Origin of the sequence: Streptomyces lincolnensis (assembly GCF_021173675.1) — a bacterium.
Classification (GTDB): domain Bacteria; phylum Actinomycetota; class Actinomycetes; order Streptomycetales; family Streptomycetaceae; genus Streptomyces; species Streptomyces lincolnensis_B.
On sequence record NZ_JAIHON010000002.1, the window covers coordinates 228,737 to 284,729 of the forward strand.

Sequence of the window (55,993 nt, forward strand, 5' to 3'; positions counted from 1 at the left end):
ACGGCAGCCGGCCGATGTTCTCGTACGGGCCGAGGATCAGCCCGGCGCGCACGAGCAGGGAGCGGTCCGCCCCGAAGGACTCGACGGCGGCCAGCTCACCGCCCCGCTTGTCCCGGGCGTAGTCGGTCTGCCCGGCGTCGGCCGCGGCGCCCTCCACCACCGGCGCGTCCTCGTCGGCCCCGACGGCACGGGGCCAGGTGTACACCGAGGAACTCGACACGTAGACGTAGCGCCCGGCGCGGCCCCGCAGCAGCCGCGCCGTGTCCCGCACCACGTGGGGCGCCGCCGACCAGGTGTCGACGACCGCGTCCCAGTCGTCCTCGCCCCCGCCCTCGCGCCCCGCTTCACCCCCGGTCCCGGCGAGCGCGGCGAGCCCGTCGGGCGCGGTGCGGTCACCGTGCAGCGACCGCACCCCGGCCGGGGGCGCGTGCCGCCCACGATGGAAGACGGTCACGTCCCAGCCGCGCCCGAGGGCCGCCTCGGCGACGGCCCGTCCCACGAACTCGGTCCCACCCAGCAGCAGAAGTCTCATGCGGGTGACTGTGCCCGCAGCGGGCGCGGAACGGAACGGCACTCTGCCCTCAGCAGAGGGGACCCGGCACCGCCCCCTCGGCCCCGCCGGGGATCAACGCCCTGTCGGCGGCGCGTACTTGTACCCGACCCGCCGGATCGTGCGGATCGCGTCGCGGTGCTCCGCGCCCAGCTTGCGGCGCAGCCGGGCGATGTGGACGTCGACGGTACGGCCGTCGCCCACATGCCCGTACCCCCACACCGTGGTGACCAGCTGGTCGCGGGTGTGCACCCGGTGCGGGTGCGCCACGAGATGGGCGAGCAGCTCGAACTCCAGGTAGGTCAGATCGAGTTCGCGCCCGTCCACGGCGGCGGTGCGCCGCACGGTGTCGACCCGGACGAGCGGATCGCCCGCGCCGTCACCGGCGGCCGGCACGACCGGCGCCGTTCGGTCGGCCGGGACGAGCACCAGGTAGCCGATCATCGGCGGCTGCCCCGGCAGGGTGGGCAGCGTGTGCTGCGGCGCGGGCAGCCAGGTGGCACCCGGCGGCAGGAAGTCCGGGACGTCGATCACCTCGTCGGGATCGACGGCACGCAGCCGCTGCCGGGCGGGGAAGGAGGCGGGGGCAGGGGCGGAGGACAGGGAGCGAGTGGTCGCCATGAGAGGTCAGCTCTTTCGCGCGAGAGGGTCGTCGGAAGGGACGTACGCCGTGGCGCGCTGGCCGAAGGCCGGGTGGGTGTACGGCTTTAGAGGGCCGGCGCGTTCTTCGCGCGACAACACACCCGGTCGAAGTCGTGATGCTGACGGGAAGGCCAGAAGGGCTCCAGGTCATGGCGACCCGTAGCGAGGTACTTCCGGAAGCTGGCCATGGGCCCATTGAAGCAGATCCCCGCCGCCTTCCGGGAGCCCGCTCTCACTGCTTGGACGCTTCTTGGCTTGGACGCTTCTTGGCACGACAACGCGAAGAGGCGCCCACCGTGGCCGGTGGACGCCCCCTCGGACAGCTACGGGCGGATCAGACCTGGCCGGCCTTCTCCAGCGCGGAGCAGCAGGTGTCGACGAGCAGACGCGTCACGACGTACGGGTCGACGTTGGCGTTCGGACGGCGGTCCTCGATGTAGCCCTTGCCGTCCTTCTCGACCTGCCACGGGATACGGACCGAGGCGCCGCGGTTGGAGACACCGTAGGAGTACTCGTTCCACGGGGCGGTCTCGTGCAGACCGGTCAGACGGTCGTCGATGCCGGCGCCGTAGTTCTTGACGTGGTCGAGCGGCTTGGAGCCCTCGCCCAGCGACTCGGCGGCGGTGATGATCGCGTCGTAGGTCTCGCGCATCGCCTTGGTGGAGAAGTTGGTGTGCGCGCCGGCGCCGTTCCAGTCGCCCTTGACCGGCTTCGGGTCCAGGGTGGCGGCGACGCCGAAGTCCTCGGCGGTGCGGTAGAGCAGCCAGCGGGCCACCCACAGGTGGTCGGAGACCTCCAGCGGGGAGACCGGGCCGACCTGGAACTCCCACTGGCCGGGCATGACCTCGGCGTTGATGCCGGAGATCGCCAGACCCGCCTTGAGGCAGTTCTCCAGGTGCGCCTCGACGACGTCACGGCCGAAGATCTCGTCGGCGCCGACACCGCAGTAGTAGCCGCCCTGCGGGGCCGGGAAGCCGCCCTTGGGGAAGCCGAGCGGGTAGCCGTCCTTGAAGAAGGTGTACTCCTGCTCGATGCCGAAGATCGGCTCCTGGGAGGCGAACTTCTCGGCGACCTCGACGAGCGCGGCACGGGTGTTGGTCTCGTGCGGCGTCATGTCGATGTTGTAGACCTCGCACAGGACGAGGATGTCGTCGCCGCCGCGGATCGGGTCCGGGCAGGAGAAGACCGGCTTGAGCACACAGTCCGAGGCGTGGCCCTCGGCCTGGTTCGTGGAGGACCCGTCGAAGCCCCAGATCGGCAGCTCGGCACCCTTGGCGTCGTCCCCGAAAATCTTCGTCTTGGAACGCAGCTTGGCCGTCGGCTGGGTGCCGTCGATCCAGATGTACTCAGCCTTGAAGCTCACGGGCCACATCCTTAGGGGGTGGGTCTGGGCGCACTTGCGGGTGCTGCGGCGCTGCGGCACTGGGGCGCCGCTCTGGTTGCCCGCGAGCCTGTCAACAGGCGATTTCCCGATCATTGCTCTCATGTGAACCCCGTGTTACCTGGTCGTGTTGTGGCGCGACTCACGGTGTGAGCACGGGCCGGAGGGGACATCACGCACGCGCGGACCAGGTGAAGACGTGGCGACGCCACGCACGTGCGGACCGATGGAGGCACCATGCACGCGCGGACCGATGGCGGCACCACGTGCCGGTCCTGCCGTTCGTGGCCGCGAACAGCAGGACCGGTGACACGTACGGGCGGCGGAGCGGGCCGCCGCCTCAACGGATTCCTACGTCGACGGCCTCACCCCACCTTCTCGATCAGGGCCCGGCGGATCAGGAACTTGCCGGGCTCACGGACCTGTTCGAAGGCCGCGTCGTTCAGCAGGACACAGCTGCCGGAGACCGAGGTGACCTGCACCGTCGTGGACTTGTCGTTGTCCAGGTTGGTGACCTTCAGCCTCGTGCCGGCCGGGAACCGGTCGCTGGACGCGGCCGGGGCGCCGGCCTCACCGGACAGGGTGACGGTCGAGCCGTTGCACACCTGCTCGCCGGTGACGGCGTTGCCGGCACCCGGGGTGGTGCCTCCCGTGGGGGGAGTCTGAGGGGCGGACGCGGCCTGGGAGGGCGGCGCGGCGGGGGAGTCCTGAGCCGACTCCCCGACCGCAGCCGACTCCCCGACCACACACCCGGAGGCCTCCTGCTGCACCTTGATCTGCGCGACGACCGCCTCGCGGTTGGCGATCCGGGCCGCCGACTGCGCGTCCGGAGTGGCCTGTTGGTCCGCGATGAACCGCTGGTTGTTGCCGAGCGCGGTGGCGAGCCCCTGACAGACGCTCGACTCCGCGGCCGTCTTCGGGCTCTGCGCGGCGTTCGACGTGGTCGCCATGACGAAGGCGCCGCCGCCGGCCACCGTCGCGGCACTCGCCAGCAGGGCGAGCTTCTTCTTGGTGCCGAGTCTTCTCCTACGTGACATGCGCGGCTCCTGAGGGAAGGGGGGGAGCGTACGCCGCTACGTACGAGATACCGAACGGGGTTACTCAGCGTTTACAGGAGTCAGCCGACGTAACCTGCGTCACATCCGGGGCCCTTTACGCGAGTTGCCCGGGTCACCCGTAGTTACCCGGGTCACCCGCGTGACAGCGCGTCCCGTACGGCCTCGTCCGTGCGGGCCACCACCGCCGTGCCGTCGTCCGCCGTGATGATGGGGCGCTGGATCAGCTTGGGATGCTCGGCGAGGGCCTTGATCCAGCGGTCGCGCGAAGAGTCGTCCCGGGTCCACTCCTTGAGCCCGAGCTCCTTGGCGGCCGCCTCCTGGGTGCGGGTGATGTCCCAGGGTTCGAGGCCGAGGCGGGTGAGGACGGCCCGGATCTCGTCCTCGGTCGGCACGTCCTCCAGATAGCGGCGGACGGTGTAGTCGGCGCCCTCGGCGTCGAGGAGGGTGAGCGCGCTGCGGCACTTCGAGCAGGCCGGATTGATCCAGATCTCCATGCCGCCACGGTACGCGAAAACCCGTTCTCCACCTGCGTCACAGGGCCCCCGAAAGCCCTTGTGGCCAGGGCCTTTTGTCAGTGCCGGGCAGTAGAATAGAAGCAGTGCTCGAGGGTGTCGCCGGGAAGTCCGAACGGCGCCCCGTCCGCGACAGGAGGATGCCTGTGCCCGCTGCCGCTCTGAAGCCGCTGCCGACCCAGTCCACCGCGAAGCACCCCGTGCTGCTCGACCTGCCCTACGCACCCGTCGAGAAGCGCGCCCTGCCGCCCGGGCGTCCGCGCGAGTGGTACGTCACCCACAACCGTCGCCTCAAGGCCATGCGCCTCGCCATCGCCCTGCTCGACTCGGGGGTCTACGTGCCCAACCAGGCACGCAACGAGACCATCCGCGACACGGCGGAGATGATCGGTGTCCACCCGCCGTCGGACACGACGTGCCACATGGTGCGGGCGCTGATGCGTTACAGCCGGTGAGGCCGGTGCCGGGCACCCCGCGAACGCGGGGTGCCCGGCCCTTCGTTCACCGCGCCAACTCCTTCTCCAACGGCGTCCGGAACCGTGGCGTCACCCGGGTCGCCCCCAGCCACCCCTGGAGCCGCTCGGCCTCCGCCGCGATCGCCGCTTCCGCGTCCCGGCCCACGCCGTCGGTGTCGAGGAGGCGCCACACGACCTCACCGTCGGGGCGCTGGGCCCACGCGCCGATCACCCGGCCGTTCCACCACACCGTCGGCCCCACATTGCCGCTCCGGTCGAACAGGGCGGGCCGCAGCTCGGGGGCCAGATACCAGTCCCGCTGCTGCCAGCCCATGGCCGTCGGGTCGAGGCCGGGCAGGAGCGCGGCCCAGGGCTCGGCGGGGCCGGCCACCGGGCCGAGGTCGCCGTCGACGACGTAGCCCGTGCCCTCGTCCAGGGTGACCGGCCGGGCGCCGATCGCCGCGAGGGCCCGGCGGACGTCGGTCACCCGCCAGCCCGTCCACCACTTCAGGTCGTCCTCCGTGGCCGGACCGCACGCGGTGAGCCAGCGGCGCAGCAGGGCCGACTGCGCCTCGGCCGGGGCGAGTTCGGGGTGGGCGGGGGCGATCGCCCAGCGGAACTGGCTGGACGTCCAGGAGCCGAGCGGCCGGCCGCGCACCACCTTGCCCTCCACCCCCAGCACCCTCAGCAGCCGGGTCGAGACGGTGTGGAGTCCCTCGTAGCTCTTCCCGGCCGCGTACACGAACTGCTCCCGCAACCGCGGTTCGTCCTCGGCGAGTTCGGCCGCCGTCGCCTGACCCCGCAGGGCCAGCGCGGCCAGCGTCGACGCCTCGACCTCCTTCAGCCAGGCCGCGTCCGGCGCCCCGGACTTCGCCATGTCCTTGAGCAGCGCGGCCCGTTCCCGCGCGGCGACCGCGAGACCGGTCGAGGCGTGCACGACGGCGGTGAGGTCCGTCGGGAACACGAAGACCGTGTGCCGCATGCCGTGCATCCGGACCAGCGCACGGTCCTCGTACAGCGCCCGCCCCGTCTCCGCCACGGTCTTCGCCGGGTCCGCGAGCCGGGCCCCGACGGCGAGGTACACCGTCGCGGGGTCCGTGCCGTGCAGGGCGACCAGGGAGCCGGCCACCTCCTCGGGACTCCCCGCCCGCGCCGCCCCCGCCAACCGGTGCCGCGAGGCGAGCCGCGCCCGCCGCTCCGCCACGCCGATGTACCGCTCCGCGTCACCCACGCCGCCTCCGTCGCCGCCCGTCCCGTAGTGCTCCGTGAGGGCATCCTCCCCGATGCCACTGACAGTCGTAGGGCAGCGATACGGCAGCGATAGGTCAGCGACATGACAGGGGTACGGCAGCGAACGGCGACAAGCGCTCAAGGCCCCCCTCACCCGATTGCCGTACCCGGTATGCGCCCGCCCCGCGCCGGGCCTTCACTGCGATCAGGAGGGTGACGGACCGAGGCTCCCGGGAGGCCAGATGCGACAGAGGCAGAGCCGATGACCGCCCCCGCCACCTCCGCCGACCCCGCCCACCTCACCCATCGCGCCGACCCCGCCCACCGCGCCGAGCGAGGCAGGGCCGCCCGCAAGCGGGTCACCCGGTCCGCGCACGCCCTCTGGATCCCGTCCGTCGACCGCCCCGACCCCGTAGGCGTACTGGAACGACAGGGCCGCGACCGGCTGCCGGAACTCCTCCCCGTGCGGTACGGCCGGATGGCGGCCTCGCCCTTCGCCTTCCTGCGCGGCGCGGCGGCCGTGATGGCCGCCGACCTCGCCGCCCAGCCGCACACCGGCCTCACCGTGCAGCTGTGCGGCGACGCCCATCTGCTCAACTTCGGCCTGTACGCCTCCCCGGAGCGGTCCCTCCTCTTCGACCTCAACGACTTCGACGAGACCTTCCCGGGCCCTTTCGAGTGGGACGTCAAACGCCTCGCCGCCAGCATCGCCGTAGCCGCCCGCGAGAACGGCCACAGCGACGCCAAGGCCCACCGGGCGGCCCTGGAGGCGACCGCCGCCTACCGGACCACTGTGCGCCGCCTCGCCGGGCGGGGCGAACTCGACGTCTGGTACGAGCGCCTGGACGCCGACAGCCTGCTGCCCCTGATCCGCTCCGGCCGCCACCGCCGGCGGGCCGCCTCCAGCCTCACCCGGGCCCGCCGCCGCACCAGCATCCAGGCCCTCGGCACCCTCACCGAGATCGTCGACGGACGGCGGCGCATCCGCTACGACCCACCCCTGCTCGACCCCGTCGGATCCCCCGACATGGCCGCCCTGCGCAAGATCTTCAGCGACTACCGCTCCACCCTCACCGAGGAACGCCGCCTGCTCCTGGACCGCTACCGCTTCGTGGACGCGGCCCGCAAGGTCGTCGGCGTCGGCAGCGTCGGCATGCGCTGCTTCATCGTGCTCCTCGCCGGCCGCGACGCGGACGACCCGCTGTTCCTCCAGATCAAGGAGGCGCGCACGTCCGTACTCGAAGAACACCTGCCGCACGGCCCCTACGTCCACCCCGGCCACCGTGTCGTCGCCGGACAGCGCCTGCTCCAGGCCGCCGGTGACATCTTCCTCGGCTGGATGAGCGGGCCCCAGGGCCGTGCCTTCTACTGGCGCCAACTGCGCGACATGAAGGGCTCCGCGGAGGTCGCCGCCATGCCCCCCTCCGCCCTCACCGCCTACGCCCGCCTGTGCGGCACCGCCCTGGCCCGCGCCCACGCCCGCTCCGGCGACCGCATCGCCATCGCCGCCTACCTCGGCAGCGCCGACACCTTCGAACGCGCCCTCGCCGACTACGCCCTCGACTACGCCGACCAGACCACCCACGACCACGCAACCCTGACCGCGGCCGTCGCAGCGGGCGTGATCACGGCGGCACCGGGGGAGTGACGGCGCCGGGGGGCCATGAGCGAGCCGAGGGAAAAGCAGATGCACGCAAAGTGACCGTCTCCGTACTCTGGAGACGCGTTACGGAGCCGTCCCCCACCGCTTTGCGCAGGGCGGGCATCACCTTGCGGACTCGGGGCTACTCTCTCTACGCACCGACGGACGGGCGCCTTCCCCCAGCGTTCCGTCACCACATCACGCATCGCTCGGACACCCACGCTCACGGAGGCCCGTGATGGGCACCATCGTCATATCCGGGACCGTTGTCCTGGTCGTCCTGGGATTCCAGAACCCCGTCTGGTGGCTCGCCGCCGTCGCCGTGCTCTTCCTGTACCTGCAGTACGGACACGGCTCCACCTCCACCCCGTCGGGGGGAGGCCCTTCCGGAGGAGGCTCGGGGGTCGTGCCGGGCAGCTACCGGGCGTACCGCGACCGCCGGGACAAGCAGGCCAAGTGGGAGCGCCGCTACCGCCGCGAGCGCCCCTTCGAGTCCCGTAGGCAGGCACGCGAGAAGGGCAAGTGAGACAGGCAAGCCAAGCACGTGCGGCAGTGGGGCGCCTCGGGATCCGCCGGTCAGAGGCCGGGGGCGCCCCACACCGGGAACCAGCGGTTCAGGTCCTGCTCGACCCGCAGGTCGTCGGCGAGGGCGGCCTTCACGCGTAGTTCCAGGGCGTTGTCGCGCCGCTGTGCCGCGCCGGGCAGTGGCGCGAAGGGGTAGAAGGTGCCCCGCTTGTAGAGGTAGACCAGCGCCAGGGAACGGCCCTCGGGATCCTGGAACCCGGCGAGCGAGCACAGCAGTTGCGGTCCGAAGCCGTTGACCTCCATGGAACTGTTGACCGCGTGCAGGTCGTTCACCAGGAGGGGCAGCTGGTCGGGGCCGCGCTGCGAGACCAGCCAGGAGTAGCCGTACTCGTCACGGCTCAGCTCCACCGGTGGGCCTTCGCGCTCGGTGTCCGCGTCCAGCAGGGCCTGCACCTCGCGGTGGGTCTGCTCGAAGGCGGCGCCCTCCACCGTGGCGAAGCACACCGCGCCCCGCCCGGTCGGCGTGAAGGAGGCCGCCGCCTCCAGGGTCACCGCGGCCGACGGCAGGGCGAAGAGCCGGTCGAGATCGGGTACGACCGGCTTCGTACGCCCCAGCAGGATGTCCAGCAGCCCCATCCTCAGCCGGACCTCCCCGGGCTCGCCGCCTCACCCAGCTCGGTGGAGATCCGCCCCAGCTGTTCCAACCGCTGTTCCAGGGACGGGTGGGTCGAGAAGAGCCGCTCGATGCCGGGTTCCCTGCCGGTCGCCGGGGTGAAGTAGAAGGCGTTGAAGGCCTGGGCGGTACGCAGGTCCTTGGTCGGGATCCGGGCGATGTCCCCGGAGACCTTGGTGAGCGCGGAGGCCAGGGCCGAGGGCCGTCCGGTGAGGTGCGCCGCGGCCCGGTCCGCGGCGAGCTCCCGGTACCGGGACAGCGCCCGGATCAGCAGGAAGCTGATCGCGTACACGGCCGCCGACACCCCCATCACCGCGGCGAACACGACGGCGGTGTTCTGGTCCCGGCGCCCACCGCCGAACAGCTGGCTGTAGAAGGCGAACCGCACGATCAGCCCCGCGATCACCCCGAGGAACGACGCGATCGTGATCACGGCGACGTCCTTGTGCGCCACATGCGACAACTCGTGCGCGAGCACACCCTCCAGCTCGGCCGGCTCCAGGCGGCGCAGCAGCCCCGTGGTCACGCACACCACGGCGTTGTCGGGATTCCGCCCGGTGGCGAAGGCGTTGGGCATGTCCATGGTGGACACGGCGACCACGGGCTTGGGCATGTCCGCCAGCGCACACAACCGGTCCACCACGGCATGCAGCTCGGGATACTCCTCCCGCTCCACCACCCGCCCCCGCATCGCGAACATCGCGATCCGGTCGGAGAACCAGTACTGCGCCCCGAGCACCCCCGCCACCACCACGACGACGAGCACCCACGATTTCAGCAGAACGACCAGCGCCCCCACGAAGACCACATACAGCAGCCCCAGCAGAAACATGGTGACCGTCATCCGCACGGCCAACCGCCGATCACCCTCGAAGCGACTCCGCATCACGCCTCACCCCACAAGCCAGGCACTCGCCCCACTGCCCAGTGTGCACCCGGCCCCACCCATGAACCGGTCGCGCCCAGCCCTAGGACCAGCAAAGGTTCAGGCCGTCAGGCCCGCCTCCCACTTGCGCCGGGCCAGCACGTACGCGCTGAACAGATGCCGTCCCCGATCGAGCAGCTCGCCCACCTCCGCCGTGCCGGGTGGCACGTCCGCCGTCGGACGCCACCGCTGCACGGACTGCCGCGCCCAGTGCCGCACCTTCTCGTCCGGATCGTCGAGCAACGCCACGGCCGCACGCAGTCGCACGAGCCCGTCGTGCGCGGTCAGCAGCCGGAACGCGGAGACCCGTACATGCCGGGGCCGCCCCGGGTCGAGCCCTCGCGTCAGCCGCTCGACGTCCAGCGCCCGCGCGGACGGCGCCAGCGCCTGCGTCACCTCGCGCACCACCCCGGGAGCCGGGTCGTCGAGGAGCGCGGCCAGACGCGGTACGTCCGTCACGTCCAGGGCCCGCAGTCCGGCCACCGCTCGCGCCCGCACCGCCGCGACGGGGTGCGCGGTCAGCGGCCACAGCAGCTCGGCGTCCGCCCGCTCTCCGCACTCCGCCAGTCCGATCACGGCCGCGGGCGGCACCGCCGGATCACCGGCCTCCGCACACCGTTCCCGGTACCAGGCCGACGGATCACCCCCCGCCTGCCGTACGACATACCGCGCACAGGCCCGCACCAGCGCCGACCGGTCGGCCAGAAACCGCTCCGCCCGCTCCGGCCGCCCGGCCCGCCGCAGCGCGGTGACACCCACGGAACGGGCCCGCGGGTCGCGGGCGACGAGCAACGGCTCGAGTACGTCCTCGTACGCGTCCGGCGCCACGGCCGCGAGCGCGGCCTCCGCGCACAGGTTCCGCACGACGATGTCCTCGTCACGGGCGGCGGTGCGAGCCAACTCGACGGGGGAGAGGCGCCGTTCCTCGACGGCGATGCGGTACGCGAAGCGGCGCACCGCGCGGTCGGTGTGAGCGAACAGCGGCAGCAGCCGCTCTCGGGGCGCCCGCCGCAGTACGTCACCGATCAGGTCCACGGCGAACGCGCCCCGGTGCCGGCGCCCGATGCGCAGGGCCAGCGGCGCGAGCGCGACGGCCGTCCCCTCGTCGATGTCCTGCGCCAGCCGCGCCCGGGCCCGGTCCCGCACCGGCCCGACCCAGTCCGCACACCGCACGACCACCAACGGCAGGACGACCGGATGCCGGTCGGCCTCTGTCAGCGCCCTCTCCCGGATCCGCCCATCCCGGTGGCACAGCGCGAGGACGAGCAGAGGCGCGCCGAGCGGCTCGGACCCGCGCAGAGCGGCGGTCAGCGCCCGACCGCCCCGGGCCTGCTCCCACCTCGGCGTGACGTCCGGCGGGTAGTACCACCCGTCCGCCCGCACCCCTTGATCCAGCGCGAGCCAGGCCTCGGGATCCTCGACATCGAGCACATCCCCAACCGCCGCGCCGTGCGCCAGCCTCCCCGCGGCCGCCCCACCGCTCCCGACGTCCACGGCCTAGTACGGCCCCCGGAAGTTCGCGTACCCCAGCAGCAGGATGATGGCCGCCACGGTGCCGAGGACGACGGCCGTGGATATCCAGGACGAACGCCGCGGCGCCCGTCCCTCCGGCTCCGCCCGGAACGGCTGGGGCTGCGGCGGGTTCTCCTTCCAGCGGGCGGCGAGCATCCGGGCCCGTGCCGAGGGCTCCTTGTGCTCGGCACTGTCGGCCCACTTGATGTCGAACTCCCGCTCGCTGTCGTCCTGTTCGGACATCGTCGCAACCCCCGTCACTCTTCTCGAACAGTCGTGCCAGAAACCATACGACGGCGCCCTCGCCCCTGGACAACAGGGACGAGGGCGCCGCCGGACGGACTACGCGTCGATCACACGTCGAAGTACAGCTCGAACTCGTGCGGGTGCGGACGCAGCTGGAGCGGCGCGATCTCGTTCGTGCGCTTGTAGTCGATCCACGTCTCGATCAGGTCCGGCGTGAAGACGTCGCCCGCGAGCAGGAACTCGTGGTCGGCCTCCAGGCGGTCGAGGACGGCCGGGAGGGAGGTCGGGACCTGCGGGACGCCCGCGTGCTCCTCGGGGGCGAGCTCGTAGAGGTCCTTGTCGATCGGCTCGGCCGGCTCGATCTTGTTCTTGATGCCGTCCAGGCCCGCGAGGAGCAGCGCCGAGAAGGCGAGGTACGGGTTGCCGGAGGAGTCGGGCGCGCGGAACTCGACGCGCTTGGCCTTCGGGTTGGAGCCCGTGATCGGGATACGCATGGCCGCGGAGCGGTTGCGCTGCGAGTAGACCAGGTTCACCGGGGCCTCGAAGCCCGGGACCAGACGGTGGTAGGAGTTCACCGTGGGGTTCGTGAAGGCCAGCAGCGACGGGGCGTGCTTGAGGATGCCGCCGATGTAGTAGCGGGCGGTGTCCGACAGGCCCGCGTAACCGGCCTCGTCGTAGAAGAGCGGGGAGCCGCCCGACCACAGCGACTGGTGGACGTGCATGCCCGAGCCGTTGTCACCGAAGATCGGCTTCGGCATGAAGGTCGCGGTCTTGCCGTTGCGCCAGGCCACGTTCTTCACGATGTACTTGAAGAGCTGGAGGTCGTCGGCCGCGGCGAGCAGCGTGTTGAACTTGTAGTTGATCTCGGCCTGGCCGGCGGTGCCCACCTCGTGGTGCTGGCGCTCGACCTGGAGGCCGGACTTGGCCAGCTCGAGGGAGATCTCGGCACGCAGGTCGGCGAAGTGGTCGACCGGCGGGACCGGGAAGTAACCGCCCTTGTAGCGGACCTTGTAGCCGCGGTTGTCCTCCAGCGCACCGGTGTTCCAGGCGCCCGCCTCGGAGTCGATGTGGTAGAAGGACTCGTTCGACGACGTGGCGAAACGGACCGAGTCGAAGACGTAGAACTCCGCCTCGGGGCCGAAGTACGCGGTGTCGGCGATGCCCGTCGACGCGAGGTACGCCTCGGCCTTCTTCGCCACGTTGCGCGGGTCACGGGAGTACTGCTCGCCCGTGATCGGGTCGTGGATGAAGAAGTTGATGTTCAGCGTCTTGTCGCGGCGGAAGGAATCGACCCGGGCGGTCGACAGGTCCGCGCGCAGCGCCATGTCGGACTCGTGGATGGCCTGGAAGCCGCGGATCGACGAGCCGTCGAAGGCGAGCTCCTCGTCCGGGTCGAACGCCTCGACGGGCAGCGTGAAGTGCTGCATGACGCCCGGCAGGTCGCAGAATCGGACGTCGACGAACTTGACGTCCTCGTCCGCGATGAACTTCTTGGCCTCGTCGGCGTTCTGGAACATCCAGCTCCTCCTACTCCCGGCCGTTCCCGTGCCGGGGTGGTAGTTCGTTCGTGCGGCCAGTGCGGTGGCACACGCTGTCGTCGACCCTAGGGACGGGTGATTTCTCGGGCGTGACCCATTTGTTTCGCACAAGTTAACCGGACATCGTTCGCCCTACCCCACCTGTCCGTATCCCGAAACGGTCGCAGTACGGTGGACGCGTGGACAAGAGGGAAGCAATCGGATCGTGGCTCTCGGGCCCCCGCGCCGCCGCCGAGAACGCGGGTGTGGACTTCGGATACCGGGGCGAGCAGCTCGGTCTGCCGGAGGAGGGGCCGGGCTCGATCGCCCGCCCGGGGCGCCGCCTGGGCGCGCTCGTCGTGGACTGGGGCCTGTGCCTCTTGATCGCATACGGCCTGATCGCGGACAGCTACAACGAGGCGGCGCAGATCTGGGCACCGCTCGTCCTCTTCGTCCTGATCGTCCTCACGGTGGGCACGCTCGGCTTCACCCCGGGCAAGCGCCTCTTCGGCCTGCGGGTCATCGCCCTCGACACCGGCCGGGTCAACCCCCTGCGCGCCCTCATCCGCACGGTGCTGCTGTTCCTCGCCGTCCCCGCCCTCATCTGGGACCGCGACGGCAGGGGCCTGCACGACCGCCTGGCCCGCACCGTGGAAGTGCGCATCTGAGACCTTCTACGACGCTACGACGATGGGGGCGCCCGGAGTGATCCGGGCGCCCCCATCGTCGTAGAAGAAGGAAGGGTGGTCGTAGAGGGAAGGTCAGCGAGCCTTCGGGCCGCCCTTCGGGAGTTTCATGCCCTTGGGCATCGGGCCCTTGGGCAGGGGCATGTTGCTCATGAGGTCGCCCATGGCACGCAGCCGGTCGTTGGTCGCGGTGACCTGGGGGCCGGAGAGCACGCGCGGAAGCTTCAGCATCGCGGTGCGCAGCTTCTTCAGCTCCACCTGGCCCTCGCCCGTGCCCACGATCAGATCGTGCACCGGGACGTCCGCGACGATGCGGTTCATCTTCTTCTTCTCGGCGGCCAGCAGGCTCTTGACCCGGTTGGGGTTGCCCTCGGCGACCAGGACGATGCCGGCCTTGCCGACGGCCCGGTGCACCACGTCCTGGCTGCGGTTCATCGCCACCGCGGGGGTCGTCGACCAGCCGCGGCCGACGTTGTCCAGTACGGCCGCCGCCGCTCCCGGCTGGCCCTCCATCTGCCCGAAGGCGGCCCGCTCGGCCCGGCGCCCGAACACGATCGCCGACGCGAGGAAGGCGAGCAGGAGGCCCAGGATGCCGAGATATACGGGGTGACCGATCAAGAAACCGATCGCGAGGAAGACACCGAAGGTGACGATTCCGACAGCCGCGAGTACAAGACCGATCTTCTTGTCGGCCCTGCGAGTCATCTTGTAGGTCAGAGCGATCTGCTTGAGTCGCCCGGGGTTCGCAGCGTCCGCTGCCGTGTCCTTCCTCGCCATGCCCCGAAGTCTACGTGCCCCTGGAAGCGCCGACGACGGCAGTGCCGTGGGGAAGGCGGACGGGCACGTCAGGGACGGACGGCGAAGGTCTGGTCCAGGACCCGCTGGGCCTCGACGCGGTCCTTGGCGCGACGGCGGTCCTCCAGGACGGACGTCCAGGCGTTGCGGCGGGCGGTGCGCTGGCCACTGCTCAGGAGCAGCGACTCGACGGCACGGAGTGCATCGGTGAACGACGGGATCGCGGTGGCGCGTACGGGCGCGGCCTGCATGATGGAGGTCCCCCCTCAGGAACAGTGGCTTTGGTGAACGGTGCACGGGCTGTACAACCAGGGTCACTGATTGGTGTTACCAGGGCGTGACCGACCGGTCAAACGCCAATGAAGCCTGGATAAGCAGCCAAAAAACCTTGACGCGGCCCCGATGGGCCCCCTATCTGCGGGGACGCTCGGGACCGCGTCAATCGGCCACTACCGAGGGGTAGTTGCTTGTGCGCGGATTCACACGCGCACGGTGGCACTCCGTGCCATCAGACCGCCTGCGAGGCGACGTACGCGCCCCGCTTCTCGACGGCCATCTGGTACAGCCGGCCGGCCCGGTACGAGGAGCGGACCAGCGGGCCGGACATGACGCCGGAGAAGCCGATCTGCTCGGCCTCCTCCTTCAGCTCCACGAACTCGTGCGGCTTGACCCAGCGCTCCACGGGGTGGTGGCGCACCGAGGGCCGCAGGTACTGCGTGATGGTGACGAGCTCGCAGCCGGCGTCGTGCAGCTGCCTGAGCGCCTCGCTGACCTCCTCACGGGTCTCGCCCATGCCGAGGATGAGGTTCGACTTGGTGACCAGGCCGTAGTCGCGGGCCTCGGTGATGACCTTCAGTGAGCGCTCGTAGCGGAAGCCGGGGCGGATGCGCTTGAAGATCCGCGGGACGGTCTCGACGTTGTGCGCGAAGACCTCGGGACGGGAGGCGAAGACCTCCGCCAGGAGCTCCGGTACGGCGTTGAAGTCCGGGGCGAGCAGCTCGACCTTGGTGCGGCCGGCCTCGCGGGAGGCCGTCTGCTCGTGGATCTGGCGCACGGTCTCGGCGTACAGCCAGGCGCCGCCGTCGGCGAGGTCGTCGCGGGCCACACCGGTGATGGTGGCGTAGTTGAGGTCCATGGTGACCACGGACTCACCCACGCGGCGCGGCTCGTCGCGGTCGAGGGCCTCGGGCTTGCCGGTGTCGATCTGGCAGAAGTCGCAGCGCCGGGTGCACTGGTCGCCGCCGATGAGGAAGGTCGCCTCGCGGTCCTCCCAGCACTCGTAGATGTTCGGGCAGCCCGCTTCCTGGCACACCGTGTGCAGACCCTCGCTCTTCACGAGCTTCTGCATGGCCGTGTACTCGGGACCCATTTTCGCCCGGGTCTTGATCCACTCGGGCTTGCGCTCGATGGGGGTCTGGGCGTTCCTGACCTCCAGGCGCAGCATCTTGCGTCCGTCCGGTGAGACTGCGGACACGTCGGCTCCCTGTGCTTCGATTCGTCGGCGTACACCAGGGTACGCCCGTGCTTACTGAGCCCTGCCGTCAGGCCAACCCCATGACTTCCGGGCTGATTCCCGCCGTCAGGCGGTCGCCCTCTCGATCTCGCGCGGCTTCAGCTCCGCGTTCTCCAGTACGTCCCTCAGGTGCCGCTCGACGACCGGCAGCACCTCGGCGATGGTGACGTCCCGGCCGAGCTCGTCCGCCAGGGAGGCGACGCCGGCGTCCCGGATCCCGCACGGGATGATCCTGTCGAACCACTTGTTGTCCGGGTTCACGTTCAGCGAGAAGCCGTGCATGGTGACGCCCTTGGCCACCCGGATCCCGATCGCGGCGATCTTGCGGTCCTCGCGGCGCTGGCCGGCGTTGGACGGGGCGTACTCCGGGCCGTTCAGGCGCGCGTCGAACTCCTCGTCGGTCAGGCGGGGGTCGAAGTCCAGGGACAGCCCGCCGAGCGCCGGGCGCTCCTCCACCGGGTCGCCGAGGAGCCATACGCCGCTGCGCCCCTCGACCCGGGTGGTCTCCAGGCCGAACTCCGCGCAGGTGCGGATCAGGGCCTCCTCCAGGCGCCGTACGTGGGCGACGACGTCCACCGGGCGCGGGAGCTTCTGGATCGGGTAGCCGACCAGCTGGCCGGGACCGTGCCAGGTGATCTTGCCGCCGCGGTCCACGTCGATCACCGGGGTGCCGTCGAGCGGTCGCTCACTGTCCGCCGTGCGCCGGCCCGCCGTATAGACAGGGGGGTGCTCCAGCAGCAGCACGGTGTCGGGGATCTCGTCGGCGAACCGCGCCGCGTGCACCCGGCGCTGCTCGTCCCACGCCTCCCGGTACTCGACGGCGTCCGGACCGAACCCCATGCGAACGAACCGCAACCCACTCACGGCAAGCGCCTCCCTAGAAGGTCGTAAGGCACGAAAGGTGCCTACGCCACTGTACGACCGACCGCCACGCGTCAGCCGTGCGGCCAATCCTCACACGATCGGATGAACGAACGTGGAAGTGTGCGATCGCCTGCTCACTCTCCGCTACATTCGCGCCGTTCACAGAGGCCATAAGGGCTGCTCACAGGCAATCCGGGCACCGCGCGGCCGATGAGGCCGGGCGATGGCCCGAAAGGCAGGAGACCGCACCGCAGATGACGGAACGACCCGCGCAGCGCACCCCCAACCGCCAGCTCGCCGCGCTCATCGCAGAAGCGGGGTTCTCCAACGCGGGTCTCGCCCGTCGCGTGGACCAGCTCGGTCTCGAACACGGCCTGGACCTGAGATACGACAAGACATCCGTGACCCGGTGGCTGCGCGGGCAGCAGCCCCGCGGCACCACCCCCGCCCTGATCGCCGAGGTCTTCACCCGGCGGCTGGGGCGCCGCCTGACCGCCCAGGACCTGGGCCTCGACGCCTGTGCCCCGGTCTACGCGGGGCTCGAATTCGCCGCCACCCCCGAGGAGGCCGTCGACATCATCGGCGGGCTGTGGCGCAAGGACTCCGGCAGCCACGCCGAACTGCGCAAGATCGCCTTCACCCCGGCGGGGCTCGTCGTGCCCAGCCGCGACTGGCTGATCGGCCGCCCCGACGACAAGGTGGCCCGCGGCGAACCGCCCCTCCGCGTCCCCGCCCAGGGCCGCCCCGCCGTGCCCCGTCAGCGCGGCACCGCCGAACGCGGGCCCGGCCAGAAGGTCACCGGCGGCGACATCGCCGCGCTCCGCTCGGTCGGCGACCTGTTCCGCACCCTCGACGACATGTACGGCGGCGGGCACGCCCGGCAGGCCCTGGTGCGCTATCTGGAGCACGAGTGCGAGCCGATGCTGCGCGGCACCTACGGCGAGCAGACCGGCCGCCGCCTGTTCGCCGCCGCCGCGGACCTGACCCGGCTCGCGGGCTGGACGTCGTACGACATCGCCGCGCACGGTCTGGCGCAGCGGTACTTCGTCCAGGCGCTGCGGCTCGCGCAGGCGGCCGGGGACCGGGCGTACGGCTCGTACACGCTGGTGACGATGAGCAGGCAGGCCGTCTACCTCGGGCACGGGCGGGAGGCCGTCCAGCTCGCCCGGGTGGCCCAGCAGGGGGTCGGCACCAACGCGCCGCCCGTCGTGCAGGCCCTGCTCCACGCCTCCGAGGCGCGCGGGCACGGGGTGCTGGGGGAGGTGCGGGCCTGCACGGCGTCCCTCGTACGGGCCGAACGCGCCCTGGAGACGGCACGGCCCGGGGACGAGGTGCCGCACTGGGCGCGTTTCTTCGACGAGGCGCAGCTCGCGGACGAGTTCGGGCACGCGCACCGCGATCTCCAGCAGTTCCGGGCGGCGGCGCAGCATGCGGAGCGGTCGCTGCAGTTGCGGGCTCCCGCGTATGCGCGGAGCCGGTTGTTCTGTCGTGTTGTTCTTGCTTCTGCTCGGCTGGGGCTGGGGGAGCTTGATCAGGCGTGTGCGTTGGCCGCGGAGGCGGCTGGGGCGGCGGCGGAGATGCGGTCGGTGCGGGCGGTGGAGTATGTGCGGGAGTTCGAGCGGCGGTTGGAGCCGTACAAGGATGCTGCGCCGGTTCGGGGGTATCGGGACAAGGTGGCGGCTCTGGGGTAGCGCCGTAACTCCGGTCGGGTGTACGCCGGGTGCGGGTGAACTGTGGCTGGTCGCGCAGTTCCCCGCGCCCCTTAGGTGGGTCAAGCTGCCCTTGGGATGCTGCGAGGTGGGTCCGCCAAGTGCAGTGAGCCGGAGAGGCCCAGGTCCCTCAGGATGGCTGCCGTGGCTCGGTGGGCCGAGTGGAGGGCGCCTTGGACCGTGCTGGTGTCGCGGTGGTCGCCGCAGACGTAGAGGCCGGCCATGAGGCGGACGGGGCGGCGGAGGTCGTGCGGGGGGCGCATGGCGGGGACGGCCTCCGGGGTGTGGTGGACCGCCAGCGTCTCCCAGCGGCGCGTGGACGTGCCGTAGAGGCGGGAGAGGTGCATGCGGACGGCGGTGTCGAGGTCGGCCGTGGGATGGCCGAGCACGGTGGAGGAGACCAGGGTCCGGCCCGCGGGCGCGCGGGTCGGGTCCACCTGGCTCACCACCGCCGTGTGGGCGACCGGCCCGCCCCGGTCCGCGTCGAGCAGCAGGGACGCGCCCGTGCCCGGCACCTCGTCGGCCGTGTGGTGGACGACGGTCACGGGGTGGAAGTCCGGCACCCGCAGGCCGGGCAGCAGTTCGGCGGCGGTGCGCGCGTCGGTCGCGAGGAGCACCGCCCGGCAGCGGATCTCCCCGTGTTCGGCCGTGGTCACCGAGGTCGTGGAGACGGACGTGACCCGGACTCCGGTGTGCAGCGTGCCCGGCGGCAGGGTGCGCGCGAGCAGTTCGGGCAGCACCTCGGCGCCGCCCTCGGGCACGCACAGCCGCCCGCGCGCGAAGGCGTGCAGCGCGAGATCCGCGCACCGGCTGGACGTGGTCAGCTCCGGGTCGCACAGCAGCGCGGCGAGCAGCGGACGCAGGAAGCCGTCGATCGTCCGGGCGGGCACTCCCCGGGCCGCGAGGGCCTGTCCTGCGGGCAGTTCGGTCCGGGCCAGCAGCCGTTCGACGGGTGTGGCCGCGATCCGGGTGAGCGCGGTGCCGAGCCGGGCCTGGTCGACGGCGCCGCCGAGCGGCGCGGTCCCCCGGGGAACGGAACGCACGGTCCCGGGCACGGCCGCCGAGCGGGGCAGGCGCCCCCCGGCCGACCGGGACGCCCGGCCCTTCGCCCCGGCCGCCGACCTGGGGGCGCTCGCCAAGGCGCGCACCGCGTGGAGTGCGCCCCGTGCGCCCCCCGCGTTGACCGGAGCGCCCGCGCGGTGATGGCGCCCGTCGCTGTGCAGCAGCACGCCCGGCGCGAACGGGCGCAGCACCAGGGCGTCCAGACCGGGCGTCAGGCGCAGTTCGGGATACGCGGTGGACAGCAGCTGCCCGACGCGGTCGAGCCGGAAGCCGTCGACCTTCTCGGTCGCCATACGGCCGCCCGCACAGGGGGCGGCCTCCAGCACCGCGGTCGTCACTCCTGCGCTGTTCAGCCGATGCGCGGCGGAGAGTCCGGCGATCCCGGCTCCCACGATCACGACGTCCGCCTGGTACGCGGGCTCAAGCACGTGCCCTCCTCGACGTTGCGTGGCCGGTGGAGACGTCATGCCCCCAACAGGCCTCGGGGATACCCGAGTTCGGGTCGAGGGTAGGGCCGTGATCGGTCGCCGACAGTCGCGCATCGACAGGGCACGGTCGCACGACGGTCGCATACGGTCGCAGACGTCACGCGCCCGCCCGGATCGCCTCCTCGACCCCGGGGAACGCGAAGGTGAACCCTGACTCCAACAGCCGCCTCGGCACCACCCGTTGGCTGCCCAGCACATCCCCGGCCATCTCGCCGAGCACGGTGTTCAGCACCGGAGCGGGCACCGTGAAGAGCGTCGGGCGGCGCAGCACGCGCCCCATCGCGGCGGTGATCTCCCGGTTGGTCAGCGGCTCGGGCGCGGTCACGTTGAACGGCCCGGACAGCCCGTCGGTGTCGAGGATGTGCCGGATCGCGGCGACCTCGTCGTGCAGCGAGACGAACGACCAGTACTGCCGCCCGTCGCCCATCCGTCCCCCGAGCCCCGCCTTGAACAGCGGGAAGAGCTTTCCCCAGGCGCCACCCCCTCGGGACACGACCAGGCCCGTCCGCACGAACGCCGTCCGTACGCCCGCCGCCTCGGCCGGCGCGGTGGCGCCCTCCCACTCCACGCACAGCTCGGGCAGAAAGCCCCGGCCGGGCGGCGCGTCCTCGTCGACCCTCCGGTCGCCGGTCTCGCCGTAGAACCCGATCGCGCTGCCGTTGACGAAGACGCGCGGCGGTGTGTCGAGCGCGGCGACGGCCTCGGCGAGGGCCGTCGTGCCCTGGATCCGGCTGGACCGGATGCGGGCCTTGTACGCCTCGGTCCAGCGGCGGTCGCCTACCCCGGCGCCCGCGAGGTTGACCACCGCGTCGCAGCCCGCGAGCCCGGCCGCGTCCACCCGCCGCTCCTCGGGATCCCACCGGACCTCGTCCGGGGACCGGGGCGCGTGCCGCACCAGGCGCACGACCTCGTGGCCGTCCGCGGTCAGGGACCGCACCAGCGCCGAGCCGATGAGACCGGACGCGCCCGACACCGCGATTTTTGAAAGTTGCATGATCTCATCCTGCCTGCTGGGTACATAAAGATCCGGTCTGCTCCGGTACCCGGCCGTAGGGTGGCGCGCATGCCAGTCCCGCACATACGTCACGCCACCCTCACCGACGAGGAGCCGCTGGGCCATCTCGACCGGGTCACCTGGTCCGAGCTCCACTCCGTCGCACCGCGCCCCCGGCCGCCCTACGAACCCTTCTACACCGAGCGGTTCGGCCCGCGGGACCATCTCGTCGCCGAACTGGACGGGACCGTCGTCGGCTATCTCCGCCTGGGCCACCCCACCCCGCTCGCCAGCAACGCCCACGTCCGCCAGATCCTGGGCCTCGTCGTCGCCGAGGAGGCCCGCGGCGGCGGGGTCGGCAGGGCCCTGCTGCGGGCCGCGCAGGACGAGGCACGACGGCAGGGGGCCCGCCGGATCACCCTGCGCGTGCTGGGGCACAACACCCCCGCCCGGCGGCTCTACGAGACCGAGGGCTTCGTGGTGGAGGGGATCCTGCCGGAGGAGTTCCTGCTCGACGGCCGCTATGTGGACGACGTGTTCATGGGGCGCAGTCTCTGACCTGGTCGGCGGTCTCGCTCGTACGACGTCTGCGCACGACCAGACAGAGCGGCACCGCCGCCACCGCGGCCGCCGTCGCGAACCCGGCGAGCACCCAGCCCGGACTGACGGACTGCCGGGCCGGGGCGGCGGCGGTGAGGGCGAGCAGGGCGGCCAGACCGAGGGCGGCCCGGAGCACGGGAAGCGCGTGTGACATGGGCCCAGAGGTACGCCCGGGCCCACGACCGCGCGCCGCATTGCCCCGTACGAGGGCGCGGCCGGCGGCGCGGACCGGGCGGGGTCCCGGCTACGACGAGATGAGTTCGCCCGTGTCCACCGCAGCCGTCGCGTTCGCCGCGCGCTCCGCGTCGCCCGCGACCTCGTCGGCCGTCAGGACGTAGCCCGTCTCGTCGTCCGAGGTGGAGCGGGCGAAGACCACGCCGAAGACCCTGCCGTCGGTGGTCAGCAGCGGGCCGCCGGAGTTGCCGGGGCGGACGGTGGAGCGGATCGAGTAGATCTCGCGGGTGACGATCGCGTCGTTGTAGATGTTCTGCCCGTTCGCCCGCACCCGGTTCGCGACGGTCGCCGCCTGCAGGTTCAGGTCGCCGTCCTGCGGATAACCGGCGACGACCGCGGAGTTCCCGCGCGAGGCGCTGTCGTCGAACTTCAGCACGGGCGCCTCCAGGTCCGGCACGTACAGCACGGCCACGTCCTTGTCCGGATCGAACAGCACCACCCGTGCCGCGTACGACCGCCCGACCCCGCCGACCCGCACGCCCGGCTCGTCGATGCCGGCCACCACGTGCGCGTTGGTCATCACATGCTGCGGGGCGTACACGAAACCGCTGCCCTCGCGGCCCTGGTTGCCCGAGACGCCCTCGATCTTCACCGTGCTGAGCTTGGCGGCGTTGGTGGCGGCGGCCGTCACGCTGTCGCCGGTGGGCCGGGCGACCTCGGCCGTCGACTCGTTCTCGAAGGGGTTGAAGACCTGCGGGAAGCCCGCCTCGGTGAGCGCGGAGGTGGCCCGCGAGAACCAGGAGGGAGTGGTGTCCGGCATCGTGTCCTGCACGGCGCCGAGCAGCGCCGAGTCCCGGATCGCCGTGGTGACCAGCGGGGAGGAGGAGGCGCCCAGCACGCTCGCGGCCACCCAGGCCACGATCAGCACGGCCACCGAGTTCGCCACGGCCCCGCCGACACCGTCGGCCGCCCTGAGGGGGCCCCGGTCCAGCTCGCGGCGCAGCCTGAGCGCCAGCCGGCCGGCCAGTTCGTGCCCCATCGCGGCCGGGACCAGCACGGTCAGGACCGCGGTCACCGTCGCCGTGGTCGTCCCCGGTGACACCAGGTCCATCATCCAGGGCAGCACCCACACACCGACGACCGCGCCGCCCACGAAACCCGCGAGCGAGACGCAGCCGGCCACCAGTCCGCGCCGGTAGCCGGACGCCGCGTAGGCGAGGATCACCAGCAACAGCAGGATGTCGAGCAGGTCCACGGAGCCGCCTTTCTGTCGGACCCCTCAGGGGGCGTCTCCTAGTACGCGTGGGACAGGCCCAGTGATCAGTCACGCGCGCGCGTGGCCACCGGAACCGGCCACGCGTGCGTGCACCTGGAGAAACGACGCGGACCCGGACGATGGTTCCTCCGGGTGGCACAGCACACATCGCGGGCGGAGCGGATCGGACCGACAGTGGGACCATGTGTGTCTCGCGCGCACCGCACAGCGGGCGGAAGCGGCGCGGCCGAATACCGGGCGCCGCGCTGGTGCTGCTCGGCGCGCTGCCCGGCCTCGCCGCCGTCGGCGCGCTGGCGCTGTGCGCGAACGGCGTGGAGCACACCGTCGCGGCCCGCTCCCGGCAGGCCGCCGTCGCCCGCGCGGCCACCGCCCCCCATTCCGCGCCCCGGCCGCACGTCGTACCCCGATCGGTCTGGGCGGACGCCGGCGGCGAGGCCAACACCGTCGCCCGCACCCCACCGCCCCCGCGCTACGACGACAAGGTCCTCGCCGTCTTCGTCCACCACACCGACTCGCCCAACTCCTACGACTGCGCCGAGTCGCCCCGCATCATCCGCTACCTCGCCGCCGGGCAGACCGGCGCCCGCGACTGGGACGACATCGGCTACAACTTCCTCGTCGACCGCTGCGGCATCGTCTACGAGGGCCGCGCGGGCGGCATCGACCGGCCCGTGACCGGCGCGCACACCCAGGGCTTCAACCACCGCACCACCGGCATAGCCGCCCTCGGCACCTTCACCGCCGGCGTCACCGTCCCCAAGGCCATGACCGACGCGATCGCCGCCCTGGCCGCCTGGAAACTGGGCCTGGCCGGCGTCGACCCGCGCGCCACCGTCCGGCTGGTCTCCAGCAACGGCCACAGCCGGTACGCGGCCGGTACGACGGCCGCCCTGCCCGCCCTGGCGGGCCACGACGAGGGCTATATGACGAGCTGCCCCGGCGCCGCCCTGAGCGCCCGCCTGCCGGAGATCAGAGCGCTGGCGGCACGCCTGCAGGGGCGCCCGTGAGGAGGACGGGCTGGTGACCCACAGGAACGTCACAGCCGGCGCGCAGGCCGCTCAGAGGCCCGCGATCTACGGTCCTCGCAGAAGCCGACCGGAGGTGGGGATCATGAGCAGCAGCATCAGCAGGAGCCGTATGTGGACGGTGGTCTGCGCGGTGGCCACGGTCGTCCTGGGACCGGCCGCCGTCACGGCGTCCGCCCTCGACCAGGCCAACAAGGCGCCGATGCACCACGCGGTGCGGGCCGAGCACGTCGAGCAGCCCCAGGCCTACATCCCGTCCGAGGCCGGCCGCCGCCGGGCGGTCAGCCCCTGAACCGCTCCCACAGCTTGGGATACCGCTCCGCCAGCACCCCTTCGTTCTCGAAGTCCACGGGCGTCCCCTCGGGCTCCGGCGGAGCGGGCGGGACGCCCAGGTCGGGGGCGACGGTCCCGGTGAGCTGTTCGTACGCCTCGTCCGCGGCGTAGCCGAGCTCCTCGCCGTCGCCGTCGATCTCCTCGTCGAAGTCGTCCAGGAGGTCGGCCAGCGAGTCGGGGTCGTGCACCGCCCCCTCGTAGACCTCGCGCCCCTGGCCGATCAGCCAGCACCGGAAGAAGTCGAAGGCGTCGTCGCTCACCCCGTCCAGCAGGACGCAGGCGGCGCCCCACAGGTCCCAGGTGTAGGCGCGGTTGTAGCGGGACTCGAAGTGACGGGCGAAGTCGAGGACCGACTCGGGGTCCAGCTGGAGCAGCCGGTCCACGAGCAGGTCGGCCTGCTCCTCGGGGTCGCCCTCGGCGGTCTCGCGGGCGCTGTCCACCAGCTCCCAGAACTCCGTCTCGTCCATCACGGGTCCAGCATCGGCCCTGGACGGGTGGGGCGCACGTGGAGTGAGGCGGATTGTTATGTCCCGTACAGCCTCATGTCTCGTACAGCCTCATGTCTCGTACAGCCTTAGGTCCCGTACAGCCGGGCGAGCCGTATCGCGTCCTGGGCGAAGCGCGTGCGCAGGCTCTCGGGCGCCAGCACCTCCACCTCGGGCCCCAGCGAGGCCAGCTGGCTGTGGGCGACCTCCTCGGACTCCACGGCGAGCGTCACGGTCACCCGGCCGTCCCCGTCCGGGGCGCCCGCCGCCTCCAGCGCCTCCCGGGCGGACGGCCCGCCGACGGCGTACGGCAGGATCCGCACACCGTCCGCGGACAGTCGTACGACGACCTCCGCGTGCAGGATGGACCGTGCGAACTGCTCGGCCCGCTCGTCCCAGAAGGCGGGCAGGTCGAACTCCTCGTCCCGCGCGAACCGCTCCTCGCCCGCGTCCACCGCCGTGAACCGGTCGATGCGGTACACCCGGTACGAGCCGTGTCCCGCGACCCGCGCGCACAGGTGCCAGACGCCCGCCTTGAGCACGAGGCCGTACGGCTCCAGCTCGCGCACGACCTCGCCCTCGCCGCGCCAGTAGTGGGCCGTGATCCGCCGGTCGTCCCAGACCGCGTCCGCGACGGCCGGCAGCAGCTCGGGCGTCTTCGGCTCCTTGAACCAGTTCGGGGCGTCCAGGTGGAAGCGCTGCGCCGCCGTACGGGAGGCGTCCCGCACGGACGGGAGGAGGGCCGCCGACACCTTCAGCCGGGCCGCCGAGGCCGCGTCCTCGAGACCCATCTCCCTGAGTGCCCCCGGCACCCCGCTCAGGAACAGCGCCTCCGCCTCCCCACGGGCCAGTCCCGTCAGCCGTGTCCGGTACCCGCCGATCAGCCGGTAGCCCCCGGCCCGGCCCCGGTCCGCGTACACCGGAACCCCCGCCTCCGACAGTGCCTGCGCGTCCCGGGTCACGGTCCGCTCCGACACCTCCAGCTCCCGCGCCAGCTCGGCGGCGGTCATCGACGGCCGGGACTGGAGCAGCAGCACCATTTTGATCAGACGGGCAGCACGCATGGGTTCATGATGCCGGGCGCCACCGACAAGCAGGGGTACGGCGACCGGGCCGTACCCCTGCTTGCGCGGTTTGAGTCCCTACAGGCCGTACTTCGCGCGCGCTTCCTTCACGGCCGTCGCCTTGACCTCGCCGCGGCGGGCCAGCTGGGCGAGGGCCGCGACGACGACGGACTCGGCGTCGACACCGAAGTGGCGGCGGGCGGCCTCGCGGGTGTCGGAGAGGCCGAAGCCGTCCGCGCCCAGCGAGGAGTAGTCCTGCTCGACCCACTGCGCGATCTGGTCGGGCACCTGGCGCATGTAGTCGGAGACCGCCAGCACCGGGCCCTCGGCACCCTGGAGCGCCTGCCGGAGGTACGGCACCCGCTCCTCGCCGCGCAGCAGCGCCGCGTCCGACTCCAGCGCGTCGCGCCGCAGCTCGCTCCAGGAGGTCGCGGACCACACGTCGGCGGCCACGCCCCACTCCTCGGCGAGCAGCCGCTGCGCCTTGAGGGCCCAGTGGATCGCCGTGCCGGAGCCCAGCAGCTGGATGCGCGGTGCGTTCGCCGCCGCCACCTGCACGCCCGCCGACTCGGCGGTGTTGAAGCGGTACAGGCCCTTGACGATGCCCTCGTCGACACCGGGGGCGGCCGGCTTCGCGGGCTGCGGCAGCGGCTCGTTGTAGACGGTCAGGTAGTAGAAGACGTTCTGGTCCTCGCCCGGGGCCGCCTCGCCGTACATCCGGCGCAGACCGTCCTTGACGATCGCCGCGACCTCGTAGGCGAAGGCCGGGTCGTACGTCAGCGCCGCCGGGTTGGTGGCCGCGATGACCGGGGAGTGGCCGTCCGCGTGCTGCAGGCCCTCGCCCGTCAGGGTCGTCCGGCCGGCCGTCGCGCCGACCAGGAAGCCGCGGCCGAGCTGGTCGCCGAGCTGCCACATCTGGTCGGCCGTGCGCTGCCAGCCGAACATCGAGTAGAAGATGTAGAACGGGATCATCGTCTCGCCGTGCGTCGCGTACGACGTCGACGCGGCGATGAAGTCGGCCATCGAACCGGCCTCGGTGATCCCCTCGTTGAGGATCTGGCCGTTCTTGGCCTCCTTGTAGTACATCAGCTGGTCACGGTCGACCGGCTCGTACGTCTGGCCCTTGGGGGAGTAGATCCCGAGCGACGGGAACAGCGACTCCATACCGAAGGTGCGCGCCTCGTCGGGGACGATCGGCACCCAGCGTTTGCCGCTCTCCTTGTCGCGGACCAGGTCCTTGACCAGACGGACGAAGGCCATCGTGGTCGCCACGTTCTGCGAGCCGGAGCCCTTGTCGAAGGCGGCGAACGCCTTCTCCGCCGGGGCGGGCAGCGGGGCGACCGGGTGCACCCGGCGGGCCGGGGCCGGGCCGCCGAGCGCCGCGCGGCGCTCCTGGAGGTAGCGGACCTCGGGGGAGTCGGCGCCGGGGTGGCCGTAGGGCACGACCCCGTCGACGAACTGCGCGTCGGAGATCGGCAGCTCCAGCAGGTCGCGCATCGTCTTGAACTCGTCCACCGTCAGCTTCTTCATCTGGTGGTTGGCGTTCTTCGACGCGAAGCCCTCGCCGAGGGTGTGGCCCTTGACCGTCTGGGCCAGGATGACCGTCGGGGCGCCCTTGAACTCGACGGCGGCCCTGTAGGCGGCGTACACCTTGCGCGCCTCGTGGCCACCGCGGGAGAGGTGGAAGCACTCCAGGATCTTGTCGTCGCTCAGCAGCTTCGCCATCTCGGCGAGCGCCGGGTCCGAGCCGAAGAAGTCCTGGCGGATGTAGGCGGCGTCGCGCGTCTGGTACGTCTGCACCTGCGCGTCCGGTACCTCACGGAGCCGTCGGACGAGCGCGCCGGTGGTGTCGAGCTGGAACAGCTCGTCCCAGGCCGAACCCCACAGCGACTTGACGACGTTCCAGCCGGCGCCGCGGAACTGGGCCTCCAGCTCCTGCACGATCTTGAAGTTGGCGCGGACCGGGCCGTCGAGGCGCTGGAGGTTGCAGTTGATGACGAAGGTGAGGTTGTCGAGCCCCTCACGCGAAGCCAGTGCGAGGGCCGCCGTGGACTCCGGCTCGTCCATCTCGCCGTCGCCGAGGAAGGCCCAGACGTGCGACTGGGAGACGTCCTTGATGCCGCGCGCGGTCAGATAGCGGTTGAAGCGCGCCTGGTAGATCGCGGAGAGCGGGCCGAGGCCCATCGACACCGTCGGGAACTCCCACAGCCAGGGCAGGCGGCGCGGGTGCGGGTAGGAGGGCAGACCGTTGCCCCCCGCCTCGCGGCGGAAGTTGTCGAGGTGGTCCTCGTTCAGCCGGCCGTCGAGGAAGGCGCGGGCGTAGATGCCGGGGGAGGCGTGGCCCTGGATGTAGAGCTGGTCGCCCGAGCCGTCGGCCTCCTTGCCCTTGAAGAAGTGGTTGAAGCCGGTCTCGTAGAGCCAGGCCGCGGAGGCGAAGGTGGCGATGTGGCCGCCGACGCCGTACTTCGAGCCGCGGGTGACCATCGCGGCCGCGTTCCAGCGGTTCCACGCGGTGATCCGCTGCTCCATCGCCTCGTCACCGGGCACGTCCGGCTCGGCGGAGGTGGGGATGGAGTTGACGTAGTCGGTCTCGAGGAGCTTCGGCAGCGCGATGCCGTTGCCCTCCGCCCTCTCCAGCGTGCGGCGCATCAGGTACGCGGCACGGTGCGGGCCGGCCGCCTTGGCGACCGCGTCCAGCGAGGCCTGCCATTCGGCGGTCTCCTCGGGGTCCCGGTCGGGGAGCTGGTCGAGCTCGCTCGGCTGGATGGCGTTGGGGTCGGTCATGTCGCCGCCTTCCTCAGTCGAAGGGGGTTCCCTCATCGGTAAGGGTTCGGGGGTGCCCTTTGTCTTTGGCAGGACAGGGCGGAGGCCTCGGTGGAGGCCCGCGGTGACTGTAACTCCCTGATCGATGATCGATCAAAGGGTTGAGGGGCAAAACTTCTCGATGACGAGAAAGTAGGCACGGGGTGCCTTCGGCGATGGCACGGGGTGACGTGGTTGCCCGGGGTTTTTGCAGGTCGGGGGGCGTTTGAGCGGGGGTGTGCTCTGGTGTTCGGGGGGGGGTGCGGGGTGCGGGCGTGGGTGCGGGGCGGTCGCGGAGGGGGCGGCGCGGCGGGGAGGTGCCGTGGGCGGGTTGGTCGCCGACGGCGGTCTGGTGGCCGGGGTGCGCCTGGTCGTTGGGGCGCGGGCTGGTCGCTATGGCGCGGTCTGGTCGCCGGTGGCGTCCCGCACGGGGTGGCGTCCCGCCAAGGGGTGGGGATCCGCCAAGGTGGGGATCCCCACCCCTTGGCGGGACGCCACCGGTGGGGATCCGGACCGCGCCCGTCCGGACAGCCTGCGGTCGGCCGCCGCGGCTGAGCGCCCCCGGCCACTGCGAGAGCCGGTCAGGCATGTGTACGCCGCTCGGCGCCCGGGGGACGGGCCGGCCCCGGCCGCGACCCGCGAGGCGACGCAGTCCACCGGCTGCGCCCCTCCGCTCCGCGGGACGCGACCGGTCGCCAGTGGCACGGGCCAGTCGCCGGGGTGCGCCTCGTCGCTGTGGAGCAGCCGGTCGCGGTGGTGGCGCCTGGTCGCCGTGGCGTGGGCCGGTCGGTGTCGCGCGCATGGTTGCCGTCGCGATGGGGAGAACCTTGCCTCAGCCTTGGCGCATCGGCACGCGCGTGTGTGCCGCCTGTCGTGGGTTCGGCGGGGCTTTCCTTGCCGCGGCCGGTTACGCCCGTCGCGTGCCTGGTTGCCGTCGTGGTGGTGAGGTCCTCGGTCCAGCCTTGGCGCGTCGGTACGCGCGTGTGCGTCGCCCGTCGGGTGCTCGGTCGCCCGGCGTGGGTTCGGCGGGGTCTTCCTTGCCGCGGCCGGTTACGCCCGTGGCGCGCAGCCCAGGACGTGGGCCTTCACAATCTCCGCGATCCGTGGGTCCCGGCGCCGGAAGGCGGCGACGAGTTCCTCGTGCTCCTCCGCGTAGGACTGCTGGACCGTGCCCAGCCAGCGGATGGACAGGGCCGTGAAGACCTCGATGCCGAGGCCCTCCCAGGTGTGCAGGAGGACGGAGTTGCCGGCGGCCCGGACCAGTTCCCGGTGGAAGCCGACCGTGTGCCGCACCTGTCCCGTGCCGTCGGACTCGCGGTCGGCCTCGTAGAGCGCGATGACATGCGGCTCCAGCGCCGAGCAGTCCAGGGCCAGCCGCTCCGCCGCCAGCTCCGCCGCGATCGCCTCCAGACCGGCCCGGACCGGGTAGCTCTCCTCCAGGTCGGCCGCCGTCAGGTTCCGCACCCGGACGCCCTTGTTCGGCGCCGACTCGATCAGCCGCAGCGACTCCAGCTCGCGCAGTGCCTCCCGCACCGGCGTCTGGCTGACCTCCAGCTCGGTCGCGATCCGTCGCTCCACGATCCGCTCGCCCGGCTTCCAGCGCCCGCTGACGATCCCCTCCACGATGTGCTCGCGGATCTGTTCGCGCAGCGAGTGGACGACGGGCGCGGTCATGAGAGCTCCTTAAGGGCGTTTGACGTTTAGACAATAAGGCCGCGTGCCCGTCCGGGAGGGGCGCACGGGGGCGCTTTCATGCAGGTGAGACGAGGCTTACACGCTCCCAGCAGGACGACTTCTGTCAAGACACGGAACCCCGTGACCTCCAGAAGTGTCGCGTTCGGCAGGGGTTCCCACGAGGGCGCTCCTCGCACGACTGGGGGATGACATGAACATCGGGGGATACCGCGGACTGGCCGTCGCGGCCGTGCTCTGCGCGGTCGTCGGCGTCACCGGCTGCCGGCAGACCGCCACACGGGCGACGGCCGAGACGGCACCGAGCAGTACCGAGACGATCACGGGCATGGCGGGCGCCGGATCCGGCGGGATCACCGGCGGCTCCGGCGCCGTCTGTGTCTTCATCAAGCCGGACGGCGCCGAGAAGTTCGGCCACGTCGGCTGGGGCTTCAGGCTCCCCGGTACCGGCCGCTGGGTCTACGGCGCGATCGAGAACCCCAGCGGCAAGCTCTACACCCCGCCCGGCGGCGACATCGGGGCCTGGCACACCGAAGGGTCGTACAAGCGCATGCTCAGTGACATGAGCACCGACGCGCACTATCCGGGCGAGTCGGAGCACCCCTACAGCCGCTACCGCTGCACGAAGTCCTCGTCGTACGACGTGAACGGCGCCCGGGACATGATCCGCACGGTCGAGGCCCGCGGCTTCCTCGTCGGCGTCGACCCGAAGACGGGCAAGCTCACCTCGCGGGACTGCCTGGACGCCACCTACGACGTCCTGAGGGCCTACCGGACGAAGAAGCTCCCGTACGCGCCCAAGCTGTCCGTCCCGAACGTGTGGGTGGAGTCGCTGTGGGGCTGGTCGGACAAGAAGCTGACGCCCAGGTGAGACGACGGTGCCCCCGCCCGGAGGACTCCGGACGGGGGCACCGTGGAAGCGGTACGACTACAGGAAGCGGTACGACTACAGGCCGAGCTCGACCTCGAACTCGCCCGCCTCCAGGATCGCCTTGACCGCGGTCAGGTAACGGGCCGCGTCGGCGCCGTCCACCAGACGGTGGTCGTAGGAGAGGGTCAGGTAGGTCATGTCGCGGACGGCGATGACCGTGCCCTCCTCCGTCTCCAGGACGGCCGGACGCTTGACCGTGGCGCCGATACCGAGGATCGCGACCTGGCCCGGCGGCACGATGATCGTGTCGAAGAGCGCACCGCGCGAACCGGTGTTGGAGATGGTGAAGGTCGCGCCGGACAGCTCGTCGGGCGTGATCTTGTTGGCGCGGACCTTGCCGGCCAGCTCCGCCGTGGCCTTCGCGATGCCGGCGATGTTGAGGTCGCCCGCATGCTTGATGACCGGGGTCATCAGGCCCTTCTCGGAGTCCACCGCGATACCGATGTTCTCGGTGTCGAAGTAGGTGATCGTGCCTTCGCCCTCGTTGATCTTGGCGTTGATGGGCGCGTGCGCCTTCAGCGCCTGGGCCGCGGCCTTGACGAAGAACGGCATCGGGGAGAGCTTGACGCCCTCGCGGGCCGCGAACGCGTCCTTGGCCCGGGCGCGCAGCTTCATCAGGCGGGTGACGTCGACCTCGACCACCGAGGACAGCTGCGCCTGCTCGTGCAGCGCCTTGACCATGTTGTCGCCGATGACCTTGCGGATGCGCGGCATCTTGACGGTCTGGCCACGCAGCGGGGAGGCCTCCAGCGTCGGCGCCTTCTTCGCGGCGGCCGGTGCGGCGGCGGCCGGAGCCGGAGCGGCGGCGGCGGCCTTCGCGGCCTCGGCGGCGGCGATGACGTCCTGCTTGCGGATACGCCCGCCGACGCCGGTGCCCTTGATGCCGGCCAGGTCGACGCCGTTCTCGGCGGCGAGCTTGCGGACCAGCGGGGTCACGTAGGCGCCGTCGTCACCCGAGGTCGCGGCGGGAGCCGGGGCCGGGGCGGACGCGGCGGGGGCCGGAGCGGCCGGAGCCGGAGCGGGCGCCGGGGCGGCCTGCTGCGGAGCCGGAGCCGCGGGCGCCTGCGGAGCCGGGGCGGCCGGAGCCGCGGGAGCGGCCGGGGCGGGCGCCGGAGCCGGAGCAGGTGCCTCGGCGGCCGGGGCCGGAGCGGCGGGAGCCGGGGCAGCGGCCGGAGCCGCGCCCGGGGCGCCGATGACGGCCAGCTTGGCGCCGACCTCGGCGGTCTCGTCCTCGCCGACCACGATCTCCAGCAGGACACCGGCGACCGGCGCCGGGATCTCGGTGTCGACCTTGTCGGTGGAGACCTCGAGCAGGGGCTCGTCCTCCGCGACCTCCTCGCCGACCTCCTTCAGCCAGCGGGTCACGGTGCCCTCGGTGACGGACTCGCCGAGCGCGGGCAGGACGACGTCCGTGCCCTCGGCGGAACCGCCGCCGGTGGCGGCCTCGGCGGTGGGAGCAGGAGCCGGGGCGGCCTGCTCGGTGGACGGCTGGGCGGCCGGGGCCGGCTCGGGCGCCGGCGGGGCGACCTCCTCGGCCGCGGGGGCCGGGGCGGCGGCCGGAGCGCCGGTGCCGTCGTCGATGACGGCCAGTTCGGCGCCGACCTCGACGGTCTCGTCCTCGGCGACCTTGATGGAGGCCAGGACGCCGGCGGCGGGCGAGGGGATCTCGGTGTCGACCTTGTCGGTCGAGACCTCGAGCAGCGGCTCGTCGGCCTCGACGCGCTCACCCTCTGCCTTCAGCCAGCGGGTGACAGTGCCCTCGGTGACGCTCTCGCCGAGCGCCGGAAGGGTTACGGAAACCGCCATGGTTTCTGTTGCTCCTTACGGATGGGGCTCCCCTGTTCGAGCGCTGTGGAGAACTCGGGGAAGCGGAAGTCTGTGTCGTCGCGTCCGGTGACCGAAGGCTCAGTCGTGGGCGTGGAGGGGCTTGCCGGCCAGGGCCAGGTGGGCCTCGCCCAGCGCCTCGCTCTGCGTCGGGTGCGCGTGGATGAGCTGGGCGACCTCGGCCGGCAGGGCCTCCCAGTTGTAGATCAGCTGGGCCTCGCCGACCTGCTCACCCATACGGTCGCCGACCATGTGGACGCCGACCACGGCACCGTCCTTGACCTGGACGAGCTTGATCTCGCCCGAGGTGTTCAGGATCTTGCTCCTGCCGTTGCCCGCCAGGTTGTACTTCAGAGCGACGACCTTGTCCGCACCGTAGATCTCCTTGGCCTTGGCCTCGGTGATGCCGACGGAGGCGACCTCCGGGTGGCAGTAGGTCACCCGGGGGACGCCGTCGTAGTCGATCGGGACGGTCTTGAGACCGGCCAGACGCTCCGCCACCAGGATGCCCTCGGCGAAGCCGACGTGCGCGAGCTGGAGGGTCGGGACCAGGTCGCCGACGGCGGAGATGGTGGGGACGTTGGTGCGCATGTACTCGTCGACCAGGACGTAGCCGCGGTCCATCGCGACGCCCTGCTCCTCGTAGCCCAGGCCCTGCGAGACCGGGCCGCGGCCGATGGCGACCAGCAGCACCTCGGCCTCGAACTCCTTGCCGTCGGCGAGGGTGACCTTGACGCCGTCCTGGGTGTACTCGGCCTTCTGGAAGAAGGTGCCCAGGTTGAACTTGATGCCGCGCTTGCGGAACGCGCGCTCCAGCAGCTTGGAGGAGTTCTCGTCCTCGACCGGCACGAGGTGCTTCAGGCCCTCGACGATGGTGACCTCGGTACCGAAGGACTTCCACGCGGAGGCGAACTCGACGCCGATGACACCGCCGCCCAGGATGATCGCGGACTTGGGCACGCGGTCCAGGACGAGGGCGTGGTCGGAGGAGATGATCCGGTTGCCGTCGATCTCCAGGCCCGGCAGCGACTTCGGCACGGAGCCGGTCGCGAGGAGCACGTGGCGGCCCTGGACGCGCTGGCCGTTCACATCGACGGAGGTCGGGGAGGACAGGCGGCCCTCACCCTCGATGTAGGTCACCTTGCGGGAGGCGACGAGCCCCTGGAGGCCCTTGTACAGGCCGGCGATCACGCCGTCCTTGTACTTGTGCACCCCGGCGATGTCGATGCCCTCGAAGGAGGCCTTCACACCGAACTGCTCGCTCTCGCGGGCCTGGTCGGCGATCTCGCCCGCGTGCAGCAGGGCCTTCGTGGGGATGCACCCTCGGTGCAGGCAGGTGCCGCCGACCTTGTCCTTCTCGATCAGGGCGACGTCCAGGCCCAGCTGCGCCCCGCGCAGGGCCGCGGCGTAACCACCGCTACCACCGCCGAGGATCACTAGGTCGAAAACGGTGCTGGCGTCGTTCGCCACGTCACGTCCTCCATGCATGTGCGCCACGCCGGTCTCCTGTGACCGGTCGGCGGCTGGTGTCCGGCCGCTCGTTCTTCGGCCCTTCGGTGGGGGCCCTGTCCTGCCGAGCCCCATCTTCGCACCTGTCCGACCACAACGAGACGCCGGGCCGGTGTGTGAGACGTCCCACGTTCACATGAGCGCCCCGTAGGGGCGCGAGGAACTGCGCGACCAGCTACATACGACCGCAAGCCGCCACACAACGGACCGGACCGAGCTATGGGGCGACGACGGGGCCTCGCCCTACCCGCGCACGAGGCCCCGCCCACGAACACTCAGCCCAGATCCCCCGCAGCCGCCAACTCCGCAAGACGAACCAGCGTCCGAACCGCCGTCCCCGTCCCGCCCTTGGGCGTGTACCCGAACGGCCCGCCGTCGTTGAACGCCGGCCCCGCGATGTCCAGGTGCGCCCAGATGATCCCCTCACCCACGAACTCGCGCAGGAACAGACCGGCCACCAGCCCGCCACCCATCCGCTCACCCATGTTCGCGATGTCGGCGGTGGGGGAGTCCATCCCCTTGCGCAGATGCTCCGGCAGTGGCATCGGCCACGCCGGCTCGCCGACCTCCGCCGCCGCCTCGTGCACCGCCGTACGGAAGGCGTCGTCGTTGGCCATGATCCCGAACGTCCGGTTGCCCAGCGCCAGCATCATCGCCCCGGTCAGCGTCGCCACGTCCACGATCGCGTCCGGCGTCTCCTCGGACGCGGCCCACAGCGCGTCGGCGAGGACCAGCCGCCCCTCCGCGTCCGTGTTGAGGACCTCGACCGTCTTGCCCGAGTACATGCGCAGCACGTCACCGGGGCGGGTCGCGGAACCGGAGGGCATGTTCTCGGCCAGCGCCAGCCAGCCGGTGACGTTGACCTCCAGCCCCAGGCGCGCGGCGGCGACCACGGCCGCGAAGACCGCCGCCGCACCGCTCATGTCGCACTTCATCGTCTCGTTGTGGCCCGCCGGCTTCAGCGAGATGCCGCCCGAGTCGTAGGTGATGCCCTTGCCCACGAAGGCGAGGTGCTTCTTCGCCTTGGAGGAGGTGTACGACAGCTTGACCAGTCGCGGGCCCGCCGCCGAACCGGCGCCGACGCCGAGGATGCCGCCGTAGCCGCCCTTCTCCAGGGCCTTCACGTCGAGCACCTGCACCTTGATGCCGTGCTCCTTGGCCGCGGTCTGGGCGATCGCGGCGAAGGCCTCGGGGTCGAGGTCGTTGGGCGGCATGTTGATCAGGTCGCGGGCGCGGTTGAGCTCCTCGGCCACGGCGGTGGCCCGCTCGATCGCCGCCTTGTAGGCGCGGTCGCGGGGCTTGCCGCCGAGCAGCGCGGCCTCGGCGAGCGGCGCCTTGCCGTTCTTGGCCTTGCCCTTGGCCCTGCTGTCCTTGCCGGTGTCCTTGCCGTTGTTCTTGTAGACGTCGAAGGAGTACGCGCCGAGCAGGACGCCCTCGGCCACGGCACCCGCGTCGGCGGCGTCCGTGAGCGGCAGCGCGAACGCGGCCTTCTGGGAGCCGGCCAGGCCCCGGGAGGCCGCGCCGGCCGCCCGGCGCAGTGCCTCGGCGTCGAAGCCGGAGTCCTTCTCGGGCTCGGCGCCCAGGCCCACCGCCACCACGAGCGGGGCCTTGAAGCCGGCCGGTGCGGGCAGCTTCGTCACCTCGCCCTCGGCCCCGGAGGCACCGAGGGTCTCCAGGACGCCGGCGAGTCTGCCGTCGTACGCCTTGTCCACGGCCTCGGCGCCCGGTGCGACGACCGGGCCTTCGGCACCCTTGGCAACACCGATCACGATCGCGTCGGCCCGGAGGCCGGGCGCCGCGGCGGTGCTGAGAGTGAGAGCAGTCACGGTGGTGAAATCTCGCTTCCGTTGAAATGTGCTGTGGCCGAATACGGGTGGGTCGACCGGGCCCGAAAACCGACCCTAGAGCCCTCGTGCGGAGCGGTCTCCACCCGGGCGGCCACATGCCCGGCACGAGCCTACGCTCGGGTGCGCAGTCGATCATTCCTGCGGAGGTTCACCTATCGGTGGCGTCGTGGCCACTTCTCGATCCCCATGATCGGTGAGGTGGGTCACACTCATCTGGTTCCGGCAGGCGCGCGGCCTGCCGGTACGCATGATTTCCACGGATCCTCCTCAAAACGACCACGGAGGAGGATCGCCCGGGGAGGGGCTACCGCCATGGCGCATCTCGCGCTCACCGACAGACACCACCACGACGGACACGACCACCGGCGTCGCCCCGGATGGAGAGCCACCGCCGCCGTGTTGACGGCCGCGGGGCTCATGGCACTGGGACTCGGCGCCCCGGCTGCCTCCGCGGCGGAGGAACCGCGGATCGACCTCAGGGTGCTGGTCGTCGACAACGGCGACAGCCCCATCGAGGCGATCACCGCCCAGCTGAAGAGCACCGGCATCCCGTACACCAGGGTGAACCTGAACGCCGCCGACCGTCCCACCATCACGGAAACGTTCCTGAGCGACACCGTGGACGGCCGCCCCCGGGCGAGGTTCCAGGGTGTCGTCCTGCCCAACGAGGCCCCCTTCGGCGCCGGTTCGGCCGAGCAGAGCGCCCTGGAGAGCTACGAGCGGACGTACGGCATCCCCCAGGTCGACGCCTACACCTGGGCGCACCCGGGGGTCGGCCTCGACTACACGAGCCAGGGCGGCTGGGCCGGCACCCTCGACGGACGGGCGGCCTCCGTCACCGCGGCGGGCAGGGCGGGGTACTTCGGCTATCTCGACGGCGCCTTCACCTTCGAGGACAACGACCCCTCGGTGCAGGAGAGCTACGGCTTCGTCGCCAAGCCCCGCACCGGCTTCACCAGTTACGTCGACGTCCCGGTGCCCGCCGGCACCGGCACCGGAAGCCTGGTCGGGGAGTACGCCCACGACGGGCGCCGCGAGCTGGTGGTGACCTTCGCGTACAACCAGTACCAGCAGCAGTTCCGGGTACTCGCCCGCGGCATCGTCGAATGGCTGACCCAGGGCGTGCACCTCGGGCAGAGCCGCAACTACTTCGCCGTGCACGTCGACGACGTCTTCGCGCCCGACAGCCGCTGGGACACCGAACGCAACTGCACCCCCGGCGACTTCGACTGCGTGGGCGGCGACGGCGAGGGAACCACGCCGATCCGCATGACCGCGGCCGACGCCCGGTACGCGGCGCAGTGGCAGCGCGAGCACGGCTTCACGCTCGACATGGTCTACAACGCGGGCTCCGGCGAGGAGTGGAAGAGCGAGAACGGCGGCGCCGACCCGACGGCCGACCAACTCCTCGCCGACAAGGACCAGTACCGCTGGATCAACCACACCTACACCCACCCCTACCTCGGCTGCGAGCAGGACACCTCCACCGTGCCGTGGAGCTGCGCGAAGAACGCCGACGGCTCGACCCGGTACATGAGCCGCGCGGACATCTCGGCCCAGATCGCGGACAACCACAGCTGGGGCGTCGCCAAGGGCCTGCCGCTGAATCGTTCCGAGCTGGTCACCGGCGAGCACTCGGGCCTGAAGACCCTTCCGCAGCAGCCCGACGACAACCCGAACCTGGCCGGTGCCCTCGCCGACAACGGCGTCAGGTGGATCGCCTCGGACAACTCCCGGGAACCGGCCCAGCGTCCGGTGGGCAGCGCCCTGACCGTGCCGCGCCACCCGATGAACGTGTACTACAACACCGGCACCGAGGCCGAGATGGTCGACGAGTACAACTGGATCTACGCCTCCGCGGCCGACGGCGGCAGCGGCGTCTGCGAGAACAACCCCACCTCGACCTGTCTCGCCGACCCGCTGGACCCCGCCACCGGCTACGACGCGTACATCGTCCCGCAGGAGGCCCGCACCGCCCTCGGGCACGTCATCGCCAACGACCCGCGCCCGCACTACGCGCACCAGTCCAACCTGGCCGAGGACCGGACGCTGTACCCCGTCATGGACAAGGTCCTCACCGACTACGCGGCGCTCTTCGCCGACAACACCCCGGTGGAGAACCCGGCGCAGGCCGCCATCGGCACCGAGTTCCAGCGGCGCGCGGCCTGGCAGTCCGCCCTGGACGCCGGCCGGGTCACCGCGTACCGCATCGGCACCACCGTCACCGTGACCGCCCCGGCCGGGACCCGCGTCCCGGTCACCGCTCCGGAAGGGACCACCAAGCAACTCCTGCTCGGCACCACCGCGTTCGGGACGCCGTACGCGGGCCAACGCTCGGCCTGGACCACGCCGGAGCTTCTGCAAACCGCTCTCACGCTGAATCTGCCCACCTAGGCGCAGCGCAGCCGACCGTACGCGCACCCCGGTTCCCCACGACCGGGGTGCGCTTCCGAGCCGTTCCAGGGGGGAACAGCCAATGCGTACCGGCCGTCACGTCACCATGCTCACCGAAGGCACCTATCCGCTCGTCCACGGCGGGGTCAGCACCTGGTGCGACCAACTCGTCAAGGGCATGCCGGAGGTCGACTTCCACGTCGTCTCGCTCAGCGGCAGCGGCCGCGAACCCGTGACCTGGGAGCTGCCGCCCAACGTCTACCGGCACAGCTCCGTGCCGACCTGGGGCCCACGGCCCGGACGCGCGAGGGCGCCGTTCGGGCGGGCCCGCCGCCGTTTCATCGACTCCTACGAGCGTTTCCTGCTCTCCTTCCTCGACCCCGAGGCCCACTGCGACTTCGGCGAGGCGCTCTACGAGCTGGCCGAACTCGCCCGCGAGGGACGCCTGTCGGCGGCCCTGCGCACCGAGTCCGCGCTGCGGTCCCTGATGTGGATCTGGACGATGCCGCATCTGGCGGTCGCGGCCGCCCGGCCCACGGTGCACGACGCGCTCACCGCCACCGACCTGCTGGAACACGCCCTGCGGCCCCTGGGCGTGCGCATCCCCGAGGACTCCGTCGCCCACGCCGTCAGCAGCGGTCTGGCAACGTTGCCCGCGCTCGCCGCCCGCAAGCTCGACGGCGTGCCCTTCCTGCTCACCGAGCACGGCATCTATCTGCGCGAGCGCTACCTCGGCTACCGCAGCGGCGAACAGCGCTGGCCGGTCAAGGCGTTCATGCTCGGCTTCTACCGCGAGCTGAACTCCCTCGGCTACCGCGCCGCCGACCTGATCACCCCCTGCAACCAGTACAACCGCCGCTGGGAGGAGCGCGGCGGCGCCGACGCCGACAAGATCCGCACGGTCTACAACGGCGTCGACCCGGCCGCCTTCCCGCACGCCGGCCCCGAGCCGGAGGTGCCCACCCTCACCTGGTGCGGCCGCGTCGACCCCATCAAGGACCTGGAGACCCTGCTGCACGCGTACGCCCTCGTACGCGCCGAGATCCCCGAGACCCGGCTCAGACTGTTCGGCCCGGTGCCGCCCGGCGGCGAGGCCTACCACACCAAGCTGGAGAAGCTCGCCGCCGAACTGGGCGTGCGGGACGGCCTCACCTTCGAGGGCCGCATCAGCGAGGTCTCGCGGGCCTACGCCGCCGGCCACGTCGTCATGCTCTCGTCCATCTCCGAGGGCTTCCCGTTCTCCATCATCGAGGCCATGTCCTGCGGCCGTACGACGGTCTCCACCGACGTCGGGGGAGTGCGCGAGGCGGTCGGCGACACCGGTCTGGTGGTCCCGCCGCGCGAACCGGAGAAGATGGCCGCCGCCGCGCTGAGCCTGCTGCGCGACGACCGACGGCGCCTGAAACTGGGCGAACTGGCCCGCCAGCGGGTCATCGACCGCTTCACGCTCCGCCGTTCCGTGGACGCCTTCCGGACGATCTACCAGGAGCTCGCGGGCAGCACCGAGGTCTACGAGCCCACCCTGGAGACGGTCGCCGACTGGACCCTCGAACTGCGCGACCCCTGGTACGCGGCGGTCGCCACGGACGGAACCGACTGGTGAGCGGCAGCCTCTGGATGCCTCCCGGCTCCCGCCCGGACACCCTCCCCGCCATCCCCCGGCAGCGCACCCCCAGCTGGGCCGAGCCCGACCCGGTCGACGAACTCGCCGCCCGCCTCGACGACTTCGTAGCCGCCGCCGTCCACCCCGACGAGATAGCCGCCCTGCTGGAGTCCGACGGCCTCTCCGACGACCAGATACGCGAGCGGTACGGCGTGAAGAACTCCTTCGCGCTCGCCGAGGAGCTCTACGAGCGGGTCGAACGCCGGTACCCCGAACCCGAGGGCCCGGTCCACGACCCCTGGCAGGTCGGCCTGCTGGGCTGCCTGCTGCGCGGGGTCGTCTTCGCCCTCCCCGGCCTCGGCTACGTCCTCGGCGCACCCTTCCTCGCCGGCCCGCGCGGCGACCTCGGCCTCCCGGCCGGCACCGTCCCCCTCCTGGCCGGCGCCCTCTGCGGCTGGACCTGGAACCAGGGCCTCGCCCACCGGGCCTACTCCTGGCTCGGCCTCGGCGACCGCCCGGCGGCCCGCCACTCCCTCCTCATCGGAACACCGCTGGGAGTACTCCTCGGCACCCTGGTCGCGTCAGCGGTGGCCGGCTTGGGGGACCTGAACGCCGTGGCCTTCGCAGCTGGCCAGTCCGCGTATCTGGGCGCGGCGACGGTCCTGCTCGTGATGGGTCGAGAACGCCGCCTGCTGGCGGCGCTGTTGCCGATGGCAGTCGGCGCGGTCATCGACCTGGTCCATCCGCTGCCTGATGTGGCAAGGCTCGTCCTGCTGCTGGGTTCCTTGGCGGTGGTTGCAGTCCTGGGATTGTTCGAAGTGGCGCCCGCCGTACTCACTCAGGGGCGCGGGGCTGTATTCAATCTGCGGCTACCGCCGCGTGGGCGCGACCAGCCACGACGAACCCGCAGCCGACCGACGACAACAGGCCCCAGACTCACCGCCTCCCTCCCGTACGCCCTCTTCGGCCTCGGCACCGGCGTCCTGGTCGTCTACGCCTCCCTGGGAGACGCCCTGACGGGAGACCAACAGAGCGCCATCGCAGCCCCAGCCGCCGTCGCACTCACCCTGAGCATGGGCCCCGCCGAATGGCTCCTGTACCGCTTCCGCAGCGGCAGCCTCACCGGCCTCCGCTCCACCAGCACCCCGAAGGCGTTCTGGCGCACCACGGCCCGCACGGTTGTCCAGTGCCTGACCGCCTACCTGGCCGGACTGCTGGTCCTCAGCGTCCTCACCTCGGCCCTGTGGCCGCAGGCAGAGCGCCTGGACGGCATCCGCCTGGCCGGACTCCTCCTACTCGGCGTCGTCCTGTGGACGGGCCTGCTGCTCCAGTCCTTCGGCGCGGTCACCGGCGCGGCAGCGGTCTGCTGCGCGGCCGCCCTCGCCCAGAGCCTCGCCCTGGTCACCCACACGGGAGACCCGCACCGGGTCGGCCTGATCGTCTACGGCACCGCCGCGGCCACCCTGGCCGCCCTGGTCTGTGCCCTGCTGGGGAGAGCGACCGCCCACCGATGAGCACCCTGCTGGTCCCGTACTACGAGCACCCGTCCGTCCGCCCCGCCGAGTGGGACGCCATCGTCGAGGCCGCACCCCGCCTCTACGGCGTCGTCCTGAACCCGGCGAGCGGCCCCGGAGACCGTCCGGACCCGGTCTTCGCGGAGGTCGCCGAGCGGCTGCGGGGCGCGGGCGTACGGGTGCTCGGGTACACCGACACCGCCTACGGCCACCGGCCCCGCCCCGAGGTCGTCGCCGACCTCGCCCGGCACTGCGACTGGTACGGCGCCGACGGCGCCTTCCTGGACCAGGTGGCCGCGGGCCCCGAGGAGTTCCGCCACTACCAACGGCTCGCCACGGCCGCCTGGGGCGTCGGCTGCCACACCCTCGTCCTCAACCACGGCACCACGCCCCACCCCTGCTACGCCCGCATAGCCGACGTCCTGGTCACCTTCGAGGGCACCTGGACGTCGTACCGCGACCTGCGGCCCTGGCGCGGTCCGTCCGGCGTACGGCAGTGCCATCTCGTCTACGACGTCCCGCCCGGCGCCGACCCGGCCGGCCTCGCCCGCGCCCGTGGCGCCTCGGTGTACTGCGCGGTCCCCGGATCGGGAGATCATCCCTGGGGAACACTGCCCCCCACCCTGGAGCCCACCCGGTGAGACGCCCCACCCTGCTGGCAGCCCTCCTGCTGCTGGCGGCCTGCACGACCACGCCCGACCCCGACCCCGACACCGACGAGCCGTCCGGCGAGCGCTGGCAGCCCCGCCCCGGCGTGGCCTGGCAGTGGCAGCTGAGCGGCCGTGTCGACACCACCGTCGACGTGCCGGTCTACGACATCGACGGCTTCGACCAGTCCGGGCGGACCGTCGCCGCCCTGCACCGCGACGGCCGCAAGGTCATCTGCTACCTCTCCACCGGCGCCTGGGAGGACTGGCGCCCCGACGCGGAGAAGTTCCCCCGCACCGTCCTCGGCCGCGGCAACGGCTGGGAGGGCGAACGCTGGCTCGACATCCGCCGTACGGACGTGCTGGAGCCGTTGATGGCCGCCCGTCTCGACATGTGCCGCGACAAGGGCTTCGACGCGGTCGAGCCGGACAACATGGACGGCTACAAGAACCGCACCGGCTTCCCCCTGAAGGCGGCCGACCAGCTCCGCTACAACCGCCTGATCGCGAAGCTGGCCCACGACCGGGGCATGTCCGTCGGCCTGAAGAACGACCTCGACCAGATCCCGCAGCTGGTGGACGACTTCGACTTCGCGGTGAACGAGCAGTGCGCGCAGTACGACGAGTGCGAGGCGATGAGCCCGTTCATCGAGGCGGGCAAGGCCGTCTTCCACGTCGAGTACGAACTGCCCACGAGCCGCTTCTGTGCCGAGTCCCGCCGTCTGAAGCTGAGTTCGCTGCTGAAGAAGTACGAGCTGGGGGTGTGGCGGAAGGCCTGCTGACCTCAGGGGGCGAACGTCAGCACCACCAGTGCCGTGGTCGCCGCGGTCTCCGCCAACCCCCCGAACACGTCCCCGGTCACCCCGCCGAACCGCCGGGTGCAATGTCGCAGCACAAGCTCGGCGACGGCGAGGGCGGCCAGGACCGCGAGAGCGGCGCGGACGGCGTCGTACGCCCCGAAGAGCGCCCCCGCCCCCGCCGCCCCCAGCGTCACCGCGGCGGTGGCGACGACCGCGCCCCGGACCGGCACCACACCCGCGACGGCCGCGCCCAGCCCCTCGGGCCGGGCGGCCGGTACTCCCGCCCGTGCCGCCAGGGTCAGCGCGAGCCGCGCGGCCGTCGCCGAGACCACCGCGGCCACCACGCCCCGCGCCCACGACTCGCCGTAGACCTGCGCGAGTGCGCCCACCTGCGCGAGGAGCACGAGGACCAGGGTGATCACCCCGAACGGCCCGATGTCCGACTGCTTCATGATCCGCAGCGCGTCCTCGGCGGGCTTGCCGCTCCCGAGCCCGTCCGCGGTATCGGCGAGCCCGTCGAGATGGAGCCCCCGGGTGAGGACGGCGGGCACGGCGACGGAGGCGACCGCGGCGAGGAGAGGAGAGGCGCCGAGGACGAGCAGCAGGAGCCCGACGACGCCGGCGGCGGCCCCCACCACCAGCCCGACCACCGGGGCGCACAGCATCCCGCCCCGCGCGGCCTCCCGGTCCCAGCGGCCCACCTTCACGGGCAGCACGCTGAGTGTGCCGAAGGCGAACCGGAGACCGTCGAGCGGCAGGATCATGGACATGCCCGCAGACTAGCCCGGTCGTCCCACCCGCCGGGCGGCCCGCACCCCCGCCCGGGAGACTGGGCGCCATGGGCCACTGGCTTCACCGCAACATCGTCGAACCGGGCAAGCTGCCGCTGCTCCTCGCGCTGACGGCGTTCGTGCTGACCTTCCTGATCACCCGGGTCATCACGCGCCTCATCCGGGCGGGCAAGGGGCCCTTCGGCAACGTGAAGGCGGGCGGGCTGCACATCCACCACGTCGTCCCCGGGGTCGTCCTCACCGTCACCGGAGGCTTCGGCGCGGTCGCCAGCGCCCGGCACGGCTTCGGTTCGGCCGTCTTCGCGGTGGTCTTCGGCATCGGCGCGGGCCTGGTGCTGGACGAGTTCGCGCTGATCCTGCACCTCGACGACGTCTACTGGTCCGAGGAGGGCCGCAAGAGCGTCGAGGTCGTCGTGCTCACCGCGGCCCTGGTCGGGCTGATGCTCGCGGGCTTCTCGCCGTTCGGCGTCGACGACATGACCCAGCAGGAGCTGCAGGACCGAGGGGGCGTCATCACCACCGTGGGGGTCAACTTCCTCTTCGCGCTGCTCGTGCTGAGCAAGGGCAAGACCCGGATGGCGATCTTCAGCGTGATCGTGCCCCTCGTCGGTCTGATCGGCCTGGTCCGGCTGGCCCGGCCGGGCTCCCCGTGGGCCCGCCGCTTCTACCGCCGCCGCCCGCGCGCCCGGGCCAGGTCCGTCCTGCGGGCGTACCACCACGACCGCCGCTGGGCGGGCCCCCGCCGCAGATTTCAGGACTGGATCGGCGGCAAACCGGACCCGGTGCCCGTCCTGCCCCTGGACCGGCGCTGACGCAGCGCCGACACCCCGCACAGCACCAGCACCGCGGCGATCGCCGCCAGATGCTCCTTGCCGGCCAGATTCCCCTTCAGCGCCACCTCGACGACCATCGCCGCGATCACCGCACCCGCGGTGACCCAGGCGCCGTAGCGCCAGGCGAGGAAGACCGCGAGACCGACCACGGCCGCCGACGGGCCGGTGTCCACGACATGGGAGTCCGAGGCGGGCAGGCCCAGGGGATGGTCCGGGCCCAGCCAGAGGCCCAGGCGGGCGTACAGCGTCCCGGCGAGGGTGGCGGTGTAGGCGAGGACGAGCGTGCGCCACCGGCCCAGACAGATCTCGGCGATCCCGAACACGATCAGGATCTGCGCCAGCGCGCCCCAGACGGGCAGGTCCAGGGCGGGCACGAAGAGCGACAGGGGAGTGCGCAGAAGGGCCGGCAACAGAGGGTCCTCGGCACGCACCGCCCCCACGTCCTGCACGAACCCGTAGCCCCAGGACTGGTTCTGCGCGTAGTGCAGCGCCCCTGTCAGACACACGGCCCCGATACTCAGGGGAACCGCCCGCCAGCGCCTCTTCAGGAGCGGCTCGCGCACGGTGACGTACAGCGGTCCCCATTCGGCGTGTGCCCAGCGGGCGAGCGTGTTCATCCGGCGGTCCCGTCCGTCTCCTCGTGCTCCCGGCGCCTGGCGTGCGCCACGAGCGAAGACCTACCGGAAGGCGGGGGAGTTGAGTGGGACCCGGGTGACCTGGATCTCGTTATGTCCGGACTTAGTGCTCTTCCTTCTCCGGCTCTTCCTGCTCCAGTTCTTCCTTCTCCAGCTCTTGCCTCGCCGGCGCTTCCTTCTCGGGCTCCTCGTCGACAGCCGCCGGCTCCTGCGGCCGCTCCGGCAGCTCGGCGGCCAGTGCCGCCGCGGCCTGCACGAGCGGCAGGGCCAGCAGCGCGCCCGCCGCCTCGCCGACGGTCACCCCGTGGTCGAGCAGCGGCTCCAGGGCCATCCGGTCCAGCGCCTTGCCCTGCCCCGGCTCCCCGCTGCTCTGCCCGGCCAGCCACCAGTCCGGCGCGCGGAACGCGATCCGCTGCCCCACCAGGGCACAGGCGGCCACCACGACCCCATCCAGGACCACCGGAAGCTTCCGCACCGCGCTCTGCAACAGGAACCCGGTGATCGCCGCGAGGTCGGCACCGCCCACGGTCGCCAGCAGCTGGAGCTGCTCCCCGAGCACGGGCCGGGCCCGCCGGAGCGCGTCGCGGATCGCCGCGCACTTGCGCATCCACGCCAGGTCGTCGATCGCCTGCCCGCCCCGCCCGGTCACCACCGACGCGTCGGTCCCGCACAGCGCGGCGATGAGCACGCCCGCCGCGGTGGTCCCGCCCACGCTCACATCGCCGAGCACCACCAGATCCGTACCGGAGTCGGCCTCCTCGTCGGCCACCGCCATCCCGGCCCGGAAGGCGGCCTCCGCCTCCTCGACGGTCAGCGCGTCCTCCACGTCGATGCGCCCGCTGCCGCGCCGCACCCGATGCCGTACGACGTCCTCGGGCAGCGTCTGCGGATCGCAGTCCAGCGCCATGTCGACCACCCGCACCGGCACCCCGAGCCGCCGGGCCAGCACGGACACCGGCCGGCCGCCGTCGAGGACCTCGCGCACCAGCTCCACGGCGGTGCCCGCGGGGTGCGCGGAGACGCCCAGTTCGGCGATGCCGTGGTCACCGGCGAAGAGGATCACCCGCGGCCGCTCGATCGGCCGCACCGGTACCGCGGACTGCGCCGCGGCCAGCCACTCACCCAGGTCGTCGAGGCGGCCCAGCGACCCGGGCGGCACGATCTGACGCTCCCGGCGCGCCTCGGCGTCGCGCCGCACACCCCCGTCGGGGCGCTCGATCAGATCGGAGAAGTCGTCGAGATTAAGCGAGCTCATTCGCCGAACAGTACCGGCCCTGATCGAACACGGAGGCGCCACATCGCCACGACGACGGGACGACGTCGTTGCACTGAAGATCGCCATCCCATACGTTCCGTTTTGCTGTGGAATGTCGTCCGTCCCGGGAGTCGCCGTGTCCGCACCGCCCGTACCCACCGCACCTTCCGCACGGCGCCTTCGGTCCACCGCCCGCGTGATGCTGGCGTTCCCCGAGCCGGAGAGCTGGCTGGACGTGGGCACCGGGGTCGCCGAATTCCCCGACGCGGCCCGGGAGTTCTTCCCCTACACGGCCTTCGACGGTGTGGACACCCACCCCGGGATCGAGTGGGCCTGGCGGACCGAGCGCCTGGAGGAGGCCTATCTCGGCCACCTCGCGGACCCCCGGCTCACCGCCCGCCTCCGCGCCCGCTACGACGTCGTCAGCATGCTCCACCACCTGCCGCGCACCCCGGACCCCAGGGCGGAACTCCGCGCCGCCCTGACGGTCCTCCGCCCCGGCGGCCACCTCCTGGTCGAGGGCACCCACCCACACGGCACCCTCACCCGCGACGGCCTCCGCGCGGAACTGGAGTCCCAGGGCTGCACGATCGTCGCGACGGGCCGCCGCGCCGCGCACATCCCCCTCGACCTGTCCACCGCCCTGAGCGGCGCCCTGCCCCGCGCCCTGCCCCCGTGGCTCTCCGCACCCCTGCTGTCCGCGACCCGGGCCCTGGACCGCACCCTCGCCCTGGCCCTCGTCCCCACCCGCTTCTCGAAGACGTACCGCCTGATCGCCCGCAAGAACGCGCCCGCACCCGCCGTTCCCACCGAGCTCCCGGCCCAGGCACTCCCCGCACCACCGCCTCCGCCCCGGCCGCCGGCCCCACCCACCGCACCACCTCCGCCACAGGCGCCACCCGCGCCCACGGCGCCGTCCTCGCCGCAGGGCCAGGCTCATCCCAAGACGCCGGCCCCGGCCAAGAAGGCCACCTCGGCCAGGAAAGCCGCCTCGGCCAAGAAGGTCGCCTCGCCCAAGAGACCCGCCTCGCCCAAGAAAGCAACCTCGGCCAAGGAAGCCACCCCAGCCAAGAAGGCCACCTCGCCCAAGAGGCTCGCCCCGGCCAAGAAGACCGCCCCGCCCAAGACGCCGGACCCGCCCCAGACATCGCCTGTCCCCCCGGCGCCCCCCGCCGCGCAGCCGCCCCAGGACGCCTCAGCCCCGTAGCACCACGGCCTGTCCAGCCACCACCAGCAGCACCTGCTCGCACTCGCCCGCGAACGCCGTGTTCAGCCGGCCGAGCTCGTCCCGGTAGCGGCGCCCGGACGCGGTGGCCGGCACGATGCCCGAGCCGACCTCGTTCGAGACGGCGACGACGGTCCGCCGGGTGGTCCGCACCGCCTCGGTCAACTCCCGCACGCGCGAGCGCAGTTCACGTTCGCCGCCGTCGGCCCACTCGGCGTCGTCCCAGGCTCCGACGGTGTCCATCACGTCGGTCAGCCAGAGGGACAGGCAGTCGATCAGCAGCGGCGCCCCGTCGTCCTTCAGCAACGGCACCAGGTCGCAGGTCTCGGCCGTACGCCAGGAACCCGGCCGCCGCTCCCGGTGGGCGGCGACCCGCGAGGCCCACTCGGTGTCCCCGCTCCGGGAGCCGCCGGTCGCGACGTACAGCACGTCCGGGAAGGCCTCCAGGCGCCGCTCGGCCTCCACCGACTTCCCGGACCGCGCCCCGCCCAGCACCAGCGTCCGGCGCGGCACATCCGGTACGTCCTCGTAGACACCGACGACCAGCGTCGCCCCGTCGGGCACGGCCCGCGCCCCCGCCGCGGCCAGCCTGCGCCGCAGTTCGGCGCCCGGCGGCACGTCGTGATCGAGGTGGACGGCGACGACGTCCGTCGCGGGCCCGACCGCGCCCACCGCCCGCAGCCGCGCCAGGGCGTCCGGCCGCCCCACGACATCGGCGAGCACCATGTCGTACGGCTCCCCGTTCCCCGCCTCGAGACCGGCCGGCGCGCCCCCCGGCGGCAGATACAGCAGCCGCTGCCCGTCCGGACCGCTCACCGCGTACCCGGTCCCCGGCGCGTCCATCGCCACCGCCCGCACCCGATGCCCCGTCAGCAACGCCAACTCCCGCCCGTCCGGCACCCGCCCCGGCTGCGGCAACCCGGCGGGCACCTCCACCGGCGGCCCGTCGTGCGGATGCGACAGCAGCACCTGCCGCACACCCCCGAGCGAATGCCCGGCCCGTGCGGCGGCGAAGGCGGCGCCGGGCGTCAGATCGAGCAGCAGCGTCCCGTCGACGAGGACGGCGGTGGCCCCCCGCGCGTCCTGTCCGACGGCGGTCGCGCAGGCAGCACAGGGACAGCCGGGACGGGGGAGGCCACGGGGAGCACCGGTGCCGAGCAGAGTCAGTTCCACGCGACAATTCTCGCCGGTCACTGTTGATCATGCGCGCGCAGAGCCGCCCCCGCCGTCCCGCGGCCGACCGACTGTCGCGATCTTGTTCCGCCGAACCCAGCGGAACGCATAGGCTCCACCACGGAACGTGTCCGTAAAAAGGAGGCCTGCATGGCGACATGGACGTGGCGATTCGAGACGACGGACAACGCGGAGGTCCAGCCCGCGGTGGAGCCCGAGGAGTTCACCACTCAAGGGGACGCCGAGTCATGGCTCGGAGAGCACTGGAAGGCGCTGCTCGCCGGTGGCGCGGACCAGGTGCGGCTGTTCGAGGACTCGACCGAGATCTACGGCCCGATGAGCCTGAAGTCGGCCGAAGAGGCGTGACACGGACGGGCGAGGGCCGCACCGGCACCCTCGCCCCCCTCCGGCCCCGGTGAGACGCACCCCGCGCCTCCCGGAACAGCCTCAGCCGCGCACCCCGCACAGGTGCAGCAGCGCCGCCACCCCGCGATACGGATCCGTCCGACCGGCCCGTTCCTCCACGGCCAGCAGGGTCTCCGCGTCGGCCGGGACCTCGGCCCCGTCCGCCGCCGTGTCCGTGAAGACCCGTACGCCGTACCAGGCCGCCAGGGGCGCCCCGATCCCCGCGAGCGTCGCGGTCAGGGTGCCCAGGCGGTCGGCGCGGACGTCGAGGCCCAGCCGGTTCCGGTAGGCGGTGGTGTCGAAGGCGGCCAGCGCCCCGGCCCAGTCGCCGGACAGGCCCGGCCGCATCGCCAGCGCGTCGCCGTTGCGCACGAGCAGCGAGAGCAGCCCGCCCGGCGCGAGCATCCGGGCCAGCCCCGCCAGCAGCGGGTCCGGCTCCTCGACGTACATCAGTACGCCGTGGCACAGCACGACGTCGAAGCTGCCCGGCAGGAAGTGCACACCGGTGTCCCGGCCGTCGCCCTCAATGATCCGCATCCGCTCCCGGATGCCCTCGGGCTCCCCGGACAGCGCCTCGCGGGCCGCGGCGACCATCCTGGCGTCCTGCTCCAGACCGGTCACCTGATGCCCGGCCCGGGCCAGCCGCAGGGCCTGCGTGCCCTGGCCCATCCCCACGTCGAGCACCCGCAGGCGCTGCCCGACCGGGAACCGCCCGACTATCTGCTCGTCGAGCTGCCGGGCCACCAGCTCCTGTCGTACGACGTCCCGCAGCGCGCCCAGCCTGTTCAGCCAGGCATCCGCCGCGTCCCCGGAGAAAGCTGTCGTGCTCAGGGCCGCTCTCCGCGCTTGACCTGCGGCTTCGGCAGCCGGAGGCGACGCATCTGGAGGGAGCGCATCAGGGCGTAGGCGACCGCGCCCTTCCGGTTCTGGTCCGGGAAGCGCTCGGCCAGCCGCTTCTTCAGCCGGAAGCCGGTGAGGAACGAGTCGAGCACGATCAGCACGATCACGACCAGCCACAGCAGCAGCGCGATGCTCTGGAGCGAGGCCACCTGCACCATGCTCAGCACGAGGATGACCACGGCCATCGGCAGGAAGAACTCCGCGACATTGAACCGCGAGTCGATGAAGTCGCGGGCGAACTTGCGGACCGGGCCCTTGTCCCGCACGGGCAGGTACCGCTCGTCGCCGCCGGCCAGCGCCTGGCGCTGCCGCTCCATCTGCGCACGGCGCTCGTCGCGCTGGCGCTTGGCCGCCTCCTTGCGGTTGGTCGGCGTGGTGGCGACGCTGCGGCGCTGGGACTGGGCCTCACTGCGCTTGGGCGTGGGCCTGCCCTTGGGGGCCTGCGGGTCGCGGGTCTGCTTGGAGTCGGTCAGCGGCGCCTTGTCGGCGACCGCGGCCTTCTCATCCTTGGTGGCACGGCTACGGAACACAAAACCCAAGGGTACGTGGTGCGCGCGCATGGACCCCAGCCCGGTGGGGAACGATCCGGCAACACCAGTCGTCTGTAGGGGGACAGCAGAGGACGACGGGGTGCACGACGGGGTGGCCGTCCCGGGGACGGGATGCTCACCCTGAAGGTCACCTACTCCTTACGCCGGAGCAAGGCTTTGGTCAGTCGTCCTTGGGGATGAGCGCATCCGTCCCCGAACAGTGCGGTAATGGATGCAGGGCCCGTACTGTGGGTTCTGTCGCAGGAGCTGGAGCTGGAGTCCGTCAGAAGGGGGCGCGCGAAGCCCATGAGCGGTGTCATGAAGCGTATGGGGATGATCTTCCGCGCGAAGGCGAACAAGGCCCTTGACCGGGCCGAGGACCCGCGCGAAACCCTCGATTACTCGTACCAGAAGCAGCTGGAGCTGCTTCAGAAGGTGCGCCGCGGGGTGGCCGACGTGGCCACGTCGCGCAAGCGCCTGGAACTCCAGCTGAACCAGCTGCAGTCCCAGTCGTCCAAGCTGGAGGACCAGGGCCGCAAGGCGCTCGCGCTGGGCCGCGAGGACCTGGCCCGAGAGGCGCTCTCCCGCCGCGCGGCGCTCCAGCAGCAGGTGACCGACCTGGAGACCCAGCACGCGACGCTCCAGGGCGAGGAGGAGAAGCTCACCCTCGCGGCCCAGCGGCTCCAGGCCAAGGTCGACGCCTTCCGCACCAAGAAGGAGACCATCAAGGCCACCTACACCGCCGCCCAGGCGCAGACCCGGATCGGCGAGGCCTTCTCCGGCATCTCCGAGGAGATGGGCGACGTCGGCCTGGCCATCCAGCGGGCCGAGGACAAGACCGCCCAGCTCCAGGCCCGCGCCGGCGCCATCGACGAGCTCCTCGCCTCCGGCGCCCTGGACGACCAGTCCGGCATGCACAAGGACGACATCCAGGCCGAGCTGGACCGCCTCTCCGGTGGTACGGATGTAGAGCTGGAACTGCAGCGCATGAAGCAGGAGCTGGCCGGCGGTACCTCCGGGCAGCAGGCCATCGAAGGTGGCACGAGCCAGCAGTCCCCGCAGCAGCCGCAGGACACCCCGCGCTTCGACAAGCAGTAGCGGGTCCCACGCCTAGGAGGGCGACATGATCGTACGGATCATGGGGGAGGGGCAGGTGAGGCTGGCCGACAGCCACCTCACCGAGCTGAACAAACTGGACGACGAACTCCTGGCCGAAATGGAGAACGGCGACAGCCCCGGCTTCCGCCGCACCCTCCAGGCCCTGCTCTCCCAAGTCCGCGAACTGGGCGACCCCCTGCCCGACGACTCCCTCGAACCTTCCGAACTCATCCTCCCGTCCCCGGACGCGACCCTGGAGGAGGTCCGGGAGCTGCTGGGCGACGACGGGCTGATCCCGGGGTGAGTTTCCCGAGCGGACTTCTCAACGCCGGTCCAGGCACCCTCAGCCCGTCCGGCGTTTGAGGACGAGGCCCCTTAAGGGCCGATAGGGGGTCAAGGGGGCGAAGCCCCCTGGGGACGGCCACCCAAACCAACGAACACGCACCCGGAAACGTACAGCTGACCCCCGTTCCGCCCCCCGCAGGGCCCCCGTACGGTTGGCAGATGTGAGCACCCTCGAACGCGCCCGCCGCCACATGAAGGCGCACCCCCTGGCGCTGGACGCAACCCTCGCGGCCGGCGTCCTCGCCTGCATGGTGGCCGGTTCGTTCGTCGACCCGCACGGCGAGCACGACGTCAGCTGGAGCCTGCGCACCCCCGCCCCCCTCAGCCTCGTCCTGATCACCGTCGCCGCCGTCGCGCTGGTGTTCCGCCGCCGGGCCCCCCTGACGGTCCTCGCCCTGACCGGCACCTTCTCCGTCGTCGAGTGCGTCACCGGCGACCCCCGCGCCCCCGTCGCGATGGCCGCCGTCATCGCCCTGTACACGGTCGCCTCCACCACCGACCGCCCCACCACCTGGCGGGTCGGCCTGCTCACCATGACCGTGCTGACCGGCGCCGCGATGCTCGCCGGCCCGCTGCCCTGGTACGCCCAGGAGAACCTCGGCATCTTCGCCTGGACCGGCATCGGCGCCACCGCGGGCGACGCCGTCCGCAGCCGCCGCGCCTTCGTCCAGGCCATCCGCGAGCGTGCCGAGAAGGCCGAACGCACCCGTGAGGAGGAGGCCCGCCGCCGGGTCGCCGAGGAACGCCTGCGCATCGCCCGCGACCTGCACGACGTCGTCGCCCACCACATCGCCCTGGTCAACGTCCAGGCGGGCGTGGCCGCGCATGTCATGGACCGGCGGCCCGACCAGGCCAAGGAGGCCCTGGCCCACGTACGCGAGGCCAGTCGCTCTGCACTCAACGAACTCCGCGCCACCGTCGGCCTGCTCCGCCAGTCCGGCGACCCCGAGGCCCCCACCGAACCGGCACCGGGCCTCGACCGGCTCGACGAACTCGTCGGCACCTTCCGCAACGCCGGACTGCACGTCGAGGTGGCCCGCGCCGACCACGGCACCGCCCTGCCCGCGGCCGTCGGCCTGGCCGCCTACCGGGTGATCCAGGAGGCCCTGACCAATGTGCAGAAGCACGCCGGTATCGAGGCGAAGGCCGAGGTCAGCGTCGTCCGCGTAGGACCGAACGTCGAGATCACCGTCCTGGACGACGGCGCCGGCGAGGACGAGGACCCGCACGAGGGCGGCGGCCACGGCCTGCTCGGCATGCGCGAGCGGGTCACCGCCCTGCGCGGCACCCTGACCACCGGTCCCCGCTACGGAGGCGGCTTCCGCGTCCATGCGATCCTGCCGGTCAAAACCCGTTCCCGTGCTGCGGAGGACCCCGCATGACCATCCGTGTCCTGCTCGCCGACGACCAGGCCCTGCTCCGCAGCGCCTTCCGGGTGCTCGTCGACTCCGAGCCCGACATGGAGGTGGTGGGGGAGGCGTCCGACGGCGCGGAGGCGGTGCGGCTGACCAAGGAGGAGCGTGCCGACGTCGTCCTGATGGACATCCGGATGCCCGGCATGGACGGCCTCGCCGCCACCCGCCTGATCAGCGAGGACCCCTCCCTCGCCCATGTCCGGATCGTCATCCTCACCACCTTCGAGGTCGACGACTACGTCGTGCAGTCGCTGCGCGCGGGCGCCTCCGGCTTCCTCGGCAAGGGCTCCGAACCCGAGGAGCTCCTCAGTGCGATCCGGGTCGCGGCCGGCGGCGAGGCGCTGCTGTCGCCGACGGCCACCAAGGGCCTGATCGCCCGCTTCCTCGCGCAGAGCGACGCGGCGGACGACGACCGCGACCCCGCCCGCGCGCAGCGCCTGGACGCGCTGACCGTGCGCGAGCGCGAGGTGCTGGTCCAGGTCGCGGGCGGGCACTCCAACGACGAGATCGCCGAGCGCCTGGAGGTCAGTCCGCTGACCGTGAAGACGCACGTCAACCGGGCCATGGCCAAGCTCCGCGCCCGGGACCGGGCCCAGCTGGTGGTGATCGCGTACGAGTCGGGGCTGGTCCGTCCAAGGGTGGAGTGAACTCCACTCGGCCGTACTGCGCCCGGAGTATGCGCCGGATAAGGAACGGGACCTGGGGGTTACGGAACCCCGTATGCCGATGGCACAGGGTGTAAGGGCCACTTCTGCCGCTCACAGAAGAGAGAACCCTTACTCATGTCCTGGCTGTCCAGATTCAGCCTCGCTCAACGGGCCCTGATAGGCCTGATGTCCATCATCGCGCTCGCCTTCGGGGCGATCGCGATCCCGCAACTGAAGCAGCAACTGCTGCCCACCATCGAACTTCCGGTCGTCTCCGTGATCGCGCCCTTCCAGGGCGCCTCCCCGGACGTCGTCGAGAAGCAGGTCGTCGAGCCCATCGAGGACAATCTGGAGGGCGTCGACGGCATCTCGGGCGTCACATCGACGGCGAGCGAGGGCAACGCCGTGATCATGGCGTCCTTCGACTACGGCAACGACACCCAGCAGCTCGTCTCCGACGTCCAGCAGGCCGTCAACCGGGCCCGCGCCCAGCTGCCGGACGACGTGGACCCGCAGGTGGTGGCCGGTTCGACGGACGACATCCCGACCGTCGTCCTCGCCGTCACCTCCGGCCAGGACCAGCAGGCGCTGGCCGACCGGCTCGACCGGACGGTCGTACCGGCGCTGAAGGACATCGACGGCGTCGGCCAGGTCACCGTCGACGGTGTGCGCGACCTCCAGGTCACCGTCACCCCCGACGACGCCAAGCTGGCGAAGGCGGGCCTGACCACGCAGGACCTGAGCCAGTCGCTCCAGGCGGGCGGCGCGACCGTCCCCGCGGGCTCCTTCGACGAGGGCGGCGCCAACCGCACCGTCCAGGTCGGCGGCGGTCTCACCTCGCTGCGGCAGATCCAGGACCTGATGGTCACCGGTCAGGGGCCCGCGGCCAAGAAGCCGGTGCGTCTGGCCGACCTCGCCACCGTCGAGCAGCAGCCGGCCCCCGCCGACTCCCTCACCCGCACCAACGGCAGGCCGAGCCTCGCCGTCACGGTCACCATGGACCACGACGGCAGCGCGGTCGCCATCTCGGACGCGGTCGAGGACAAGCTGCCCGGCCTGCGCGAGGACCTCGGCTCCGGCGCGACCGTCACCGTCGTCAGCGACCAGGGCCCGGCGGTCGCCAAGGCCATCGACGGCCTGACCACCGAGGGCGCCCTCGGTCTGCTCTTCGCGGTCCTCGTCATCCTGGTGTTCTTGGCGTCGATCCGCTCGACGCTGGTCACGGCGGTGTCGATCCCGCTC

The 55,993-nt window shown here is 72.0% G+C and carries 54 protein-coding genes (2 of these 54 cut by a window edge); 22 read left to right on the top strand and 32 right to left on the bottom strand.

All coding sequences use genetic code 11. From position 1 onward, the window contains the following. From K4B79_RS04565 to K4B79_RS04585, 5 genes are all read right to left on the bottom strand, one after another. Positions 1–532: the 5' portion of an NAD-dependent epimerase/dehydratase family protein gene (locus K4B79_RS04565; RefSeq protein WP_232024935.1), read on the bottom strand. Its footprint begins 512 nt before the window's first position; 532 of the gene's 1,044 nt are visible here — the first part of the coding sequence; it begins with the start codon at positions 530–532; its stop codon lies beyond the left edge, outside the window. A 93-nt stretch (positions 533–625) separates the two neighbouring features. Continuing rightward, a complete protein-coding gene (locus K4B79_RS04570) occupies positions 626–1,171 on the bottom strand; it encodes a winged helix-turn-helix domain-containing protein (RefSeq protein ID WP_232024936.1) in 546 nt (181 codons plus the stop codon). A gap of 355 nt (positions 1,172–1,526) precedes the next feature. Next, a complete protein-coding gene (glnII, locus tag K4B79_RS04575; protein WP_232024937.1) occupies positions 1,527–2,555 on the bottom strand; it encodes a glutamine synthetase in 1,029 nt (342 codons plus the stop codon). 383 nt (positions 2,556–2,938) lie between these two features. Then, entirely contained in the window at positions 2,939–3,610 is a 672-nt protein-coding gene (locus tag K4B79_RS04580; protein ID WP_232024938.1) for a septal ring lytic transglycosylase RlpA family protein, read from the bottom strand. 152 nt (positions 3,611–3,762) lie between these two features. After that, positions 3,763–4,125, bottom strand: a complete 363-nt coding sequence (locus tag K4B79_RS04585) for an arsenate reductase family protein (protein WP_232024939.1) — start codon at positions 4,123–4,125, stop codon at positions 3,763–3,765. Positions 4,126–4,289: 164 nt separating this feature from the next. On the opposite strand from K4B79_RS04585, the gene K4B79_RS04590 reads away from it, so the two are divergent. After that, on the top strand, positions 4,290–4,598 hold the full coding sequence (locus tag K4B79_RS04590) for a hypothetical protein (RefSeq protein WP_232024940.1): 309 nt from the start codon (positions 4,290–4,292) through the stop codon (positions 4,596–4,598). A 46-nt stretch (positions 4,599–4,644) separates the two neighbouring features. Here the strand turns inward: K4B79_RS04590 and K4B79_RS04595 are convergent, their stop codons facing one another. Further along, entirely contained in the window at positions 4,645–5,829 is a 1,185-nt protein-coding gene (locus tag K4B79_RS04595; RefSeq protein ID WP_232024941.1) for a winged helix DNA-binding domain-containing protein, read from the bottom strand. A gap of 261 nt (positions 5,830–6,090) precedes the next feature. On the opposite strand from K4B79_RS04595, the gene K4B79_RS04600 reads away from it, so the two are divergent. Both K4B79_RS04600 and K4B79_RS04605 read left to right on the top strand, forming a co-directional pair. Beyond that, entirely contained in the window at positions 6,091–7,476 is a 1,386-nt protein-coding gene (locus K4B79_RS04600) for a DUF2252 domain-containing protein (RefSeq protein ID WP_232024942.1), read from the top strand. Positions 7,477–7,708: 232 nt separating this feature from the next. Next, positions 7,709–7,996, top strand: coding sequence for a hypothetical protein (locus K4B79_RS04605; RefSeq protein WP_232024943.1), 288 nt, complete (start codon positions 7,709–7,711; stop codon positions 7,994–7,996). Positions 7,997–8,046: 50 nt separating this feature from the next. Here K4B79_RS04605 and pspAB read toward each other — a convergent pair whose 3' ends face one another. From pspAB to glnA, 5 genes are all read right to left on the bottom strand, one after another. Further along, complete coding sequence (gene pspAB, locus K4B79_RS04610) at positions 8,047–8,631, bottom strand: PspA-associated protein PspAB (protein WP_232024944.1); 585 nt, start codon at positions 8,629–8,631, stop codon at positions 8,047–8,049. A gap of 2 nt (positions 8,632–8,633) precedes the next feature. After that, positions 8,634–9,554, bottom strand: a complete 921-nt coding sequence (gene htpX / locus K4B79_RS04615; protein WP_232024945.1) for a zinc metalloprotease HtpX — start codon at positions 9,552–9,554, stop codon at positions 8,634–8,636. 99 nt (positions 9,555–9,653) lie between these two features. Further along, complete coding sequence (locus K4B79_RS04620; protein ID WP_232024946.1) at positions 9,654–11,024, bottom strand: hypothetical protein; 1,371 nt, start codon at positions 11,022–11,024, stop codon at positions 9,654–9,656. Positions 11,025–11,090: 66 nt separating this feature from the next. Then, the gene (locus K4B79_RS04625) at positions 11,091–11,348 is read right to left on the bottom strand and encodes an SCO2583/SCO2584 N-terminal domain-containing protein (RefSeq protein WP_232024947.1); all 258 of its coding nucleotides are present in this window, start codon (positions 11,346–11,348) and stop codon (positions 11,091–11,093) included. Between the two features lie 110 nt (positions 11,349–11,458). Continuing rightward, positions 11,459–12,868 carry a type I glutamate--ammonia ligase gene (gene glnA / locus K4B79_RS04630; RefSeq protein WP_232024948.1) on the bottom strand — a complete coding sequence of 470 codons (1,410 nt, stop codon included), beginning with the start codon at positions 12,866–12,868 and terminating at the stop codon, positions 11,459–11,461. Positions 12,869–13,068: 200 nt separating this feature from the next. Here glnA and K4B79_RS04635 point away from each other — a divergent pair, with 200 nt between their 5' ends. Next, positions 13,069–13,536, top strand: a complete 468-nt coding sequence (locus K4B79_RS04635) for an RDD family protein (RefSeq protein WP_232024949.1) — start codon at positions 13,069–13,071, stop codon at positions 13,534–13,536. Positions 13,537–13,629: 93 nt separating this feature from the next. Here K4B79_RS04635 and K4B79_RS04640 read toward each other — a convergent pair whose 3' ends face one another. The 4 genes from K4B79_RS04640 to lipB all read right to left on the bottom strand — a co-directional run bounded on the left by K4B79_RS04640 (position 13,630) and on the right by lipB (position 16,726). Further along, positions 13,630–14,331, bottom strand: coding sequence for a DUF4191 domain-containing protein (locus K4B79_RS04640; protein WP_232024950.1), 702 nt, complete (start codon positions 14,329–14,331; stop codon positions 13,630–13,632). A gap of 68 nt (positions 14,332–14,399) precedes the next feature. Beyond that, the gene (locus K4B79_RS04645; RefSeq protein WP_232024951.1) at positions 14,400–14,600 is read right to left on the bottom strand and encodes an SCO2195 family GlnR-regulated protein; all 201 of its coding nucleotides are present in this window, start codon (positions 14,598–14,600) and stop codon (positions 14,400–14,402) included. Between the two features lie 257 nt (positions 14,601–14,857). Next, entirely contained in the window at positions 14,858–15,823 is a 966-nt protein-coding gene (gene lipA / locus K4B79_RS04650) for a lipoyl synthase (protein ID WP_232024952.1), read from the bottom strand. 105 nt (positions 15,824–15,928) lie between these two features. Next, positions 15,929–16,726 carry a lipoyl(octanoyl) transferase LipB gene (lipB, locus tag K4B79_RS04655; RefSeq protein ID WP_232024953.1) on the bottom strand — a complete coding sequence of 266 codons (798 nt, stop codon included), beginning with the start codon at positions 16,724–16,726 and terminating at the stop codon, positions 15,929–15,931. 254 nt (positions 16,727–16,980) lie between these two features. Between lipB and K4B79_RS04660 the strand changes: the two genes are divergently transcribed. After that, complete coding sequence (locus K4B79_RS04660; protein ID WP_232024954.1) at positions 16,981–18,417, top strand: regulator; 1,437 nt, start codon at positions 16,981–16,983, stop codon at positions 18,415–18,417. An 80-nt stretch (positions 18,418–18,497) separates the two neighbouring features. Here the strand turns inward: K4B79_RS04660 and K4B79_RS04665 are convergent, their stop codons facing one another. After that, positions 18,498–19,925, bottom strand: coding sequence for an NAD(P)/FAD-dependent oxidoreductase (locus K4B79_RS04665; RefSeq protein WP_232024955.1), 1,428 nt, complete (start codon positions 19,923–19,925; stop codon positions 18,498–18,500). 157 nt (positions 19,926–20,082) lie between these two features. After that, positions 20,083–20,979 (bottom strand): TIGR01777 family oxidoreductase, encoded by an 897-nt coding sequence (locus K4B79_RS04670; RefSeq protein WP_232024956.1) that lies wholly within the window; start codon positions 20,977–20,979, stop codon positions 20,083–20,085. A 60-nt stretch (positions 20,980–21,039) separates the two neighbouring features. On the opposite strand from K4B79_RS04670, the gene K4B79_RS04675 reads away from it, so the two are divergent. After that, the gene (locus tag K4B79_RS04675; protein WP_374208419.1) at positions 21,040–21,537 is read left to right on the top strand and encodes a GNAT family N-acetyltransferase; all 498 of its coding nucleotides are present in this window, start codon (positions 21,040–21,042) and stop codon (positions 21,535–21,537) included. Here K4B79_RS04675 and K4B79_RS04680 read toward each other — a convergent pair. Continuing rightward, positions 21,518–21,733 (bottom strand): hypothetical protein, encoded by a 216-nt coding sequence (locus K4B79_RS04680; RefSeq protein WP_232024958.1) that lies wholly within the window; start codon positions 21,731–21,733, stop codon positions 21,518–21,520. The genes K4B79_RS04675 and K4B79_RS04680 overlap by 20 nt on opposite strands. Positions 21,734–21,823: 90 nt before the next feature. Further along, positions 21,824–23,008: a MarP family serine protease gene (locus K4B79_RS04685; RefSeq protein WP_232024959.1), complete on the bottom strand. Its 1,185-nt coding sequence runs from the start codon at positions 23,006–23,008 to the stop codon at positions 21,824–21,826. Between the two features lie 203 nt (positions 23,009–23,211). On the opposite strand from K4B79_RS04685, the gene K4B79_RS04690 reads away from it, so the two are divergent. Both K4B79_RS04690 and K4B79_RS04695 read left to right on the top strand, forming a co-directional pair. Then, positions 23,212–24,036, top strand: coding sequence for a peptidoglycan recognition protein family protein (locus K4B79_RS04690; RefSeq protein ID WP_232024960.1), 825 nt, complete (start codon positions 23,212–23,214; stop codon positions 24,034–24,036). A 103-nt stretch (positions 24,037–24,139) separates the two neighbouring features. Continuing rightward, complete coding sequence (locus K4B79_RS04695; protein ID WP_232024961.1) at positions 24,140–24,346, top strand: hypothetical protein; 207 nt, start codon at positions 24,140–24,142, stop codon at positions 24,344–24,346. Here K4B79_RS04695 and K4B79_RS04700 read toward each other — a convergent pair. From K4B79_RS04700 to K4B79_RS04715, 4 genes are all read right to left on the bottom strand, one after another. After that, positions 24,336–24,854 carry a DUF4240 domain-containing protein gene (locus K4B79_RS04700; protein ID WP_232025423.1) on the bottom strand — a complete coding sequence of 173 codons (519 nt, stop codon included), beginning with the start codon at positions 24,852–24,854 and terminating at the stop codon, positions 24,336–24,338. The genes K4B79_RS04695 and K4B79_RS04700 overlap by 11 nt on opposite strands. 107 nt (positions 24,855–24,961) lie before the next feature. Continuing rightward, the gene (locus tag K4B79_RS04705; protein WP_232024962.1) at positions 24,962–25,936 is read right to left on the bottom strand and encodes a helix-turn-helix transcriptional regulator; all 975 of its coding nucleotides are present in this window, start codon (positions 25,934–25,936) and stop codon (positions 24,962–24,964) included. Between the two features lie 78 nt (positions 25,937–26,014). Then, positions 26,015–28,720 (bottom strand): pyruvate dehydrogenase (acetyl-transferring), homodimeric type, encoded by a 2,706-nt coding sequence (aceE, locus tag K4B79_RS04710; protein ID WP_232024963.1) that lies wholly within the window; start codon positions 28,718–28,720, stop codon positions 26,015–26,017. Between the two features lie 1,068 nt (positions 28,721–29,788). Then, positions 29,789–30,412 carry a GntR family transcriptional regulator gene (locus K4B79_RS04715; RefSeq protein ID WP_232024964.1) on the bottom strand — a complete coding sequence of 208 codons (624 nt, stop codon included), beginning with the start codon at positions 30,410–30,412 and terminating at the stop codon, positions 29,789–29,791. A gap of 211 nt (positions 30,413–30,623) precedes the next feature. Between K4B79_RS04715 and K4B79_RS04720 the strand changes: the two genes are divergently transcribed. Then, on the top strand, positions 30,624–31,301 hold the full coding sequence (locus K4B79_RS04720; RefSeq protein WP_232024965.1) for a hypothetical protein: 678 nt from the start codon (positions 30,624–30,626) through the stop codon (positions 31,299–31,301). A 75-nt stretch (positions 31,302–31,376) separates the two neighbouring features. Here the strand turns inward: K4B79_RS04720 and sucB are convergent, their stop codons facing one another. From sucB to K4B79_RS04735, 3 genes are all read right to left on the bottom strand, one after another. Beyond that, positions 31,377–33,167 carry a 2-oxoglutarate dehydrogenase, E2 component, dihydrolipoamide succinyltransferase gene (sucB, locus tag K4B79_RS04725; protein ID WP_232024966.1) on the bottom strand — a complete coding sequence of 597 codons (1,791 nt, stop codon included), beginning with the start codon at positions 33,165–33,167 and terminating at the stop codon, positions 31,377–31,379. Positions 33,168–33,266: 99 nt separating this feature from the next. Next, entirely contained in the window at positions 33,267–34,655 is a 1,389-nt protein-coding gene (lpdA, locus tag K4B79_RS04730) for a dihydrolipoyl dehydrogenase (RefSeq protein ID WP_232024967.1), read from the bottom strand. Between the two features lie 314 nt (positions 34,656–34,969). Continuing rightward, a complete protein-coding gene (locus K4B79_RS04735; RefSeq protein ID WP_232024968.1) occupies positions 34,970–36,520 on the bottom strand; it encodes a leucyl aminopeptidase in 1,551 nt (516 codons plus the stop codon). Between the two features lie 438 nt (positions 36,521–36,958). On the opposite strand from K4B79_RS04735, the gene K4B79_RS04740 reads away from it, so the two are divergent. The 5 genes from K4B79_RS04740 to K4B79_RS04760 all read left to right on the top strand — a co-directional run bounded on the left by K4B79_RS04740 (position 36,959) and on the right by K4B79_RS04760 (position 43,481). Then, on the top strand, positions 36,959–38,935 hold the full coding sequence (locus K4B79_RS04740; protein ID WP_232025424.1) for a hypothetical protein: 1,977 nt from the start codon (positions 36,959–36,961) through the stop codon (positions 38,933–38,935). Positions 38,936–39,017: 82 nt separating this feature from the next. Continuing rightward, entirely contained in the window at positions 39,018–40,538 is a 1,521-nt protein-coding gene (pelF, locus tag K4B79_RS04745) for a GT4 family glycosyltransferase PelF (RefSeq protein ID WP_232024969.1), read from the top strand. Beyond that, positions 40,535–42,052 carry a hypothetical protein gene (locus K4B79_RS04750; protein ID WP_232024970.1) on the top strand — a complete coding sequence of 506 codons (1,518 nt, stop codon included), beginning with the start codon at positions 40,535–40,537 and terminating at the stop codon, positions 42,050–42,052. The genes pelF and K4B79_RS04750 overlap by 4 nt, the downstream gene beginning before the upstream one ends. Continuing rightward, positions 42,049–42,693: a spherulation-specific family 4 protein gene (locus K4B79_RS04755; protein WP_232024971.1), complete on the top strand. Its 645-nt coding sequence runs from the start codon at positions 42,049–42,051 to the stop codon at positions 42,691–42,693. The genes K4B79_RS04750 and K4B79_RS04755 overlap by 4 nt, the downstream gene beginning before the upstream one ends. Then, a complete protein-coding gene (locus K4B79_RS04760; protein WP_232024972.1) occupies positions 42,690–43,481 on the top strand; it encodes an endo alpha-1,4 polygalactosaminidase in 792 nt (263 codons plus the stop codon). The genes K4B79_RS04755 and K4B79_RS04760 overlap by 4 nt, the downstream gene beginning before the upstream one ends. 2 nt (positions 43,482–43,483) lie before the next feature. Here K4B79_RS04760 and K4B79_RS04765 read toward each other — a convergent pair whose 3' ends face one another. Continuing rightward, positions 43,484–44,269, bottom strand: coding sequence for an adenosylcobinamide-GDP ribazoletransferase (locus K4B79_RS04765; RefSeq protein ID WP_232024973.1), 786 nt, complete (start codon positions 44,267–44,269; stop codon positions 43,484–43,486). A 68-nt stretch (positions 44,270–44,337) separates the two neighbouring features. Between K4B79_RS04765 and K4B79_RS04770 the strand changes: the two genes are divergently transcribed. Continuing rightward, positions 44,338–45,102: a hypothetical protein gene (locus K4B79_RS04770; RefSeq protein ID WP_232024974.1), complete on the top strand. Its 765-nt coding sequence runs from the start codon at positions 44,338–44,340 to the stop codon at positions 45,100–45,102. On the opposite strand, the gene K4B79_RS04775 is transcribed toward K4B79_RS04770, so the two are convergent. Both K4B79_RS04775 and cobT read right to left on the bottom strand, forming a co-directional pair. Further along, positions 45,042–45,740 (bottom strand): hypothetical protein, encoded by a 699-nt coding sequence (locus K4B79_RS04775; protein ID WP_232024975.1) that lies wholly within the window; start codon positions 45,738–45,740, stop codon positions 45,042–45,044. The genes K4B79_RS04770 and K4B79_RS04775 overlap by 61 nt on opposite strands. Before the next feature lie 121 nt (positions 45,741–45,861). Next, complete coding sequence (cobT, locus tag K4B79_RS04780; RefSeq protein WP_232024976.1) at positions 45,862–47,013, bottom strand: nicotinate-nucleotide--dimethylbenzimidazole phosphoribosyltransferase; 1,152 nt, start codon at positions 47,011–47,013, stop codon at positions 45,862–45,864. A 199-nt stretch (positions 47,014–47,212) separates the two neighbouring features. Here cobT and K4B79_RS48230 point away from each other — a divergent pair, with 199 nt between their 5' ends. Continuing rightward, complete coding sequence (locus tag K4B79_RS48230; protein ID WP_308280392.1) at positions 47,213–48,220, top strand: methyltransferase domain-containing protein; 1,008 nt, start codon at positions 47,213–47,215, stop codon at positions 48,218–48,220. Here the strand turns inward: K4B79_RS48230 and K4B79_RS04790 are convergent. After that, positions 48,209–49,411, bottom strand: a complete 1,203-nt coding sequence (locus K4B79_RS04790) for a bifunctional adenosylcobinamide kinase/adenosylcobinamide-phosphate guanylyltransferase (RefSeq protein ID WP_232024977.1) — start codon at positions 49,409–49,411, stop codon at positions 48,209–48,211. The genes K4B79_RS48230 and K4B79_RS04790 overlap by 12 nt on opposite strands. A gap of 150 nt (positions 49,412–49,561) precedes the next feature. Here K4B79_RS04790 and K4B79_RS04795 point away from each other — a divergent pair, with 150 nt between their 5' ends. Then, positions 49,562–49,777: a hypothetical protein gene (locus K4B79_RS04795; RefSeq protein WP_232024978.1), complete on the top strand. Its 216-nt coding sequence runs from the start codon at positions 49,562–49,564 to the stop codon at positions 49,775–49,777. 81 nt (positions 49,778–49,858) lie between these two features. Here K4B79_RS04795 and K4B79_RS04800 read toward each other — a convergent pair whose 3' ends face one another. Together K4B79_RS04800 and K4B79_RS04805 are read right to left on the bottom strand one after the other, a co-directional pair. Continuing rightward, on the bottom strand, positions 49,859–50,560 hold the full coding sequence (locus K4B79_RS04800; protein ID WP_232024979.1) for a class I SAM-dependent methyltransferase: 702 nt from the start codon (positions 50,558–50,560) through the stop codon (positions 49,859–49,861). Between the two features lie 83 nt (positions 50,561–50,643). Beyond that, entirely contained in the window at positions 50,644–51,276 is a 633-nt protein-coding gene (locus K4B79_RS04805; RefSeq protein WP_232024980.1) for a DUF3043 domain-containing protein, read from the bottom strand. A 276-nt stretch (positions 51,277–51,552) separates the two neighbouring features. Between K4B79_RS04805 and K4B79_RS04810 the strand changes: the two genes are divergently transcribed. The 5 genes from K4B79_RS04810 to K4B79_RS04830 all read left to right on the top strand — a co-directional run. Then, positions 51,553–52,344, top strand: a complete 792-nt coding sequence (locus tag K4B79_RS04810; RefSeq protein WP_374208420.1) for a PspA/IM30 family protein — start codon at positions 51,553–51,555, stop codon at positions 52,342–52,344. 25 nt (positions 52,345–52,369) lie between these two features. After that, a complete protein-coding gene (pspAA, locus tag K4B79_RS04815; RefSeq protein ID WP_232024981.1) occupies positions 52,370–52,648 on the top strand; it encodes a PspA-associated protein PspAA in 279 nt (92 codons plus the stop codon). Between the two features lie 202 nt (positions 52,649–52,850). After that, positions 52,851–54,071, top strand: coding sequence for a sensor histidine kinase (locus K4B79_RS04820; protein WP_232024982.1), 1,221 nt, complete (start codon positions 52,851–52,853; stop codon positions 54,069–54,071). Continuing rightward, positions 54,068–54,751, top strand: a complete 684-nt coding sequence (locus K4B79_RS04825; protein WP_232024983.1) for a response regulator — start codon at positions 54,068–54,070, stop codon at positions 54,749–54,751. The genes K4B79_RS04820 and K4B79_RS04825 overlap by 4 nt, the downstream gene beginning before the upstream one ends. Before the next feature lie 135 nt (positions 54,752–54,886). After that, positions 54,887–55,993 carry the 5' portion of an efflux RND transporter permease subunit gene (locus tag K4B79_RS04830; RefSeq protein WP_232024984.1) on the top strand. Its footprint extends 2,034 nt past the window's final position, so the window shows 1,107 of its 3,141 coding nt (coding positions 1–1,107); its start codon is at positions 54,887–54,889; its stop codon lies beyond the right edge, outside the window.

Excerpts from the sequence above, each read along its gene's own strand:
- K4B79_RS04625 (WP_232024947.1), bottom strand. The coding sequence starts at position 11,348 with ATGTCCGAACAGGACGACAGCGAGCGGGAGTTCGACATCAAGTGGGCC.
- K4B79_RS48230 (WP_308280392.1), top strand. The coding sequence starts at position 47,213 with ATGCTGGCGTTCCCCGAGCCGGAGAGCTGGCTGGACGTGGGCACCGGG.
- K4B79_RS04795 (WP_232024978.1), top strand. The coding sequence starts at position 49,562 with ATGGCGACATGGACGTGGCGATTCGAGACGACGGACAACGCGGAGGTC.
- K4B79_RS04770 (WP_232024974.1), top strand. The coding sequence starts at position 44,338 with ATGGGCCACTGGCTTCACCGCAACATCGTCGAACCGGGCAAGCTGCCG.
- K4B79_RS04670 (WP_232024956.1), bottom strand. The coding sequence starts at position 20,979 with ATGCAACTTTCAAAAATCGCGGTGTCGGGCGCGTCCGGTCTCATCGGC.
- K4B79_RS04715 (WP_232024964.1), bottom strand. The coding sequence starts at position 30,412 with ATGACCGCGCCCGTCGTCCACTCGCTGCGCGAACAGATCCGCGAGCAC.
- K4B79_RS04645 (WP_232024951.1), bottom strand. The coding sequence starts at position 14,600 with ATGCAGGCCGCGCCCGTACGCGCCACCGCGATCCCGTCGTTCACCGAT.
- K4B79_RS04580 (WP_232024938.1), bottom strand. The coding sequence starts at position 3,610 with ATGTCACGTAGGAGAAGACTCGGCACCAAGAAGAAGCTCGCCCTGCTG.
- K4B79_RS04585 (WP_232024939.1), bottom strand. The coding sequence starts at position 4,125 with ATGGAGATCTGGATCAATCCGGCCTGCTCGAAGTGCCGCAGCGCGCTC.
- K4B79_RS04810 (WP_374208420.1), top strand. The coding sequence starts at position 51,553 with ATGAGCGGTGTCATGAAGCGTATGGGGATGATCTTCCGCGCGAAGGCG.
- K4B79_RS04700 (WP_232025423.1), bottom strand. The coding sequence starts at position 24,854 with ATGGACGAGACGGAGTTCTGGGAGCTGGTGGACAGCGCCCGCGAGACC.
- K4B79_RS04775 (WP_232024975.1), bottom strand. The coding sequence starts at position 45,740 with ATGAACACGCTCGCCCGCTGGGCACACGCCGAATGGGGACCGCTGTAC.
- K4B79_RS04695 (WP_232024961.1), top strand. The coding sequence starts at position 24,140 with ATGAGCAGCAGCATCAGCAGGAGCCGTATGTGGACGGTGGTCTGCGCG.
- htpX (WP_232024945.1), bottom strand. The coding sequence starts at position 9,554 with ATGCGGAGTCGCTTCGAGGGTGATCGGCGGTTGGCCGTGCGGATGACG.
- K4B79_RS04740 (WP_232025424.1), top strand. The coding sequence starts at position 36,959 with ATGGCACTGGGACTCGGCGCCCCGGCTGCCTCCGCGGCGGAGGAACCG.
- K4B79_RS04690 (WP_232024960.1), top strand. The coding sequence starts at position 23,212 with ATGTGTGTCTCGCGCGCACCGCACAGCGGGCGGAAGCGGCGCGGCCGA.
- aceE (WP_232024963.1), bottom strand. The coding sequence starts at position 28,720 with ATGACCGACCCCAACGCCATCCAGCCGAGCGAGCTCGACCAGCTCCCC.
- K4B79_RS04720 (WP_232024965.1), top strand. The coding sequence starts at position 30,624 with ATGAACATCGGGGGATACCGCGGACTGGCCGTCGCGGCCGTGCTCTGC.
- K4B79_RS04600 (WP_232024942.1), top strand. The coding sequence starts at position 6,091 with ATGACCGCCCCCGCCACCTCCGCCGACCCCGCCCACCTCACCCATCGC.
- cobT (WP_232024976.1), bottom strand. The coding sequence starts at position 47,013 with ATGAGCTCGCTTAATCTCGACGACTTCTCCGATCTGATCGAGCGCCCC.
- K4B79_RS04805 (WP_232024980.1), bottom strand. The coding sequence starts at position 51,276 with ATGCGCGCGCACCACGTACCCTTGGGTTTTGTGTTCCGTAGCCGTGCC.
- K4B79_RS04765 (WP_232024973.1), bottom strand. The coding sequence starts at position 44,269 with ATGTCCATGATCCTGCCGCTCGACGGTCTCCGGTTCGCCTTCGGCACA.
- pspAA (WP_232024981.1), top strand. The coding sequence starts at position 52,370 with ATGATCGTACGGATCATGGGGGAGGGGCAGGTGAGGCTGGCCGACAGC.
- K4B79_RS04640 (WP_232024950.1), bottom strand. The coding sequence starts at position 14,331 with ATGGCGAGGAAGGACACGGCAGCGGACGCTGCGAACCCCGGGCGACTC.
- pspAB (WP_232024944.1), bottom strand. The coding sequence starts at position 8,631 with ATGGGGCTGCTGGACATCCTGCTGGGGCGTACGAAGCCGGTCGTACCC.
- K4B79_RS04605 (WP_232024943.1), top strand. The coding sequence starts at position 7,709 with ATGGGCACCATCGTCATATCCGGGACCGTTGTCCTGGTCGTCCTGGGA.
- glnA (WP_232024948.1), bottom strand. The coding sequence starts at position 12,868 with ATGTTCCAGAACGCCGACGAGGCCAAGAAGTTCATCGCGGACGAGGAC.
- K4B79_RS04680 (WP_232024958.1), bottom strand. The coding sequence starts at position 21,733 with ATGTCACACGCGCTTCCCGTGCTCCGGGCCGCCCTCGGTCTGGCCGCC.
- pelF (WP_232024969.1), top strand. The coding sequence starts at position 39,018 with ATGCGTACCGGCCGTCACGTCACCATGCTCACCGAAGGCACCTATCCG.
- K4B79_RS04570 (WP_232024936.1), bottom strand. The coding sequence starts at position 1,171 with ATGGCGACCACTCGCTCCCTGTCCTCCGCCCCTGCCCCCGCCTCCTTC.
- sucB (WP_232024966.1), bottom strand. The coding sequence starts at position 33,167 with ATGGCGGTTTCCGTAACCCTTCCGGCGCTCGGCGAGAGCGTCACCGAG.
- K4B79_RS04705 (WP_232024962.1), bottom strand. The coding sequence starts at position 25,936 with ATGCGTGCTGCCCGTCTGATCAAAATGGTGCTGCTGCTCCAGTCCCGG.
- K4B79_RS04660 (WP_232024954.1), top strand. The coding sequence starts at position 16,981 with ATGACGGAACGACCCGCGCAGCGCACCCCCAACCGCCAGCTCGCCGCG.
- K4B79_RS04825 (WP_232024983.1), top strand. The coding sequence starts at position 54,068 with ATGACCATCCGTGTCCTGCTCGCCGACGACCAGGCCCTGCTCCGCAGC.
- K4B79_RS04755 (WP_232024971.1), top strand. The coding sequence starts at position 42,049 with ATGAGCACCCTGCTGGTCCCGTACTACGAGCACCCGTCCGTCCGCCCC.